Genomic DNA, 54,841 nt, shown 5'->3' on the forward strand with positions numbered 1-54,841 from the left:
TGCGCGCCACCTCGGTGAGCATCTGGGCGGCCTCGGCAGCCGTGGGCCGCTCGCGCGGCCTGCTCTCCAGCATGCTCGCCAGCACGGGGCCGAGCGCCCCGGCCCGGCGCGGCGGTTCCACGATCCCCCGCATCGCCGCCGTGCGGGTCTGGCCGGGGTCGCCCTCACCCCACGGCGGTCGCCCCTCCACCGCCGCGTAGAGCGTGGCGCCGAGCGAGAAGACATCGGCCTGCGGGCCGGGCTCGAGCCCGTTGGCCACCTCGGGGGCGACATAGGCCTCGACGTCCGGGGCGCCGCGGTCACCGGAGCCGAAACCGGTGAGCGTCATGCGGTCGCCACCGCCGACGAGGACGTTGCGCGGTGCCACGGCCCGGTGCACGATCCGCAGTGCCGGCGAATGCGCGAAGGCCAGCGCCCCGGCCGCCTGCGCGCCGATCGCGGCCGCCTGGTGCGGGGGCAGCGGGCCGGTGGCCGTGAGGTCGGCCAGGCTCGGCGCCGCCACGTACCGCGTGGCGAGCCACAGCTCGCCGTCGTGCTGCACCAGGCCGTGCACCGGGGCGATGTTCGGGTGGTCCAGCAGTGAGGCGAGCCCGGCGTCGGCGCGCAGCTGCTCGCGGGCGCGTTCCCGCTTCGCGGGCGCCATCGGCAGCCGTACGCGTCGCAGCTCCACCGTGGCGTTCGACCCCTGCTCGGTGGCGCGCCACACGCCGCCCTTCCCGCCGGGGCCGATCTCGGCCTCGAGGCGGTATCGCCCGGCGATCAGGTCGCCACGCTCCACAATTTCCCCCTACAGCCATCCGATCGGCCGAACGGTAGCGGACGCCGCAGCGGGCCCCGCGAGCCCCGTCCGTGCCGCCGCTGCACCAGCGTCGCTACGCCGGTGCTTACTCGGCGCCGAAGGTGAAGACCATCCGGCAGCGGAACTCCTCGCCGGGGCGCAGCACCGCGGACGGGTAGTCCGGGTGGTTCGGCGCGTCGGGGAAGTTCTGCGCTTCCAAGCAGAACGCGTCGCCCTGGCGGGCCGTGCTGCCCTCGCCCAGCACCAGCGTGCCGTTCAGCATGTTGCCGGCGTAGAACTGCACGCTGGGCTGGTCGGTGCGCAGCTCCATGGTGCGTCCGGTGCGCGGCTCCACCACCCGGGCGGCCGCCCGGAGCTCGCCCGCGGGGCCCTCGAGGACGTAGGCGTGGTCGTAGCCGCGCACGTTGACCAGCAGCGGGTGCGCGTCCCGGATCCGCGCACCGAGGCGCGCGGGGGAGCGGAAGTCCAGCGGGGTGCCGTCCACCGGTACCGGCGGACCGGTGGGCAACGAGTCGTCGCCCACCGGCAGCACGTGCCCGGCGTGCAACTGCACCTCGTGGTCCTCCGCGGTACCGCCGCCTGCGAGGTTCCAGTAGGCGTGGTTGGTCAGGCTGAGCACCGTCGCAGCGTCCGTGGTGGCGGTGTAGGTGATCGAGAGCTCCGGCCCTTCGACGCTGAAGGTCGCGGCGACCTCGAGCGTGCCCGGGAACCCGTTCTCCCCGTCGGGACTGGTGTGGCGGAGCGTCACCGACGACCCGTCCACCCCGTCGGTGCTCCACTCGGCGGCGTCGAAGCCGCCCGGGCCGCCGTGCAGGGCGTTCTCCCCCTCGTTCGGCGGGATCCGGTGCTCCACGCCGTCGAGGGTGAAGCGCGCGCCGGCGATCCGGTTGGCGTAGCGGCCCACGCTGGCGCCGAGGTAGCCCGGCGCCTCCCGGTACGCGTCCAGGTCGGACAGCCCGAGCGTCACCTCGCCCCACTGCCCGTCACGGTCCGGGGTGCGGACCGAGACGATACGGGCGCCGTAGGCGATCACGCCGACCTCGAGCGCGCTGCTGCGCAGCCACATCACGTCCATGGTCATGTTTCTACAGGGGCCCCTGTTCCTACAGGCCCCCGGCCAGCCGGAAGTACGCCTGGTTCCAGCGCAGCTCCTGCTGGAACCGGCGCACCTGCGTGTCGGCGTCGATCACGACCAGCTCGGTGCGGGCGAACTCGGCGAGGTCGGCGACCTCGTCCGTGGTGAGCGCCGTGGAGAGCACGGTGTGGTGGGGGCCGCCTGCCGTGATCCACGCCTCGGCGGAGGTCGCCAGGTCGGGCCGGGGCTCCCACACCGCGCGCGCGACCGGGAGGTTCGGCAGCGGCTCGTCCGCGGGCACCACGTCGATCTCGTTGAGCACCAGCCGGAAGCGATCGCCCATGTCGGACATGCCGACGACGAAGCCGGCGCCCGGGGCGGTGTCGAACACCATGCGCACCGGGTCCTCACGGCCGCCGATGCCCAGCGGGTGGATCTCGATGCGCGGGGTGGCGGCCGCGATCGTCGGGCAGACCTCGAGCATGTGCGCACCCAGGATCTTCGGGGTGCCCGGGCCCAGGTGGTAGGTGTAGTCCTCCATGAACGAGGTGCCGCCGGGCAGGCCCTCGGCGGCGACCTTGAGCGTGCGCAGCAGCGCGGCGGTCTTCCAGTCGCCCTCGCCCGCGAAGCCGTAGCCGTCGGCCATCAGCCGCTGCACGGCGAGGCCGGGGAGCTGGCGCAGCGCGCCGAGGTCCTCGAAGTTGCTGGTGAACGCCTTCGCGCCGGTGTGCTCGAGCATGGCGCGCAGGCCCAGCTCGATCCGCGCCCCGTAGCGCAGCGACTCGTGGCGCTCCCCGCCGCGGCGCAGCGGCGCGTCGACGTCGTAGCGTTCCTCGTACTCGGCGACGAGCCGGTCGACCTCGGTGTCCAGGCTCGCGTGCACGGCCTCGGCGAGGTCGGTGACGGCGTAGCCGTTGACGGTGACGCCCCAGCGCCACTGCGCCTCCGTGCGGTCCCCCTCGGTGACGGCGACGTCGCGCATGGTGTCGCCGAAGCGGGCGAGCTTCAGCGAGCGGATCTCCGCCCAGCCCTTCGCCGCGCGCGACCACGCCGCGATCTTGCGCTGCACGTCCGTGTTCGCGACGTGCCCGGCGACGACCTTGCGGACGACCCCGAGCCGGGCCTGGATGTACCCGAACTCCCGGTCGCCGTGGGCGGCCTGGTTCAGGTTCATGAAGTCCATGTCGATGGTCGACCACGGCAGCGCCTGGTTGGCCTGCGTGTGCAGGTGCAGCAGCGGCTTCGCCAACGCGTCGAGCCCGTGGATCCACATGCGGGCCGGGGAGAAGGTGTGCATCCACGCGATGACGCCGAGGCAGTCGGGGTCGGCGTTCGCCGCGAGCATCACGCGGTGGATGCCCTCGGAGCTCGTGAGCACCGGCTTCCAGGCGAGCTCGACCGGCAGCGCCGCGCCGAGCTCCTTCGCGATCTCCTGCGACTGCTGCGCGACCTGCGCCAGCGTCTCGTCGCCGTAGAGCCCCTGGCTGCCGGTCAGGAACCAGACCTGTGCGCGCATCACTCGGCCTCGCTGCGCTCGGCCGGCGCTACGCGAAGGTGCTGTGACATTGATTCGCTCGCAAGCTCGCTCATGAGGCGCCCCCCTGCTGGCCGTACACGTTCTGGTAGCGGTCGTAGAGCGCGTCCACGTCGTCCTGCGGGATCGGCACGAGCGGGCCCATCTGGCGGGCGATGAACGTCGACTTCGCGACGTCCTCGCACATCGCGGCGGCCTTGACCGCGGCCTTCGCGTCCGGGCCGATCGAGAACACGCCGTGGTTCTTCATGATCACCGCGCGGGAGCGGTGGCCGGTGAGCGTGTCGACGATGCCGCGGCCGATCGCGTCGTCGCCGATGCGGGCGAACGGGCCGAGCGGGATCGGGCCGCCGAACTCGTCGGCCATCGCCGTGAGCACGCAGGGGATCGGCTCGCCCAGGGCCGCCCACGCGCTCGCGTAGTTGGAGTGCGTGTGCACGACGCCACCGACCTCGGGCATGTGCCGGTAGACGTGGGCGTGGGCCTCGGTGTCGCTGGAGGGGGAGTGCTCGCCCTCGACGAGGCGGCCGTGCAGGTCGCAGACGACCATGCGGTCGGCGGACAGGTCGTCGTAGGACACACCGCTGGGCTTGATGACCATGAGGTCGTGCCCGGGGACGCGGGCGGAGACGTTGCCCGCGGTCCAGACGACGAGGCCGTAGCGGACCAGCTCGGCGTGCAGGTCGGAGACGCGCTCGCGCAGCTCGTCGACGGCCGCCTTCGCGGATTCGGGGATCACGGAGCTCACTTGCCCTTCACCGCTTCCCGCCGGATCGCGCGCAACCGGTGCAGTACATCGTTCTCTCCTCGTCCGAAGTGGTCGTGCAGGCGCCGGTACTCGCCGTAGAGCGCGTCGTAGGCGCGGGCGCGCTCGGGGTCGGGGGTGTAGGCGGCCCGGTCCAGCCCGCCCATCGCGGCGGACGCGGCGCGCACGTCCGGGTACGCGCCGGCGGCGACGGCGGCGTGGATGGCGGCGCCCAGCGCCGGGCCCTGCTCGGACACGATCGTCGAGAGCGGCATGTCGCACACGTCGGCGTAGACCTGCATGAGGAAGCGGTTCTTCAGCAGCCCGCCTGCCACCACGAGCTCGCGCACCGGCACGCCGGAGGCCTCGAACGCCTCGATGATCGTGCGCGTGCCGAAGGCGGTAGCCTCCAGCAGGGCGCGGTAGGTGTCCTCGGGCCGGGTGGCCAGGGTCTGGCCGACGACCACGCCGGACAGCTCGTGGTCCACGAGCACCGACCGGTTGCCGGAGTGCCAGTCCAGGGCGACGAGCCCGTGCTCGCCGACCTCCTGCGCGGCGGCCAGCTCCGTGAGCAGGTCGTGGACGTCGACGCCGCGCTCGGCCGCACGCCGGTGGTACTCCGGCGGGACGGACGTGTCGACGAACCAGCCGAAGATGTCCCCGACCCCGCTCTGGCCGGCCTCGTAGCCCCACAGCCCGGTGACGACGCCGCCGTCGACGACGCCGCACATACCGGGCACCTCGCCGAGCTGGTCGGAGACCATCACGTGGCAGGTGGAGGTGCCCATGATCGCGACCATCTGACCGGGGTCGAGCGCCTGCGCGGCCGGCACGGTGGCGTGCGCGTCGAGGTTGCCGACGGCCACCGCGATGCCCTCCGGGAGCCCCGTCCAGGCGGCCGCTTCGGCGGTGAGCCCGCCGGCACGCTCGCCGAGCTGGGCGATCGGGTGGTCGAGCTTGTCGTCGACGAAGCCGGCGAACTCGGGGTTGAGGGCGGCGAGGTACTCCCGGTCGGGGTGCTTCCCGTCCTGGTAGATGCCCTTGTAGCCGACGACGCACGCGTCGCGGACGTAGGTGCCGGACAGGCGCCAGACGATCCAGTCGGCGGCCTCGACCCAGCGCTGCGTGCGGGCGTAGACCTCCGGGTCCTCCTCCAGCAGCTGCAGCGCCTTCGCGAACTCCCACTCGCTGGAGATCCGGCCGCCGTAGCGGGCGAGCCAGGACTCGCCGCGCTCCTGCGCCACCTGGTTGATCCGGTCGGCCTGGCCCTGCGCGGCGTGGTGCTTCCACAGCTTCGGGTAGGCGTGCGGGCGGTCGATCAGCTCGGGGAGCTCGCAGAGCGGCGTGCCGTCGGTGAGGGTCGGCAGCACGGTGGAGGCGGTGAAGTCGGTCGCGATGCCGATGACGTCCCGGGCGTCCACGCCCGCCGCGGCGACGGCTTCGGGCACGGCGACCTTCAGCACCTCGATCCAGTCTCCCGGCATCTGCAATGCCCAGTCCGGCGGCAACGTCGCGCCGGTGGCGGGCAGGGTGCGGTCCACGACCCCGTGGGAGTAGGCGTGCACGGCACTGGCGAGCTCGGCGCCGTCGGAGACCCGGACCACCACCGCGCGTCCGGACAGGGTGCCGAAATCGATCCCGACGGTGACGGCGCTCTGCGGGGGGTGCGGAGTGGCCACTGTGCACTCTTTCCGTCGACGGCGTTGTTAGCGCTCACAATCTGGGTCGGGTGGGGGCTTTGTCAAGCCGCGAGTCGTGCCCTCCCACCCGCGAGTCGAGGCCACCCACCCGCGAGTCGGAGTCTGGCGCCCGCGAGTCGGGCTGCACCTGCTGCGCGGGGTCTGGCGGCGCACGTCCCCTCGGCGCCCAGCCCGCCCCGCGGCGAGCTCGTACACCCACCGCGCGACATGCACGCGCCACAGCGCAACTCGCGGCCGGTGCGACGTTGCTGTGGCCTCGCGCACGCGGGCGGGCTCCGTTCGGGCTCGCCGGTAGCGGGTAGACGAGCGGCATGCGCCGATTCGACGGGTTCGCCCGGCGGTACCTCCCCGCCCGCGGCCCCCGCGCCAGGGAGGGCCGGCGCGGGAGGTTCGGCTTCTGGGGACCGGTGCCGTACTACTCGACGCGTACGCGTCGCGGCTCCGAGGTCTCGGTCGGCGGCTGCGGCTGCTGCCTGCCGATCCCGCTCATCGCAGTCCTCGCCACCGCGGCCGGGCTGCGCGCTGTGAGGCGACAGCTGCGCTGACGGCCGACGGGGTCCAGAGCCGCGCACGGGGGGACCGGCCGGCGCACGTTCCTGGATCCGGATCTCGCAGGGCGAGACGCCACCCGAGTGGCCATGATCAATACCTCGGCGCGAAAACGGGCGAGATCAACCCGCCAACGCGCCGACACGTCGATCATGAAGCTGGGCCGGTGCTGCGGCGGACGAGGAGTTCGGTAGGCACCAGGTCGAGCGCGCTGCCGGTGCCGGTGCCGGCGGCCTCGTCGGGGCGGATGATGTCGAGCAGCAGGCGCACCGCCCGGCGGCCGGCCTCGGGGAAGTGCTGGCGCACGGTCGTCAGGGGCGGGCGGAAGAACTCCGCCTCCGGCACGTCGTCGAAGCCGACCACGCTCACGTCCGCGGGCACCCGCCGGCCGGCCTCGTCGAGTGCGCGCAGGGCGCCGAGCGCCATGTGGTCGTTGGCCGCGAAGACGGCGGTGAGGCCGGGGTCGGCCCCGAGGAGCCGATGCATCGCCAGGAACCCGGAACGCGCGCTCCAGTCGCCGCGCTCGGGCTCGGGCACCGGCGCGCCGGCCGCGGTGAGCGCCGCGCGCCAGCCCTCGACGCGCCAGCGCGCGTCGAGCCAGTCGTCCGGGCCTGCGATGTGGTGCACCGTGCGGTGCCCCAACTCGAGCAGGTGCTCGGTGGCGCGGGCCGCGCCACCACGCTGGTCGATGCCGATCGCCGGCACCGGCGCGATCTCGCCGCCGGTCCCGCCGCCGAGGACGCCGCCGACGAAGACCGTGGGGACGGGACGCAGCTCGGCCGTCAGCACGTCCACCGCGTCCTGCTGGGCCGCCAGCGCCACGACCCCCTCGACCGACTGGTCCTGCAGCCGGGCGAGCGCCCGCTCGACGGCGTCCGAGCTGATCTTCTCGACCACGGCGATGCTGACGCCCATGCCCACCGTGCTCGCCGCCTGCTCGACGCTGTAGAGGGTGCTGACCGGCCCGTACAGCACGGTGTCGAACGTGATCACGCCCAGGGCGCCCGAGCGGCGGGTGGCCAGTGCGCGGGCGACGGCGTTGCGCCGGTAGCCGAGCTCCTCCATCGCCGCGAGCACCCGCGCCCTCGTCGGCCCGCTGACGTGCGGCGAGCCGTTGACCACCCGGGAGACGGTCTGGTGCGACACGCCCGCCAGCCGCGCGACATCGGTCATCACGGGTGCCGAGGCGGGTTCCACCATGGGGCACATGCTCGCACGCGCTGCTGCTGCGGGAGCCCGCGCGAGCTGCCACGCTGCGAGGTATGGACGACGAGCAGTGGTTCTACTGCCTCAAGCACGGCACGGTGGAGCAGGCCGACGGCTGCCGGGCCGCCGACCGGCTCGGGCCCTACCCGGACCGGGCGACGGCGGGGCGGGCCCTGGAGATCGCGCGCGAGCGCACCGAGGCCGCCGACCGGGCCGACCGGGAGTGGGCGGAGAAGGGCTCCGACCGCGACCCGGACGGCTGAGCCGTACGGCGCGTCAGGCCAGGTAGGGGATCGTCTGCGGCCCCTCGGGCAGCACGCAGACCCGCGCCTGCGGCCCCGCGGCGGCGAGCGCGTCCGCGACGGTGCCGGCGATGTCGCGGGTCTGCTCCAGGTGGGCGGCGGCCAGGGCGTGGTCGGACAGGTACGAGGTGTGCATCACGACCCGGGCCCGCGCCTGGACCTTGGCCTGCACCTGCACCTGCCACTGGTCGGGCAGCGTCTCCGGCCGTGCCTCGATCGCCTCCAGCAGCGCGCGCGGGGACGGCGCCGACTCCAGCACCTCGCGGTAGGAGCCGTGGTTGGGGAAGCCGTCGCGGCACTCGGCCGCGCAGATGATCGTGCCGCCCTCCCGGACGATCGTGGCGCCCGCCGACATGCCCTTCACCGACTGGTAGAGGTTCTGGTCCAGCGGGAAGCCTGCGTTGGTCGTGACGACCACGTCGAACAGTTCCGGCACCGGGCGCATCGCCAGGCGCTTCGCGCCCTCCCGCGCCGCGGCGTGCATCGCGAACAGCTCGCCGCCGAAGGCCTCGACGATCTGCTGCTCGCGGTTGAGCACGACGTCCAGGCCGAAGTCCACCCCGCCGACAGCGCCGACGACGGCGCGGACGTCGTCGTGCACGGGGTTGCCCTCGCACACCGCCCACGTGGCGTTCGGGTGCCCGATCCGCCGCGCGTCGTGCAGGGTGAGCACGGTGTCCAGCCCGGCGAGGCCGGGCGCGACCAGTTTCGGTCCGCCGCTGAAGCCGGCGAAGAAGTGCGGCTCGACGAACCCGGTGGTGATCCGCAGGTCCGCCTCGACCCAGTGCCGGTTGAGCCACACCGGAACGCCGTCGCCGTGGGTTCCCAGGTGCACCAGGGACGACGGTTCGCGGGCGTCGTGGTTGAGCACGTGCACCGAGTCGACGACCGCGTCGCCCAGCATCGCGCGGATCTCGGCCTCGGTGTTGCCGCGGTGCGTGCCCGTGGCCACGAGGATCACCACGTCGTCGAGGTCGATGATCCCGTCGAGCTCCTCGAGCACGGCCGGGATCATCAGGTGGCGCGGCTGGGCGCGGGTCCCGTCGCACATCGAGATCGCGACCTTCTGGCCCCGCCGGGCGAGCTCGCGCAGCGGGGGGCCGGCCACCGGCTGCCGCAGCGCGGTGCGCAGCGCCTCCCGCTGGTCGGTGGCGCCGTGCGCGTGGACCGGCTCCACCACGGTGGTGCGCGCGGCGGGCAGGTCGACGGGCAGGCCGGCCTCGCCGTAGGCGAGCTGCACGCGTGTGGTCCCGGTCATCGGACCGCCTCCTTTGCAAGGGCTCGGAGCAGGGGGATCGCCTCGATCTTCTCCGCGGTGAGCGCGGACCAGCGGATGCCGTCGACGGGGCGTGGCCCGCGCCGGGCCCGGCAGTCGATCACCCGGTCCGGGGTGACCACGAGGTCGACGGGCGCGTCGTGCGTCGCGGTCGGGACGGCGCCCGCCGGGCGCACCTGCAGCTCGTGCACCGTGGTGACCACCAGCGTGTCCGGCCCGACGAGCCCGGCGGCCGTGGCGAGCGCGAACTCCAGGTCGGCGAACCCGCCGCCCTTGCCCAGCCGCGCTCCGTCCTCGCCGACGGCGACGCAGCCGCTCACCACGATGTCGACCGGTTCCAGCTCGGCGACGGCCACCCGGCGGGCCGAGCGGGTGGCGCCGGCGATCGAGGCGGCGCGCCGGGGCGGGTCCGCCAGGTGGGCGGGGTCGAGCAGGAAGAACGGCTCGGGCTCGGCCAGGCGCGGCACCGCCATGTAGACGGTCTTGCCGTCCTCCAGCGCGCGCTGACGCACGGGAAGCTGCGCCGAGTCGGGGTTGGCCTTGACGGTGGCCGCGTCGCGCCAGGCGTCCGTCTCCGCCAGGCGACGGGCCGCGGCCTCCGCGCCGGTGAAGTTGGAGATGCGGTTGCGGGCGCCGGGGAAGCGCGCCACCCGGGCCTGCGACAGCGCCGTCCACACCTCGTCGCGCAGCGCGGCCTTGGCCGCGAGCAGCTCCGGGTCACCGCCGGCATCGTGGTCGTGACGCCGGCTCGCGCGAGGGCTCACCTGCCCGCCGTGCGGCGGCGCTCGCCCTGCGCACGCAGCCGGGCGAGCACGGGCAGGCCCAGGCGCGGGAGCGTCCCCGCGATCCGCATCGCCGCCGCGCGGTGGCCCGGGAGGGTGCGCACGATCCGGCGCCCGTCGAGCAGCCGGAGCGCGGCGTCGGCGACCGCCTCGGGCGTGAGCAGCCCGCGCTGGCAGAACAGGAGCGCGGAGTCGGGCCTCTCCTGCTCGCTGCGCACGAGCGCGGTGTCGGCGGCGTCGGGGCACAGGGCGTGCACCCGGATGGGCAGCCCGGCCAGGTCGAGCTCGCCCGCCAAGCTGGTGCTGAACGACAGCACCGCCGCCTTCGTGGCCGCGTACATCGCGAGCCCGGGCACCGGACCGTGCGCGGACATCGACGCGATGTTGAGCAGGTGCCCACCGCGCTTGCGCATCACGCGCACCGCGGCCCGCGACCCGTGCACGGCGCCGAGCAGGTTGACGTCGACCTGCAACGCGATGTCCTCGTCGGGCTGCTCCCACGACTGGCCCGCGCGCAGCACCCCGGCGTTGTTCACCCACACCCCGACCGGCCCGAGCTCGGCAGCCGCCGCCGCCACCCGGGCGTGGTCCCCGGGCACCCGCGCGTCCGCGGTGACGGCCGTGACGCCCAGCTCGGCGGCCGTCGCGGTGACGGCGTCGGTGTCGAGGTCGGTGATGAGCACCCGGTGGCCGCGGGCGACGAGGCGGCGGGCGATCTCGCGGCCGAAGCCGCGGGCGGCGCCGGTGACGACGGCGACGGTCTGATCGGGAGTGCTCACGCCGCCACCCTGCCACCCGACCCCCGCCACCGCCGAGGCGACTGCACCGGAGGTGTGGAGTGGCTCCGGTTGACCCGCCGGCCCCACTTCGCACACCCAGCCTCCACTCCGCGCAAGGCGGGCGCTGTGCCAAGTGACTAGTGGGTGTGCGAAGTGGCGTCCTACGCCAGCCGCGACGCCGCCACCGTCAGCCAGCGGTCGACGTCGTCGGGGCCGTGGTGGCGGATGGCCCAGTCCACCTGCCGCAGGCCCATGTGCGCCCAGTAGGCCCGCAGGGTTGCCGGGTCGTCGAACAGGTCGTCGATGCGGTTGTCCAGCCAGCGTGCGGCGGCCGCGCGCGCCGAACGGTCGGTGGAATCGGTGCCGGGTACGGCGAGGTCGAAGCGCAGGGTGACCAGGGCGAAGCGGTGGTCGCCACGGCCGATCCCGTCCCAGTCGACGACGCCGGTGACCGTGCCGGTGCGGTCGACCAGCACGTTGCCGGGGTGGAAGTCGAGGTGCACCAGGTCGTCGCCCGCCATCCGGGAGGCGTGGCCGGTGCCGATGCGGCGGATGAGGTCGAGCAGGCGGCGGGTGCGCTCGTCGTACTGCGCGAGTGACTCGTGAAGGCAGAAGCCGGGGCCGCTGCGCAGCAGGAACAGTTCGGCCCCCGGGACGTCGCGGCGTTGGCGCAGCAGGCCGGCCCCGCGCCCGGCGAGGGCCACCAACTCCTGGACGAGCGCGAGGTCGACGCGGGCGGGCGGCTCCCCGGGCAGCCGCTCCTGGACGACGGCGATCCGGTCGGGCAGCCGGGTCACCAGCGCGTAGCGGGGCGCCGGGATCCCGGCCTCGCGCGCCAGTTCGAGCAGGGCGCCGGTGCGTTCGACGAGGGCCCACGTGGCGTCCGAGGCATCGCCCCGGTGCGTCAGGACCTCCTCGCGGTGGCCCGGCCGCCGGACGATCGCGGCCCCGACCTGCCCGCCGGGCAGGGGCGCCACCAGCTCGAACTCCTCGCCGGTGTGGGCGCACAGCGCGGCGACGAGTGCAGGGGCGTCGAGTCGGGGGACCGGTGCGAGCGGGGTGGCGGCGGGCGGCGTGGCGGCATCGGGCACAGCCCGCCAGCCTAGGGGGATCAGCGCCGTACCGAGCCGGGTTTCCGCCGTCTGCCGCACGGCAGCCAGGGACGTCCGCCCGTCGTCGGCTCAGCGGCGCCGGTTGGCCGCGGCCGCCACCGGGCTCGACATGAGCTTCTCCAGCAGGGCGGTGAGCTGTGTGACCTCCTCGTCCGACAGCGCGGACGCCCACGTCCGCTCCCGTTCGTGGTGGGCCACGAACGCGCGCATGACGACCTCGGTGCCGCGGTCGGTGAGCGACAGCTCCACCGATCGGCGGTCCGGTCCGGCCTTGCGCCGCGCCACGAGCCCGTCCCGTTCGAGGGTGTTCACCAGGGCCGACACCGCGGCGCGGCTCATCCCGGACAGCTGCGCGGCCCGCTTGGCCTCTGCAGGCCCTGCCAGCCAGAGCACGAACAGCAGCCGGAAGCCCGCCCACGACCAGCCCTGCGGGCGGTGCACGGCCGACTCGAGGTCGTAGACCAGCGCGTTGGAGGCGCGGTAGAGGCTCAGCACCAGCCGCATCGGGAGCGGGTCGACGTCGGGCAGGGCCCGCACCGTGCGGGCGACGGCCAGGTCGATGAACGACCAGTAGTCGAGCCCGTCAGCCTCCCCGTCGGGGGAGGGTCCGGGGGAGTTGTCGGGCTCGGCGCCGGTATCGGGCACCCGACCAGCGTAGGCCGGTTCGCCGCGGGTACACCGGCGTGGTGATCGCCTTCTACAGCCGGCGGATCGGCTGCCTGGGGTCGGTGCTGCTGTCGCTGGTGCTGACGGCGTGCCTCATCCTGCTGTTCGTGCTGCTCTGACCCCACCTGCCGGCGTGTCTCCGGCGAGCAGCTCCCGCAGGACCGCGAGCCCGGCGTGCACCTCGGCGAAGCTCGTGGACAGGGGCGACGGACCGATGCGGATGCCGTCCGGCTCGCGGAAGTCCGGGATCACCCCGCGCTCCCACAGCCGCGGCAGGAGCTCGCGGAAGCCCTCCCGGCGCAGCATCACGTGCCCGCCGCGCCACTGTGCCTCCCGCGGGGTGGCCAGCCGCACGCCCAGCGGGGCCAACCAGGCGTCCACCAGCTCGATCGCGAACCCGGTGAGCGCCTCGGCCTTCGCCTGCACGGCGGCGATCCCGGCCTCCTCCAGCAGGTCGAGCCCGGCCAGCAGCGGCACCATCGCGAGGATCGGCGGGGTGCCGCTGACGACGCCGCGCACGCCCGCCGCCGGGACGTAGCCCGGGCCCATCTCGAACGGGTCGCGCCGGCCCATCCAGCCCTGCACCGGCTGGCGCAGGGTGTCCTGGCGGTCGCGCCGCACGTAGCCGAACGCAGGCGATCCGGGCCCGCCGCACAGGTACTTGTAGGTGCAGCCCACGGCCAGGTCGACGCCCCACGCGTCCAGCTCGAGCGGCAGCACGCCCACCGAGTGGCAGAGGTCGAGGAGCAGCGCCGCCCCGCTGTCGTGCGCGATCCGGGTGATCGTGGCCGCGTCGGTGCGCAGGCCGGAGTGGTAGGAGACGTGGCTGAGCAGGACGAGGGCCGTTCCCGGGCCGACGGCCTCGGCGACGCGCTCCGGGGCGGCGCCGCGGATCGGGCGCAGGACGCAGCCGCGCTCGGCCGCGATGCCCTCCAGGACGTAGCGGTCGGTGGGGAAGTCGCCCTCGTCGAACACGATCTCGCGGCGTCCGGGGCCCGCGGCGTCGACCGCGGCGCGCGCCAGCTTGTAGAGCAAGACGGTGGTCGAGTCGGCGACGACGGTCTGGCCCGGTGCGGCGCCGAGCGCGGCCGCCGCGATGCGGTCGCCGACCCGCTCGGGCCACTGCATCCACGGGCCGCCGGGTCCGTCGCCGGTCCACCCCCGGATCAGGCCGGCGCCCCACTCCTCGCGGACGAACCGGTCGAGCCGCTGCGCGGCGGCGGCCGGTGGACGGCCCAGCGAGTTGCCGTCGAGGTAGGCGACGACGTCCGGGGCCGGTAGGAACCGCTCGCGGAACGCCGCGAGCGGATCGGCGGCGTCCAACTGCGCCGCCCGCGCGGCGAGATCGCTCACCGCCCGATCTCCGTGCGCACCGCGTACAGCTCCGGGAAGAACGTGATCTCCAGCGCCGAGCGCAGGAACGAGACCCCGCCGGTGCCGCCCGTGCCGGGCTTGAGACCGATCGTGCGCTCCACGGTCTTGAGGTGCCGGAACCGCCAGAGCTGGAAGTTCTCCTCCAGGTCCACGAGCTCCTCGCACGCCTCGTAGGCCTCCCACCGCTGCTTCGCGTGCTCGTAGATCGCCCGGAACACCGGCACGAGCTCCGGGGTGAAGCGGTGGGGCTGCGTGACGTCGCGCTCGAGCACCGCGCGGGGCACGTCGTGACCCGCGCGGTGCAGGTAGCGCAGGAACTCGTCGTAGACGCTCGGGCGGGTCAGGAGGTCGGCCAGCTGCTCCCGGGCGCGGTCGTCGCCGGCGAAGAGCTCCAGCATCGCGACGTTCTTGTTGCCGAGCACGAACTCGACGGCCCGGTACTGGTCGGACTGGAACCCCGACGACGTCGCGAGCGCACCCCGGAACTCGGCGTACTCCGACGGCGTGAGCGTGGCCAGCACGGCCCACTGGTCGGTGAGGGTGTGCTGGATGTGCTTGACCCGGGCGAGGCCCTTGAGCGCCGGGCGCAGGTCGTCGGCCGCGAGGCGGGCCTGCACCTCCCGCAGCTCGTGCAGCACCAGCTTGAGCCACAGCTCGGAGGTCTGGTGCTGCACGATGAACAGCAGCTCGTCGTGGTGCACCGGCCTGCTGGCCGGGTGCTGGGCCGAGAGCAGCTCGTCCAGGTGCAGGTAGGCGCCGTAGGTCAGGTCCACCCGCCGGCCCGTCATGCCTGCACCCTAAGGCCCGCTCAGGCGTCGGGGCGCCCGCCGAGGTGGTCCTTGAGCTGCTTCATGACCTCGTTGGGCCCGTTGGCGGTGCCGACGCCCTTCCCGCCGACGAGGTCGCCGCCGGCGCCGTTCTTCTTCGCGAGCGTGGCGAGAGCTTTGCCGTCCATCGGGTAGCCCGCGCCCTTGAGGACGTGCTGCACCTCGGTCACCTGGAAAGCCATGGCCCGGGGTTACCCGGTGCCCGGACGGGTGATCGGCTCAGAACTCCGTGCCGTGCTGCGGCGTGCGGTCCGCCCGGAACGCGGCGTCCAGGCGGCGCAGCGCGGCCGGATCGTCGGCTCGGAGCAGGCCCGCCCGCGCCAGCGCGCCCGCGTGCCCGCCGCCGAACAGGAGCGTGCCCAGCGCCGCCGTCCCGACGCCGACGACCGGCGCGCCACCCTCGGCCGGCACGCACTCCGCCCCGTCGGGGCCGCCCCGCAGGCGGAAGCGGCCGCCGCGGTCCAGGAACGGGTCGTGGACGTCGAGCACCACGTCGAGCTCGACGGTGTAGCGGCGCGCGGCGAGGGCGGCGGGCACGTCGAGCACACGGGCCCACATGCCGTCGCGCTGGTCGACCGTGCGCATCTGCCGGGGGTCGGCCAGCAGGTGCGACAAGGGCTCGGCGGCGGCCATCGACCGGCAGGACACCGTGTCGACGAGGTCGATGGCGAGCACCGTGGACCACAGGGCCACGTAGGCCTCGTCGCTCGCGGTGACGACCTCGACGATGCGGCAGGTCCGGGTGGCGTTGTCGCGGCGGTAGGAGACGTACCCGTCGGGGTGGACGAGGTGGAACAGCGGTGTGGCGCCGTGGCGCTGGTGCTCGCGGTCGGCGAGCAGGGTGTCCCACCAGCCGTCGCTGCGCGAGAGCGCGCCGGGCGTCAGCGCGGCCCACCGGCGGTGGATGTCGGGGGCCAGCCGGCGCAGCTCGGCGGTGCCGACCTCGCGCACGCCGCCCGTGTCCTCGACGTCTTTGCGGAGCGCGGCGCGGCGCCGGTCGATCTCGACCGTGCGGTGCTCGGTGGCGATCCCGTAGCCGAACCGGCCGTAGATGCCGCCCTCGCTGGCGGTCAGCAGGGACACGGCCAGTCCGTCGTCGACGAAGCCGCGGTGCTGGGCGGCCAGCATCGCGCGCAGGATGCCGCGGCGGCGGTGCGTCACCGCCACGGAGACCCACGTGACGCCCGCGGCCGCGACGGCGGCACCCCCGGGCAGGGTCACGTCGAAGGGGAAGGAACCGGTGACCCCGACCGTGTCGTCCCCGGCGCGGGCCATGAGGAACCGATCGGGCTCGAACAGCAGCCGGACGTCGTCCAGGTCTGCGTCGGAGTAGTGCATCCCGAAGGCGCGGCCGTCGACCTCCGCGATCACCGGGAGGTCCGCCGCCACGGCCTGGCGCAGGTCGACGGGAGCGTGGGCAGGGCGCAGCGCGTCACTGTGCAGCACGGGAACGCAGTCTGCCCGGTCCACGGGGAGGAGTCGACCGGTATGCGGCCCCGTCGGTCAGGCGGGGGCGGCGACGCCGGCCAGCACGGCCTCGTACACGCCCCGCAACCGCAGCGCCCACGCCGTCGCGTCGAACTCGGTGAGGAACCGGGCGCGCGACGCCTCGGCCATCCGCAGGCGGCGTTGCGGGTCCTCGGCGAGGCCGACCAGCGCGTCGGCGACGGCGCCCGCGTCCCGGTGGACGAGAGCGCCCGTCGCTGCCGTGACGATCTCGGGGACGCCGCCGACCCGGGTGGCCACCACCGGGATCCCGGCCGCCATCGCGCGCAGCAGCGCGGTCGGTGCGGCGCCCGAGCGCGCCGTGTGCACCACCAGGTCGGCGGCCGCGAGCAGACCCGACAGATCCTGGCGGCGGTGCACGAACCGGACGCGCGCGGCGAGGTCGTCGCTGGTGTCGACCCGCGACTCCAGCCACGGGCGCAGCGGCCCGTCGCCGGCGAGCGCAACCGCGAGCGGCAGCCGGTCGGGCAGCGACTCGACCGCGTCGAGCAGGAGCTCGTGGCCCTGGTCGCGGCGCATCGGCGCGCTGCTGACGACCAGCACCTCGTCGTCGCCGACCTCGAGCGCGGCGCGGCGGGCGCGGCGCTGGTCGGGGTCGACCGGGCCGGGGTCGGTGACGCCGTTCGGGACGACGACGAGGTTGCGGCCCGAGCCGGACAGGCCGCGGTACCACTCGCGCTGCACCTGTGAGATCGCGATCGTGCGCGCCATGAAGCGCTGCCGGGCCAGGATCCGCGCGGAACGCTTGAGCCGGTCGGCCCGGTCGGCAGGCAGGTTCTCGATGCGGTGCAGGGTGGACACCGCGGGCACCCGCGCGCGCAGGGCCGCGGCCGCGCCCACGACGTCGGCGGGTGGGAGGTGCGTGTGCACGAGCTGCGCGCCGTGGCGGCGCAGCTGCGCGGCCGCGCGGGGAACGGAGCGCGGGTCGAAGCGGGCGAGGCCGAGTTCGACGACGGGCACGTCGAGCCGGCGCAGCGCACTGACCTGGGTGGTGTCCGACGTTCCGGCGAGGGCGACGACCACGAGCTCGAGGCCGGTCTCGCGCGCGGCTCCCGCGAGGTCGACCAGCCCGATCTCCGGCCCGTCCGGGTGCAGGGTCGGCACGAGGTGCGCGATCTTCAAGGGGCTCTCCCATGGGGTGCGGGCAGCGCTCGACCCTACTCACGGCCACGGGCGGGCATGATGCGCGGCGTGCTGCCCCTGGAAGGAATCGTCGTCGTCTCCTGCGAGCAGGCCGTCGCCGCGCCGTTCGCCACCCGCCAGCTCGCCGAGCTCGGCGCTCGGGTGATCAAGATCGAGCGGCCGGGCCGCGGGGACTTCGCCCGCGACTACGACACCACCGTGCGCGGCCTGTCGAGCCACTTCGTCTGGCTCAACCGGTCGAAGGAGAGCCTGGCGCTGGATCTCAAGGAGGACGTGGACGTCATGTCGCGGCTGCTCGAGCGCGCCGACGTGTTCGTCCAGAACTTCGCGCCCGGCGCGGCGGAACGGCTCGGGCTCGGGCACGAGGAGCTGCGGGCCCGCCACCCGCGGCTGATCACGTGCTCGATCTCCGGTTACGGCCCCGATGGCCCCTACCGCGACGCGAAGGCCTACGACCTGTTGATCCAGTCCGAGGCCGGGCTGGTGTCGGTCACCGGCAGTGCCGACGAGCCGGCAAAGAGCGGCATCCCGGCCGCCGACATCGGCGCGGGCATGTACGCGTTCTCCGGCGTCCTCGCCGCGCTCTACGACCGGGAGCGCACCGGCACCGGCACGCACATCGAGGTGAGCCTGTTCGACGCGCTCGTGGAGTGGATGGGCTTCCCGCTCCAGTACACCGCCGGGAGCGGGGCGCCGCCGCCGCGCGCCGGCACCAGCCACCCGGCGATCGCGCCCTACGGCACGTTCGCGGCCGGTGACGGCACCGAGGTCGTGCTGGGGATCCAGAACGAGCGCGAGTGGCAGGCCTTCTGCACCACGGTGCTGCGCCGCCCCGACCTGGCCGACGACGAGCGGTTCCGCACCGGCGCGCTGCGGGTGGCGCACCGCCCCGACCTGCACGCGGAGATCGACGCCGTCTTCGCCCGCCTCACCGGCCCCGAGGTGGTGGACCGGCTGGGGCAAGCGCGCATCGCCGCAGCCCGCCGCAGGGAGGTGGCCGAGGTGCTGGAGCACCCGCAGCTGGCGGCGCGGGAGCGCTGGACGGAGGTCGGCTCGCCCGCGGGCGAGATCCGAACGCTGCTGCCCCCACTCACATGGCAAGGCGAGCCGCCGAAGCTGACCCCGATCCCGGAGGTTGGCGAACACACCGAGCAGATCCTCCGCTGGCTCGACACCGGGCCGGGCGCGTAGCGCTGCGCCGCGGGTGCTCGCACACCGACCGCTGTGCTCGTACACCGACTGCAGTCGGTGTGCGACGCCTGCGATCGGTGTGTGACGCCGCGATCGGTGTGCGACGACGGCGCGGCGTCTCCCGCTCAGTCGACGGTCAGGGCGGCTCGGAAGGCGGCCAGGGTCGGCTCCATCTCCTCCGACGGCACGTCGCTCATCCTCGGCGCGTCGATCGGCAGGCTGGTGGTGATCAGGTCGGCGTCGAACAGGTCGATGCGGCTCAGCGACGGCGCCGCCAGGCCGCGCAGCGCGGCGCCGGGGGCCAGACCGTCGAGGACGGTGGCGAGCGGGCCGCCGGTCCAGACCGGCACCGCGCCGAGAGTCCCCGCGCTCACCACGTGCGTGTGCCCGGCCAGCACCAGCCGCACGTCCGTGCCCGCGATGGCGTCAGCGAGGTCTTCCCGGCGCAGCAGCGGGATGCTGGCGGCGAGCGGCGCGGCGCTGGGGAGCGGCGGGTGGTGCAGGGCGAGCACCGTGCCCGCGGGGGCGGGCTGGGCGAGCTCGGCCCGCAGGCGCTCCAGCTGGGCGGGGCGCAGCGCGCCGTGCGGCTGCCCGGGGATCGTGCTGTCGAGAACGACGATCCGCAGGTCGCCGACGCGCACCACGGAGTCGAGCGGTTCCGGGGAGGCCGGCACCCCGAGCAGGTGCTCGCGCAGCGCCGCGCGGTCGTCGTGGTTGCCGGCGGCGTAGACCAGCGGCGCGCCGAGCCGTGCGGCGGCGGGTTCCACGATCTCGCGCAGCCGCCGGTACTCCTGCGGGAGGCCGTGCTCGGTGAGGTCGCCGGTGAGCACGAGGGCGTCCGGGGTGAGGCCCGACTCCTCGACGGCGCGCAGTGCGCGGTCGAGCAGCGCGGTGGTGTCAATGCCGTGGGGGAGCGCCGCGCCGTCGGCGACGAGGTGCAGGTCGGTGAGCTGGACGAGGGTGTGCCTGGCTGGCTTCACGGGGCCCATCCTGCCCGCCTCCCGGTGCCGGGAAGGCGTGGCGCGGGCCACGGTGACGCCAAGTACTTAGCAACGCTATCTATACTCGCCGCCGTGAGCTCTCAGCCGACCACCGGGACCAGCCCGTTCCGTCAACCCAAGGCCGTGTGGGCCGTCGCCTTCGCGTGCGTCATCTCGTTCATGGGCATCGGCCTCGTCGACCCGATCCTCCCGGCCCTGGCCACCCAGCTCGACGCGAGCCACACCGAGGTGGAGCTGCTCTTCACGAGCTACCTGGTCGTCACGGCTTTCGCAATGCTCGTCACGGGCGTGGTGTCGAGCCGCATCGGCGCCAAGCGCACGCTCATCCTCGGGCTGGCCCTGATCGTCGTGTTCGCCACGGCCGCCGGGCTGGCTGCCGACATCGCCGGGATCGTCGGCTTCCGCGCGGGCTGGGGCCTGGGCAACGCGCTGTTCATCGCCACCTCGCTCGCCGTGATCGTCGGCTCCGCGAGCGGCGGTTTCGCCGGCGCGATCGTGCTCTACGAGACGGCGCTCGGCATCGGCATCGCCTCGGGCCCGCTGCTCGGCGGGCTGCTGGGCGACATCAGCTGGCGCGGCCCCTTCCTCGGCGTCGGGGTGCTGATGCTGCTCGCGCTGGTGGCGACCGTGGTGCTGGTGCCGCCGACGCCCAAGCCCGCGCACCCCTCCTCGCTGCGCGAACCCCTGGCGGCGCTGCGCCACCGCAGCCTGCGCAACACCAGCCTGACCGGCCTGCTCTACAACTGGGGCTTCTTCACGCTTCTCGGGTACGCCCCGTTCCTGATGAACCTCTCGGCCATCCAGCTGGGCGGGGTCTTCTTCGCCTGGGGCCTGCTCGTGGCGCTCTTCGCGGTGTTCGGCGCGCCGCGCCTGGGCGGCCGGTTCGGCACGGCGCGCACCCTCACCGTCGCGCTCGTGGTCGTGGCGGTGCTGCTGGCCCTGATCGGGACCTTCCCCGGGACGCGGTGGGTCGTGATCGTCGCGGTGATCCTCTCGGGTGCGGTCGTCGGCCTGAACAACACGCTGGTCACGACGGCGGTCATGAGCATCTCGCCGGTGCCGCGCAACGTGGCGTCGGCGACGTACGGCTTCGTCAGGTTCATCGGCGGCGGTCTGGCCCCGTTCGCCGCAGGGCTGCTCGCCGAGGGCTTCAGCGCGCACGTCCCGTTCCTGCTGGGCGCCGTCGTCGTCCTGGCGGGGGCGGTCCTGCTGCAGACCGTCCGCGCCGACCTGGACCGCGCCGACGCCGACGCGGCGAACCCCGGCCCGATCGCCGACGCGGAGGAAGCGGTGACCGAGGTCCCGGCCCTGGAGGAGGAAGCGGTACTCGCCCAGGAGGCCCGCGCCCGCGAGCGGCCCTGACGCCCCACAGTGCGGGTGGGGGTGCGTCAGCGTTTCGTTCGGCGGGTCGGGGGCTCGCTCAGGGGGTCTTCCGGCCACGCGTGTTTCGGGTAGCGGCCTCTCAGGTCGGCTCGGACCTGGGGGTAGCCCACCTTCCAGAACGAATCGAGGTCATCGGTCACCGCCGCCGGCCGGCCTGCGGGGGAGAGCAGGTGCAGCAGCACCGGCAACCGTCCGCCGGCGACGGCGGGCGGAGCGTTCCAGCCGAACACCTCCTGGACGCGCACGGCGAGCACCGGTCGCTCCCCGGAGTAGTCCAGCGCGACGCGTGACCCCGACGGCACGGTGACGCGCTCGGGCGCGAGCTCGTCGAGGAGGGCGGCCTCGCGCCAGCCCAGCACCGCCCGCAGCACCGTGGTGGCGTCGACGCGGGCGAGGTCGGCCCGGCTGCGCGCGCCGGCCACCGGCCCGCTCCACCAGCGGTCCGGGTCGGCCAGCAGCGCGGCGTCGGAGACGTCGGGCCACGGCGCGCCGAGCGTGCGGTGCAGCGTGGCGAGCCGGTCGCGCAGCCGTCGCGCCCCGTCGGTCCAGCGCAGCAGGCCCGTGCCCTCGGTGCGCAGCCCGTCGAGAAGGGCGGCGCGCAGTGCCTCCGGGTCGGGCGCGGGGAGGCGGTGCTCGGCCAGGACGATCGCCCCGAGGCGGCGCACGTGCCGCGCGACGACCCCGGCCGGGTCGTCGCGCACCCACGCCACCTCGTCGCCCTCGGTCAGCAGTGCCGGTGCGGCGCGCACGGCGAGCTCCGCGTCGGCCGCGGCGGCCAGGCGCACGCGGGCGTGCTCGGCCCCGGGCGTGCGGTCGGCGACGGCGACGGCGAGCCACTCCGCTGCTCCGAGCGCGGAGCCCGGCGGCAGCTCCACGGCCGTGCCGCCGGCCATCAGGTAGCGCGCCGAGCCGGCGGAGCGGCGCCGCGCGAGTCGTTCCGGGTGGGCGAGCGCGACGACGAGGGCGGCGTCGGCCGGTCCGCTGTGCCGACGCCGCTCACCGGCTGCGTCGCCGTCACGTGCGCCGGGGAGCAGGCGCCGCAACCGGCCCGCCTCGCCCCGCCAGCGGCCGGCCGCGGGCGCGTCCCCGGAGCGCAGGCGGCGCAGCGCGTCGTCGACCTCGGGGCCGGTGGCGAGCGTGTCGTCGTCGAGGAGCGCCACCACCTCGGCGGCGGTCCGCGCTCCGGTGGCCGCCGCACCGTCGAGCAGCGCACGCGCGAGCCGCGGGTGCAGCCCGAGCTCCGCCATCCGGCGGCCGCGCTCGGTCACCCCGCCGCCCGGCGCGGACAGCGCGCCGAGCGCGTGCAGGACCGCCTGCCCGGCCCGCAACGGGCCTTCCGGCGGCGGGTCCCACCAGCGCAGGCCGCCGCCGTCGGGCGTGCCCCAGCAGGCGAGGTCGAGGGCGAGGCGGGTGAGGTCGGCGGTGCGGATCTCGGGTTCCGGTGCGCGGGCGAGCAGCTCGCCCTCGGGCCAGCAGCGCAGCACCCGGCCCGGCCCCTCCCGTCCGGCGCGCCCCGCCCGCTGGGTGGCGACCGCGGCCGAGACGCGCACGGTGACCAGCCCCGCGAGGCCGCGCCGGTGGTCGGTGCGCGGCACCCGGGCCAGGCCTGCGTCGACGACGGCCCGTACGCCGGGCACGGTGAGGCTCGACTCGGCGACGGCGGTGGCGAGCACCACGCGGCGCCGGGTGCCGCGGCGCAGTGCCCGGTCCTGCTCGGCGGGCGGGAGGCGACCGTGCAGGGGCAGGACGTCGGCGTCCAACCCGGTGAGCGCCGCGGCGGTGCGGCGGATCTCCGCCACGCCGGGGAGGAACGCGAGGACGTCCCCGTCCCCCTCGTCGAGCGCGGTGCGCACGGCGCGCGCGACGCAGGCCTCGATCCGCTCGCCGCGGACCGGGGGCAGGTGGCCGACGGTCACCGGGAACGCGGTCCCCGCCACCTCGAGCACCGGGCCGTCCAACAGCCCGGCCAGCTGGTCCGTGGCCACGGTCGCCGAGGTGGCGAGCAGCTGCAGGTCCGGACGCAGGCCGTCGCGGGCGTCGAGCAGCAGGGACAGGAGCAGGTCGGCGTCCAGGTGCCGCTCGTGGCACTCGTCGAGCACCACCGCGGAGGTGCCGGCGAGCTCGGGGTCGGCCACCAGCCGGCGCAGCAACAGCCCGGAGGTGACCACCTCGACGCGCGTGCGGGCCGACCGGCGCGCCTGGCCGCGCACGGCGTAGCCGACGGTGCCGCCGACCTCCTCGCCCAGCAGGGCCGCCATCCGGGCCGCGGCCGCGCGGGTGGCGAGCCGGCGCGGCTCGGCGACCAGGACCCGGCCCCCTCCCAGCGCGGCGGCCAGCGCGAGCGGCACCAGCGTCGTCTTGCCGGTGCCGGGCGGCGCCACGAGCACCGCGGAACCGCGGGCCGCGAGCGTGCCGGTGATCTCGTCGAGCGCGGCGCGCACCGGCAGGTCGGGGAGCTCCGGCAGCTTCATCGCCGGCCAGTGTGCCGGGTCGCTCCCGTCGTGACGTGGCCCACCGCACCTCCAGGGCGACGCCGAGTGGGATCTCTACGCGCTGGAGGCGCGGGCCGCGTGGTCGGGCAGCGGGTGCCGCAGCGACGTGCGGTCCTGGGCCCAGCAGCCGAGCAGGTGCGCGCCGAACCGGTCGGCGAGGAACCCGCTCGCCCGGATGCCGAACACGACGTCCGCGGCGAGGGCGGGCTCACCCGCCAGCAGCGGCGCGATCACGCCGCGGCGGACCAGCTGCTCGTGCACCGCGTCCGCCTCGACGTGCTCGGCGTAGAACTCGACGGCCGCCTCGGGCAGGCCGAGCCGGCGCATGGCGCGCACCAGCCGGTCCGAGCCGGGGGAGGAGGTGAGCTCCACGGTCGCGAACTGCCCGATCAGTGCCCCGCGCAGGCGGCGGTGCAGCCCGCACAACGACATCAGGTTGACCTCGGCGAGCGTCTCGGCGGGTGCGGCGTCGAGGTAGGCGCCGTAGGTGTCGTCGAGGTCGAGCGCGCGCATCATGTCGGCGAACAGCTGCGCGTGCATGCGGTCGGGGTCGCCGGCGCCGTACTCGTCGTGCTCGACGGTGACGAGCGCGGCCTTCGCCGGCCCGTCGAGGCGGGCGATCACCCAGGCCTGCGGGTCGGCCTCCTTGAGGTGGTAGAGCGAGCGGTGCGCGACGTACTCGCGCACCTGCCAGGGCTCGCCCTCCTTCTTCAGGTACCACGACGGGCCCTGCCCCTCGACCGGCTCGACGAGCAGCGCGTCGAGCTCGGCGCCCACGTCGTCGGAGGGCTCGACGTCGGCGCGCAGGGCGTCGGTGAACAGCCGCTCGAGCGCGGCGCGCACGGTCAGCAGCGCCGGGTCCCACTCCCGCTCGTCCGCCACCCCGGCGAACCCGCGGTAGTGCAGCTCGTAGAGGCAGTACAGCGCGAGCTGCAGGTCGGCGCCGTAGGGGTCGGCGTCGAGGGTGGGTGCGCCGGCCTCGCGGTCCTCGCGCAGCGCGGTGATCACCGCGGCGGACAGGGGCCCGCGCGGCGCCGGCAGGGGCGGTGCCGCGACCGGACGTGCGGGGTTACGGCTGAGCACGGTCCTCCTCCTCGCCACCGCCGCGGACCTTGCGGCGGTGGCTCGTGTCGCAGAACGGCGGGCGACGGCTGCGCTTGCAGGTGCACAGCGCGCTCACCGGGCGGTCGGAGCGGACCCGCCGCCCGTCGGGCAGCACGACGTCCACCGGCCCGGACACGAGCAGCGGCCCGTCGTCGGTGATCACCACCTGTGGCACGCGCTCAGCCACGATGCGCCCCCACGACGACCAGCTCCTCCTCGCGCTGCCCCGGCCCGATCAGGCCGCGGGACTCCAGCAGCGCGCTGCGGGCCCGCATGACCGGCCCGAACGGGACGGTCGCCTTGGCCAGCACCTGCGGGACCAGCCCGGCGCGGTCGAGCGCGTCGAGGGTGAGGTCGGTGTCGCAGACCGCCGAGTGCACGAGCAGCACGTCGCCGTCCGGCGTGAGGACGTCGGTGACACCGGCGCAGATCCGGTCCAGCACCGCGCGGCCGTCCGGGCCCGCGTCCCAGCACCGCGCCTTGCGGTGTCGGGGGAGGCGGCCGGTCTCGGCGGGCACGTACGGCGGGTTGGCCACCACCAGCCCGAAGCGCCGGTGGGCGACGGGGGCGAACATGTCGCCGCGGTGCACCGTGACCGGCATCCTGTGCAGCCTGCTGTTGAACCACGTCGCCGCCACCGACCGCAGCGACAGGTCCACCGCCGTGACGGCGGCGGCGCCGGCCCGGGCCGCGGCGAGCGCGAGCGCACCGCTTCCCGTTCCGACGTCGAGCACGTCACGACCGAGGGCGAACCCGTCCCGGTCCATCACGTCGGTCAGCAACTCGGTGTCACCCTCGGCCCGGTACACCCCGGGTGGGCGCAGCAACATCACGACCATCTGATGCCCTGCGCGGCGCCCGCCAAACGCACTTGCGCGGCCACATCAGTTCTCGGTCCGCGTCTTGGCCACCGCCGCGTAGCGCGTCTGCGCGGCGGTGATGATGCCGCTGCGGTTCTTGTGCTTCTCCTCGAACGCGATCATGGTGCGCAACGCGTCGGGGTCGCTGAGCTCGCGGATCGCGGCGATCGCGTTCTGCGCGGTCATCTCCTCGTAGTGCTTGATCGGCAGCTCCGACGCGGCCAGCCGCCCCAGGTCGGCGCGGGTCTCGTGCACCGCGCCCGCCACGGTGTCGGCGCCGTCGCGGCGGGCCACCCGCTCGGTCTGGCGCAGGGCGGCATCCCGGCTCGCCGAGGCGACCTCGCGCGTACCGAGCCCGAGCTGCGTCGCCCTGCCCGCGACGTCACCGACGACGCCCCGCGCCTGCTCGCCCGTGCGGTAGGCGGTGTGCACGGCCCAGTTGACCTGCTGCACCGCGAGCCGGGTCGGCAGGCCGACGGCGTGCGCCACGCCGCCTGCCACCCGCTGCAGCGGCGTGGGCGTCAGGGCGGCCGGGCCGCCGAGGGCCTCCTCGGCCAGCACCGTGGTGAGCCACTCGACGGTGGCGGAGTGCGCGGTGACCAGGTCGTCGGCCAGGCGCTCCACCGAGGGCAGCCCGGCCCGCTGCGCGAGCACGCGCACGTACCGGGCCCGGTCGCGCAGCTGGTGCTCGAGGGTGAGATCGGAGAGCAGCGCCTCGTCGATGGGCTGCGTCTGCTCGAGCGTGCTCTTGGCCAGGGCGAGGACGCGCCCGATCGCCGGTGTCACGACGTCGGGCACGGCGTCGAGGTCGTCGAGGGCGTCGGCGATGCGGGCAGCGCGGCGCACAGCGTTCTCGGCGTTCTGCTGCAGCTCGCGGCGTACGGCGTCGGTGCGGGCGACGCGACACGAGCACGCCACAGCCCCGACTCGCGGGGGTGGGCGCCGAACCTCCGCGAGTCGCGGGCGTGGGCGCGCGAGTCGCGGGGGGTGGGCGCCGAACTTCCGCGAGTCGCGGTCTACGGGGGCGGATGTCGCGCTGTGCCGGGCGCGGGTCAGAGCTCGTTCTCGAGCTCCTCCAGGCGGGCGCGGGCGCGGGCGGTGCGGGAGGCGGCCACACCGACGGCGCGCGCCGCGGACTTCGCCGCCGACTCCGCGTCCCGCGCGGTGGACGCGGTGGTGCGCTCGCGTTCGCGGGCGGCCTCCAGCTCGGCGGTCAGCTCCGCCACTCGGTGACGAGCGTCGTCGCGGGCGCCGGCCGCGTCGTCGCGCGCGGAGTCGGCGGAGTCCTGGGCCGAGCGTGCCTGCGATTCCTCGTCCTCCGCGGCCGCCAGCGCCTCCGCCCGCCGGTCGCGCTCGGCGCGCAGCCGTTCGCTGCGGGCGCGGTCGTCGGCCTCGGTGTCCCTCGCGGGCTCGGGCTCGCCGGCGGAGGGCTCCTCGGGCGCGTGCCGCGGGGCCGGTACGGCGTCCGGGTCGGTCTCGGGCCCGAAGCCGGTGTAGCTCAGCGTGCGCGTGAGCCGGCCCGCGCGTACCTGCTCGGCGACCTCGGGGCGCGCGAGGGCGGCATCGAGGATTCCCTGCAGGTCCCGCAGCACGCTCTCGGCCGCCGGGTCGCCCGCCTCCTGCGCCAGCCGCCCGGCCTCGCGTGCCATCGCGGCGACGAGCTGGTGGCGCTTGCTGGACAGCTGGCGCAGCGCGGCGCCGTCGAGCGTGCGCTGGGCGTCGGCCAGGCCGGTGGCGAGACCGAGCAACCCGTCCAGCTGCGCGGTGCGGTGGCGGGCGAGGAGGTTGGCCAGCCATGCGGCCCGGGTGGGGCGGCGCAACCGCCCGATCGCCTTGGCCAGCTCCCGGTCGCCGCGCTCGCGCGCACTGGCGACGGCCGCGTCCCGGGCGCCGATGAACTCGTCGGGCGGCAGGCCGTACAGCTCGTCCGCGACGGCGGCCAGACCCGCCGAATCCGGATCTTCGGCGCTCGTCGTCGGGCTGTGGTCGGCCACACAGCGAGCTTAGTGCGATCTCCGCCCCGAAGATCCCCCGATTGCGCGTGCAACAGTTACCGTGGAGTAGCACGGCTCTGGCGGACCCCCCGGCCGCCCCCGTGCTCCGGCGGCCGCTTCCCCACCCCTCGAGAAGCGGCCGCCGGTCTCCTCCGGAGTCACCCTTCCGGTAGTCAGAGGTGCAGGCGGGGGCCGTGGCGGGCAAGCTGCGCGGGATGGACGCCCTGCCCTCGCTCCCGCCGGCGGTGTCGCCGATGCTGGCGACGGCCGGGCAGCCCCCTGCCGGGCCGGGCTGGGCGTTCGAGTTCAAGTGGGACGGGGTCCGCGCCGTCACCGCGGTGGCGGGCGAGCGCATCCGGGCGCAGAGCCGCCGCGGGAACGAGGTCACCGCCGCCTACCCGGAGCTCGCCGATCTCACGGCCCTTCTCGACGGACGCCCTGTCCTGCTCGACGGCGAGGTGGTCGCCCTCGACGCGCAGGGGCGTCCCGACTTCGGGCTGCTGCAACACCGGATGCACGTCCGCTCGCCCGCCCCGGAGCTGGTCGAGCAGATCCCGGTGTCCTACGTCGTGTTCGACCTGCTGCACGCCGACGGCGCCTCGTTGCTCGCCGAACCCTACGACCGGCGCCGTGCACTGCTGGAGGAGCTGGAGCTCGCCGGCCCCCGCGTGCGCGTGCCCCCCGCGGCTCCGGGCGTGAGCGGCGGGCAGCTGCTGGAGGTGGCGCGGGCGCACGGGCTGGAAGGTGTGGTCGGCAAGCGTCGCACCGGCCGGTACGAGCCCGGCCGTCGCTCGGCGGCCTGGATCAAGACGGCGCTGTTGCACACGCAGGAGGTCGTCGTCGGCGGCTGGACGGCGGGGGAGGGGCGGCGCGCTCAGAGCATCGGCGCGCTGCTGCTCGGCGCCTACGACGACACCGGGTCGCTGCGCTACCTCGGTCACGTCGGCACCGGGTTCACCGAGGCGGCGCTGCGGTCGCTGCTCGTCGAGCTGCGGGCCCGCGAGCAGCCGGGGAGCCCCTTCGACGAGGAGGTCCCGCGGGAGGAGGCGCGCAAAGCGCGGTGGGTGCGCCCCGAGCTGGTGGGAGAGGTCGTCTACCGCGTCCTGACGCGGGAGGGGCGGCTGCGGCACGCGGCGTGGCGCGGGCTGCGCAGCGACAAGGAGCCGCAGGACGCGGTGATGCCGCCGACCTGACCGGCGTGGTGTGCGCGGCGGGGATCAGGTGATGTCGGTGTCGCCGAGGGAGTGCAGCGCGATGCGCAGCACCCCGGCGAGCTGGGCGCGCTCGTCGGTGGTGAGCGCGGCGAACAGGCGTGCCTCGTTGGCGAGGTGGTCGGCGAAGAACGCGTCGATCAGCTCCAGGGCGCGAGGGGTCAGCTGCACGCGCACCGAGCGGCGGTCGTCGGCGCCGGGCCGGCGCTCGACAAGCCCCTTGGCCTCCAAGCGGTCGATGCGGTTGGTCATCGCCCCTGAGGTGATCATGGATGCCTTCAGCAGGCCGCCCGGGGTGAGGGCGTACGGCGCCCCGGCCCGGCGCAGCGTGAGCAGTACGTCAGCTTCCCACAGCTCGAGGTCGCGCTCGGCGTAGAAGGCCTTGAGCTCGCGTTCGAGCACCCGGGTGAGCCGCTGCATGCGGCCCACGAGCTCCATGGGCCACAGGTCGTCCACGGCGTCGGGGCGCTCGCGGTGCCACTGCTCGAGGATCCGGTCGACAGCGTCGCGCATGAGCGAACTCTCTTCATCTCGAGATACTTGACGTCGTGCTACTGCTCGTGCTCGGATATCTCTCGACATCGAGAATATCAGCATGGAGAGTGCGATGGCCGCCGACCGGCTCCTGACCATGATCGCCCCCGTCAGCTGGGGAACCACCTACGTCGTCACGGCAACCCTGTTGCCGCCCGATCGGCCGCTGCTCGCCGCCCTGTTGCGGGCGCTGCCCGCGGGCCTGCTGGTGCTGCTGCTGGTGCGGCGATTGCCGCCTGGGCGGATCTGGTGGTGGCGGTTCCTCGCGCTCGGCGTCGTGAACTTCGCCGCGTTCTTCCCGCTGTTGTTCTACGCGGCCTACCGGCTGCCCGGGGGCGTGGCCGCAACGGTCAGCGCGGTCCAGCCGCTCGTCGTCGCCGGGCTGGCGTGGCTGGTGCTGCACACGCGCACACCGCTGCCCCACCTGCTGGCCGCGCTCGTCGGGGTCGCCGGCGTGGCGCTGATGACGCTCACCGCAGCGGCCCGCCTCGACCCTGCGGCCCTGCTCGCGATGCTCGCTGCGACGTCGTTGGTCGGGCTCGGCATCGTCCTCGGGAAGCGGTGGGGGAGTCCGGGGTCGCCCCTGATGACGACCGGGTGGCAACTGACGCTCGGCGGCCTGGTCCTGGCTCCCGCCACGCTGTTCGTGGAGGGGCTGCCGCCCACGCTCACCGTTGCCAACGTCGCGGGCTACACCTACCTCGCCACCATCGGGGGCGCGCTCGCCTACGTCTGCTGGTTCCGCGGCATCGAGCGCCTCAGCCCGACGACGGTCTCGCTGCTGACCCTGTCCAACCCGCTCACCGCCACCGTCGCCGGGCTGGTCGTGCTCGGCCAGACGCTGACCCCGGCCCAGACCGTCGGGCTCGGCGTGGCGCTCGTCGCCCTCGTGGCCGGTCAGGTGCTCGGCCGTCCAGCGGCGCCGCTCCCTCCCCTCGACCACCGGCCCCAGCCGGTCCCCCGCTGACCCCGAAACGGAGCATGATCATGCAGATCACAGTGATCGGAGCCACCGGAATGGTCGGCAGGCGGGTGGTGGCCGAGGCGCTCGCCCGGGGGCATTCCCTCACCGCCGTCGTGCGCGACACCACCCGCGCTGCCGACCTGCCGCCCGCCGTGCGCGTGCGGGCGGGTGACGCAGCGGACGTCGTGGCCGTCGCGTGCCTGGCCGCCGATCAGGACGTCGTGGTGGCGTCCATCCGCCCCGCCGTGGGGTCCGAGGCCGAACTCGTCCCGACGACGCAGGCACTGCTGGCGGGACTCGTGGGGTCCGGAGCCCGGTTGCTGGTCGTCGGCGGCGCCGGCAGCCTGGTCGTGCCCGGCACGGGCGGACTGGTCGCCGATGACCCGTCGCTGGTCACCGGCGGGTACCGCGCCATAGCGCTGGCGGGTGTGCAGCAGCTCGCCGCGTGCCGGGCAGCACCGGACGAGGTGGACTGGACGTATCTGAGCCCGCCCGCCGAGCTGGTGCCCGGCGTGCGGACGCGCACCTACCGGCGGGGCACCGACGAGCTGCTCCTCGACACCCGAGGCCGGTCGAGGATCTCCGTGGAGGATCTGGCGGTCGCGCTGCTGGACGAGGCGCAGAACCCTGCGCATCGCCGCACGCGATTCACGGTGGCGTACTGAACCGGGCCGCCGGACGAGCGATCAGAGGCGACCGTGCCGCTCGTCGCGCTCCTTCGTGGGTCACGACTCCCGGGTGGTGCCGGTGCGGGCCGGCGGATCGTCGTCGGCGGGCGGCTCGGCAGCCGCCCACTCCTCGCGGTTCGACCCGCCGGGGCCCAGCTCGCCGGCCACCTCGTCGGCCAGCGCCTCGTCCTGACGGGGACTGTGCTTGGAGCTACCGCGTTCCATCCGCGTCCTCCTTCCGGATCTTGCGCGTGCGCAGCCGCTGACGCAGGGCGCGCAGCACCAGGAAGCCGAGTACGGCGCCGATGCCGGCGACGAGGGCCGGGCGCTCGCGCAAGGCGGCCTGCGCCTCCGGCGCCCGTTCGGCCACGACCTCCCGGGCGTGACTCACCTGGGCCTGCACCCGTTCGGCCGTCTCGGCGCGCTTCTCGCGCATCCGGGACGGGACGTCCACGCGGTGCGCGAGCTCCTGGACGGTGTCGCCGAGCTCGGTCCGCAGCTCCTCGACCTCCCGCTGGGGGTCAGCCGGGGTGTCCCGGGAGGTGCCGGCCGGTGTGTCGGACTGCGAGGCGGTCATCGGTGCACCGCACCCTTCACCGTGGCGACATCGTCCTGCACACCCTGCACCGCCTTCTCCGGTACTGCAGGCGTGGCCTGCTTGATCTGGCTGCGCCCGGCCAGGGCCAGCACCCCGGCCACGAGCAGCAGCACGACGCCGATGATCAGCGCCGACAGCCACACGGGCAGCACCGTGGCGAGCCCGGCGATCGCGGCGGCGATGAGCGCGCCGACGCCGAACAGCGCGACCACGCCACCTGCTCCGGCGAGCCCGGCGCCGGCACCTGCGCGCTTGCCCTTCGCGGTGAGCTCGGTGCGGGCCAGCTCCAGCTCGCGGCGGATCAGCTCCGAGAGCTGGGTCGAGAGCCGCTGGACCAGCTCACCGGTCGAAGCGGCGGTCAGGCCGTCGTGTGCACCTTGGGGAACGGGGCTCGGGTCCACGCCGGCCACGGTCGCGCCCGATGCGCTCGTGGCCCGCTGGCTCGGCACGTCCGTCGTCTGCGGAGTCATACGGGAGGCCTACCCCCGGCGTGCCCGGTCTAACACCCGCTGACCGGTTCCGGTGCGGCACGGCGGCGTTCCGGTGGATCCCGGCCGTGGCCGCTTGGGTCGCCGCGCCCCGGGTACACCGCGCTCCGTCGCTGCAGATGGGAGCACACGATGCCCGGTTCGGCCCTCACCCCGCGCACCCGCCACCCCGTTCAGACGACGGGGATGGTCGTCAGCGCGGTCTTCATCGTCGTCGGGATCCTGGGGTTCATCCCGGGTGCGACGACCGACTTCGACCGGCTGTCGTTCGCCGGGCACATGTCCGGCGCGCTGCTGCTGGGCCTGTTCGCCGTCTCCGTGCTGCACAACCTCGTGCACCTGGCGTTCGGCGTCGTGGGGTTCGCGATGTCGCGCACGGCGTCCGGTGCGCGCGCGTTCCTCATCGGCGGCGGGATCGTCTACGCCGTGCTGTGGATCTACGGCCTGATCATCGACTTCGACAGCGCCGCGAACTTCGTGCCGCTGAACACGGCCGACAACTGGCTGCACCTGGTGCTCGCCGTCGGCATGATCGGACTGGGGGTGCTGCTCGGCCGTGACCTGCGGGCCCGCACCTGACGCCTGCGGCTACCGCTGCCGCTGCGCCAGCTGGGACTGGATGATGCCCTGCAGGTGCGTGAGGTCCGGCGCACCGAGGGCTGCGATCTGGCTCTCCAGCTGGCGCAGCAGGTGCGGGTCGGTGACGCCGAGCTCCGAGGACTGCAGCAGCACCGTTCCCGCACCGGTGAAGTCGAACTGCCGCTCCTCCCCGGACTGGACGCCGAGGGCGCCCGCCGCAGCACCGAGGAACCCGGTCATCCAGCTCGCATCGAAGTGGTGCGCCGGGGAGGGGCAGTCCGCCCAGCCCACCAGCGCCTGCGGGTCGACCCGGATCGGCGGTTCGGCGAAGATCACCGGTCCCGAGCTGGACGCGAGGAACTTCCCGGTGCCGATCAGGGTGAGGAAGCCGGGCACGATCGACTGCTTCAGCTCGAGGGTCGCGTCGAACGCGAGCAGGTTGGCGGCGCGCAGCGTGAGGTTGCCCTCGTCTAGGTCGTAGCTGTTGATGTCGTAGCCGCGATCGCCCAGCAGCAGGTGCCCGGCACCGGTGGCCACGACCCAGTCGCGCGTGTAGAGCGGCGCGGAGAAGCGGGCGGCCACGAACCCGCCGACGCTCGCGGACGTGAGCGGCTCGAACCGGATGCCCGACCCGCCCGCAGCGGGGTAGTAGGCGATCATCCGCCCGGTCTGCATGAACAGCTGCCCGTCCAGGCGCACGCAGTAGGCGTAGTGGTTGCCCGGCACGTTGTCGTTGTCGGGCAGCGTGCGGGGATTCAGAGGGGCGTTCACGCCTGTCACACCTTCTGCTCGGAGGCCTGGACGTAGACGGTGCCGGACCCGGTGAGCTTGAGTTGGATGGCCTCGCCGGAACCCCGCCCCACGGCGTCGCGCCAGCTCGCGGCGACCGCGATGTCGGCGTCGACCTGCCCGACGTGTGCCACGTAGGCCTGGGGGTCGACGGTGGTGGGAGCGCCGGGGCGCACCGGCAGGGCGAGGGTGCCGCCGTGGGAGAGCACCGCCACCGAGCCCACGCCGTGCAGCTGAGTGGTGAACATCCCCTGGCCGCTCACGGCCCCGCGCACGGCCCCGCGGATCCCGCCCTGCTGGCCGAGGAACACGACCGCGGACTGCAAGGTGGCGTCGTGGGCGACGAGCCGGTCGGCCTCCACCGACAGCGGCCCGGAGCCGTCGAGCTCGATGACCGTGACGTAGCGGCCCCCGAGGCCGTAGTAGACGGTGCCGCTGCCGCGCGCGGCCATCATCGCGACCTGCTCGCCGCGCACCATCCGCCCGGCCATGCCGCCCAGACCGCCCTGGCCGGTGTGCACGGGCGCGAAGCCGACGTCACCGGTGTAGGCGAGCATCGCGCCGCGGCGGGCCAGCACCTCGCCCCCGGGCGCCACCACCGCGGAGACGACCTTCGGGTTCACCTGGGTGAAGGCCACTACCGCTCCTCGGGCTGGATGTAGACGACGCCGGTGCCGTCGAAGCGCAGGGAGAACGCCTCCCCGGAGCTCTCGCCGACGATGTTGCGCCACGAGACGTCGGTGACGAAGGTCTGGTCGAGCCGACCGGTGCTCGCGACGAACGCGTCGGGATCGACGACGAGCGGGTGCTGTGGCGCCACCTCCAGCGCGATCGGCGGGCCGCCCGCGGACAGCAGCGCCACCGCGCCGTCGCCGGTGACGGTCGTGGTGAACAGCCCCTGGCCCGACGACGCCCCGCGCAGACCGGCGAAGGCGACGTCGGTGCGCAGGCCGTCGGATATCGCGAGGAGCTGTTCGGACTCGACCTTGAGCGTGTCGCCGGCGAGCTCGATCACCACGACGTCCATGGCGTCCTTCGCGAACCACACCGTGCCGGTGCCGGTGCACTGCATCAACGCCACCGACTCGCCGGTGGCGCGCCGCTTCAGCGCCGCCCGCAGCCCGTCGCCCCCGCCCATCCCGGCGTTGCGGAAGGAGACCTCGCCGGTGTAGGCGATCATCGACCCGGTGGCCGCCCGCACGGAGCCACCGTGCAGGTCGATCTCGAGCACGCGTGGCCCGTTGAGCTGGAAGCCGTGCACCTGGGTGATCCTGGCACACGCCGCGAGCGCGTTTCGCAATCGGTTCGGCGGGCAACCGATTGTTCATGGAGCGCACCAGGATCAGGCGATCCGTCCTCGCGGCCGTTGCCGCGGGTGGACTGCTGCTCACCGGAGCGGGGGCCTGCGACGACGGCGGTCCGGGCGTCGGGGAAGGCGGCGAGCAGGGCGACGTCGACCGCGAATTCGGCACCGGCGGAGACAGCGGCGCCGGCGAGGACGGCGCCGGGGAGCCGGGCGAGGGTGGCGCCGGCGACGAGCTCGGCGGGGGCGGCTGAGCGGTACCGACCGGAGGGCGGGTCACGGTCCGCCGGTCGCGTCGGCGCGGCGAACGGGCCACCGGCCGCACCACGGCGACGGGTGACGTTTGTTCCCCCGGCACGTCGTGGAAAGTGTGCAACATGGAGTATCCCGTCCGCCCCGGACCCGGACACATCGAGTTCGTGCACCGCAGCTGGCCGGCCGATTCCGAGCAGCTGGCGGTGATCCGGCGGGAGCTGGGCGGCTGGCTCGCGCCGCTCGCGCTGACCGAGGAGGAGACCGCCGACGTCGTGCTCGCCGTGGACGAGGCGGCGGCCAACGCCGTGCGCCACGCCTACGGCCCCGACGAGGCGGGCGTCGTGGAGCTCACGCTCTGGACCGAGTCCGAGACGCTGTGCATCGAGGTCGTGGACCACGGGAGCTGGCGGCCGCCGGCGGACCGGTCGCGCGAGAGCGGGCGCGGCATCCCGCTGATGAGCCACATGTCCGAGTCGGTGCTCATCCACTTCGACGACCGGGGCAGCCGGGTGCTGCTGCGTCACCGCATCCCGAGCCTGGAGGGTGGGCGCTCGTCCGAGCGCGGATCCGAGGAGGCCTGAGGCGCGATCCGGGGTACCCCGCCCTCATGGCAGCGCAGGACCGGCGGGCACGGGGACAAGCGCAGGGACGACGGACACGGGCGGACTACGAGCGCGGCCTGCCCGACTACCACGACCCGACGGCCGGGATCGGCGGCGCCGCCCCGGCCCGGAGCGCCCTGACGCTGCGTGCGGTGCTCGCCGTGTTCGGGCTCGTGTTCGCGGTGGGTGCGGCCTGGATCGGGTTCGCCTCCGGGCTCGGGGTGCTCGGCTGGGCGATGGTGGTCGTGGCGGTGATCGCACTGGGCGACCTGGCCTGGGTGCTCTACCGGAAGGGCCGCGGGGAGCCGGGGTGACACGCGGCAGTCGTGGGCGGGGAACGACACACAACCCTTGAACCCCGCGCAAACTTAGGTGAGGCTGCCCTGGCAAAGGTCGCGCGCGGTGCGCGGTCGGGGAGGGAGACGATGCAGGAGCCTCACGCGCTCGATCTCGTGGGAGTCGGGTTCGGGCCCTCGAACCTCGGGCTGGCGATCGCGCTGGACGAGCGCACCGGTCCGGCGCTCTCGATGCGGTTCCTGGAGCGGCAGGAGCGGTTCGGGTGGCACCGCGGGATGCTGCTCGAGGACGCGACGATGCAGGTCTCCTACCTCAAGGACCTCGTGACGCTGCGCAACCCGGCCAGCGGTTACGGGTTCCTGTCCTACCTGCACGAGCGCGGGCGGCTCGCCGACTTCATCAACTACGGCAGCCCGTTCCCCACCCGCATCGAGTTCCACGACTACCTCGAGTGGGCTGCCGCCGGCTTCGCCGACCGGGTCGACTACGGCGCCGAGGTGCAACGGATCGCCGCGGTTCCCGGCGAACCCGGGCTCCTGGAGGTGCACGCGTCGCACGCCACGCGCGGTGCCACATCCGTGCGCACGCGCAACGTCGTGCTCGCCACCGGCCTGGTGCCGCAACTGCCCGAAGGCGTGCGGCGCGGCCCCCGCGTCTGGCACAGCAGCGAGTTGCTGACCCGCGTCGACTCGCTCCACGACCCCCGGCGTGTGGTCGTCGTCGGCGCGGGGCAGAGTGCCGCCGAGGCCCTGGACCACCTGCACCGCACGTTCCCCGCTGCGGAGGTGCGGGCCGTCTTCAGCCGCTTCGGCTACAGCCCGGCCGACGACACGCCGTTCGCGAACCGGGTGTTCGACCCCTCGGCGGTGGACGCATTCCACCGCGCGCCCTCCGAGGTGAAGGGCCTGATCCTGGGCTACCACGGCAACACCAACTACTCGGTCGTCGACCCGGAGCTGATCGAGTCGCTCTACCGGCGCCACTACCACGAGCGGGTCAGCGGCCGGGAGCGGCTGCGCTTCCACAACGTCAGCCGCGTCGCCGACGCGATCGAGGTGGACGGGCGCGTCGAGCTGGCCGTGGAGTCGATGGTCGACGGCGGGCGGGAGGTGCTCAGCGCCGACCTCGTCGTCTACGCCACGGGCTACCGGTCCTCGGATCCGGCCCGCATGCTGGGCGCGCTCGCCGACTCCTGCCTCCGCGACGAGGAGGGGCGGCTGCGCGTGGAGCGCGACTACCGCGTGGCGACGCGGCCGGAGATCGGCGCCGGGATCTACCTCCAGGGCGCCACCGAGCACAGCCACGGCTTGTCCTCCACGCTGCTGTCGACGGTCGCGACCCGCTCCGGGGAGATCGCGGACGCGATCGCGGCGGCGACCGGCGCGCAGGTCCCGGCCTGGGCCGTGGGTCAGGCCGGGTAGCGCCGCCGCACGCGGTCGGCCTCGGCGCGCAACTGCTCCCACAGCTGATCGACGTGCTCCGGACCGGTGCTGACCCCGCCGATCGCCACGCGGACCAGGTAGCGGCCCTCGACCACGGTGTGGGTGAGGAAGGCGAGGCCCGAGTCGTTCACGCGCTCGAGCACCTCGCGGGAGGCGGCGTCGTCGGCGTCGGGCCCGGCGCCGGTGACGACCCGCAGGCACACCAGCGCGAGGGAGGGGTCGGCGGCCAGGTCGAACGCCGGGTCGGCGCGGACGCGTTCGGCCAGGCCGGTGGCGAGCGCGACGTGGCCGCGGATGTGCGCCCGCAGCCCGGACAGGCCGACGCCGTGCAGCACCGTCCACAGCTTGAGTGCCCGGAAGCGGCGTCCCAGCGGCACCTGCCAGTCGCGGTAGTCGACCACCGCGCCCGACTCGGACGCGGCGTTGCGCAGGTACTCCGGGGTGATCGAGAGCGCCGCGGGCAGCGCGGTGCCGTCGCGCACCCACAGCAGGGACGCGTCGAACGCGGTGAGCAACCACTTGTGCGCGTCGGTGCAGAACGAGTCGACGAGCTCGACCCCGTCGAGCAGGTGCCGGAACTCGGGTGCCAGCGCGGCCACGCCGGCCCAGGCGGCGTCCACGTGCACCCACACGCCGTGTTCACGAGCGACCTCGGCCACCGCCCGCACCGGATCGATCGCGCCGGTGCCGGTCGTGCCGATGGTCGGGCAGACGAGCACCGGTGTCAGCCCGGCCGCCACGTCCTGCGCCACGGCGGTGGCCAGCGCCTGCGGCGACATGGCCCGGGTGCCGGGAGTCGGGGCGACCGTGCGCAGCGCCCGGGCACCGAGCCCGGCCACGCGCGCGGCCTTGGCCAGCGACGAGTGCGTCTCGGCGGTGACGTAGACGCGCTCGGTGCCGGTGACGCCGCGCTCGCGCCACCCCGGCTCCGCGCGGTGCAGGGCGGCGAGCAGCGCCACCAGCGCCGCGGACGAGGCCGAGTCCTGGATGCTGCCGCCCCCGCCGCCTGCGAAGGTGAATCCCGGGTCCAGACCCAGCGCGGCCGCGAGGCCGTCGACCAGCACCTGCTCCACCTCGGTGGCGGCGGGCGAGGTGGACCACAGCATCCCCTGCGCACCGAGCCCGCCGGAGAGCATGTCACCGAGCAGGGAGTGCAGCGAGGCGTTCGCCGGGAAGTAGGCGAAGAACCGGGGGTGCTGCCAGTGCGTGCTGGCCGGCACCACGACCTCGTCCACGGTGGCGAGCAACGCGTCGAGCGGCGCGGGGTCCTCGGGCAGCGCCACCGGCAGGCGGTCACGCACCCAGCCGGGTTCGACGTCGGCCCGCACCGGCAGGGCGTCCAGGCCCGCCCGGTGGTCGGCGATCCAGTCGACGACCGCGTGGCCGAGCCTGCGGAACTCCTCCGGGCCGAGGTCTGCGGGGTTCGCGGAATTCACGGAGCAACGCTAACCAGTGGCGGTTCTCACGCCCGCGGGGGGCAGCGCCGGATGCCGCGGCGGCGCATGGTCGAGCGGTGACGACGGAGACCGGCGGCGTGGTGGGGGAGCGGGGCAGGCTGCGGCTGCTCCAGTTGGCCGCGTTGACCAGTACCTGCGACCGGTTCGCGATCGCCCCGCTGCTGGTGGTCATCGGACTCGACATGGGTGCTCCGCTGGCGGCCGTCGCCGCCGTGGCGAGCGTCTACTTCCTCGCCTACGGGCTGATGCAGCCGGTGTGGGGGCTGATCAGCGACCGCATCGGCCGCGTGCGGGTGATGCGGTTGTCGCTGCTGGGTGCGGCGCTCGCCGGGGTGGCGTCCGTCGTCGCGCCGAACCTGCTGGTCCTGGGAATCGCGCGGACGGTCGCGGGCGGCTGCTTCGCCGCCCTGATCCCGGCCACCCTCGTCTACGTCGGCGACATGTGGCCGCCGCAGGTCCGCCAGCGTCCGCTGTCGGACGTGCTCACCGCCTCCTCGCTCGGCACCGCGGTGGCGACCGCGGGCGCGGGAGTGCTGGCCGACCTCGTCGGGTGGCGCATCGTCCCGGGCGTCACCGGGGTGGCCGCGGCGGCCCTGTGGGTGGCCCTGCGCCGGCTGCCGGAGCCGGACCGGGGGCCGGTCACCGGCAGCCCGCTTCGCTCGATCGCGACGGTCCTGCACCACCGGTGGGCGCGGGTCGTGCTCGCGCTCGTGCTGGTCGAAGGCATGGTCGTGCTCGGTGTGCTGACCTACCTCGCGCCCGCCGTGCAGGCCCTCGGCGCCTCCGCGGCCGTCGCCGGGGCGGTGGCGGCCGCGTTCGGGGTGGGGTCGCTGGTCTGGTCGCGAGTGGTGCGCCGGCTGGTCGGGCGCCTGTCCCCGGCGGCGTTGTCGACCGTCGGCGCAGTCCTGCTCGTGGCGGCGTGGGCGGTGCCGGCCGTCGCCGTCACCATGACCACGGTGGTCGTCGCGGGGGTGCTCCTGGGTGGCTCGTGGGCATTCCTGCACACCACGCTGCAGAGCTGGGTGACCGAGGTCGTGCCCACCGAGCGGGCCACCGCGGTGGCGCTGTTCGCGGCCCTGCTGTTCCTCGGCGGCTCGGCGGGCACCGCCGCGGTCGCGCCGCTCGCCGACGCCGGAGCTTTCGAGGCGGTGTTCCGCGTGGCGCTGGTGGTGTCCGTGCCGCTCGCGGTGGCCGCCGTCGTGGCCCGCAGGCGCTACGGCGCCGACGGCGGGGTCGGGCCGGCGCCGGCCGCGCAGTGATGCGCGCCAGCGGTGGTATGACTTCCGACGACCGCGGGGACCCGCGGGACCGCGATCGGCAGGAGGAGTAGCCACTGTGGACATCACCGACGGCGTTGCGCTGGTCACCGGGGGCGCGTCCGGGCTCGGGTTCGCCACCACCAAGGCGTTGCGTGCAGCCGGGGCGCGGGTCGTGATCCTCGACCTGCCGAGCTCCGCCGGCGCCGAGCGCGCCGCCGAACTCGGGGACGGGGTGGTGTTCGCCCCCGCCGACGTGCGCAGCGAGGCCGATGTCACCGCCGCGCTCGACGCCGCCGATGCCCTCGGCCCGCTGAGGGTGGCCGTCAACTGCGCCGGCACCGGGAACGCGATCCGGACGGTCGGCCGCAAGGGAGTGTTCCCGTTGGCCGACTTCACCCGGATCATCGAGATCAACCTGATCGGGACGTTCAACGTGATCCGGCTGGCCGCCGAGCGGATGGTCCGCCACGACCCCGTCGGGGAGGAGCGCGGTGTGATCGTCAACACCGCCTCGGTGGCCGCGTTCGACGGCCAGATCGGCCAGGCCGCCTACTCCGCCTCCAAGGGCGGAGTGGTCGGGATGACGTTGCCGATCGCCCGCGACCTCGCGGGTGCGCAGATCCGGGTGGTCACGATCGCGCCCGGCCTGTTCGACACCCCGTTGCTGGCCGGGGCGTCGGACGAGGTGCGGGCCTCGCTCGGGGCCCAGGTGCCGCACCCGGCCCGGCTCGGGAACCCGGCCGAGTTCGGCGCACTGGCCGCGCACATCGTGGCCAACCCGATGCTGAACGGTGAGGTCATCCGGCTCGACGGTGCGATCCGCATGGCGCCGCGCTGAGCCCGACGCGGTCGCATCCGCCGTTCAGCGGCTCTTGTGGTAGGCCTCGAGCACGTTGGACGGGATGCGGCCGCGCTCGGAGATCTTCATCCCCTGAGCCTGGGCCCATTCCCGAATGGCCTGGTTCTGCTCGCGGTCGGTGCTGGGCCGCGCCGCAGCGGTGCTGGCGGTCGAACGCCGGCGACCGCCGGTGCGGCGAGCAGCCGAAACGAACGGCTCGAGGGCCTCCCGCAATCTGGCGCTATTGGCCGTGGACAGGTCGATCTCGTAGGACTTGCCGTCCATCGCGAACTCGACCTGCTCGTCGGCGGTGCTGCCGTCCAGGTCGTCGACCAAGGTGACGGTTGTCTGCTTTGCCACGTGCACAGCCTTTCGAAGATGCTCCGGGTACGTCGACGCACCCCCGGTGTGACGGGCAGTCGGCCGAGGGTTCCGGCGGTTCCGAGAACGAGGTGGTCGTTAATTGCGAGAACGATGATAAAGGAGCAGGGCGCGCAATGTCGATCCGGGGCGGATCCGAGGTGTGTCGCCGGTGTGCGGCGCCGGCCCGAATGGATCGTGGGGCCGGAAAGAGCCGACCGGCCCCGCAGCGAGAGGGGCCGGTCGGGGGGCGGTTCAGAGGTCGGCGGTGGCGGCTTCCAGGTAGTCGGCGAACTTGCGCCGCGCCGCCTCGGCCCGCGTGGGGACGTGCTCGGTGGGCGTGTCCACCGGCTGGTAGCCGCGCAGGATCCGGCGCGCGACGGAGGCCTTGTGCACCTCGTCGGGTCCGTCGTAGATCCGCGCCGCGCGGGCGGCGCGGTACATCTCCTCCAACGGCAGGTCACCGGAGAAACCGAGGGATCCGTGCACCTGCACGGCCCGGTCGATCACGTCGTGCAGCACGCGCGCGCCCCAGTACTTGATCATGGCGATCTCGACGCGGGCATTCGACGCGCCGACCTGATCCATCGTCCAGGCCGCGTGCAGCGTGAGCAGCCGGGCGGCCTGCATCTCGGCGGCGGAAGAGGCCACCCAGTCCTGAACCATCTGCTTGTCGGCGAGGACGGAACCGTGCGTGTAGCGGCTCACCGCGCGTTCGCACAGCATGTCGAACGCCCGTTTCGACTGGCCGAGCCAGCGCATGGCGTGGTGGATGCGGCCGGGGCCGAGTCGCTGTTGCGCCAGCCGGAAACCGTCGCCCGGGTTGCCGACCAGGTTCTCCACCGGCACCCGCACATCGGTGTAGAGCACTTCGGCGTGCCCGCCGTAGAGCTTCCCCGTGACGGTGGGGTGGTCCATCACCGGGATGTCGCGCACGATCTGCACCCCGGGCGTCTCGACCGGCACGATGAACATCGACGAGCCCTGGTAGGCCGACACGTCGGGATCGGTCACGGCCATCACGATGAGGAAGTCGGCGTTCGAGGCGTTCGACGAGAACCACTTGTGCCCGTTGATGACGTAATCGTCGCCGTCGCGGACCGCGCGGGTGGACAGCAGTGTCGGATCCGCCCCGGCGCCCGGTTCGGTCATCGAGAAGCAGCTGCGCAGCTCACCGCGCAGCAGCGGATGCATCCAGCGTTCCTTCTGCTCCGGCGAGCCGCCGATGGCGAGCAGTTCGGCGTTGCCGGAGTCGGGCGCCTGGTTGCCGAAGACCCCCGGCGCGAAGCGGCACTGGCCGAGGATCTCGTGCATCAGACCGAGCCGGACCTGCCCGAACCCGCCGCCGCCCAGCTCGGGCGGCAGGTGTGCCGCCCACAACCCGCGCTCCTTGACCTGCTCCTTGAGCGGCGCCGTGATGCGCCCGAACGTGTCGCGGTCCAGATCGAGCGTCTCGAGCGGCATGATCTCGTCGCGGACGAACCCGCGCATCCACTCCAGCTGTGCCTCGAACTCGGGTTCGGTGGAGAAGTCCCACGCCATCGTGCCGGCCTCCTGGTCGTCGCCGTGTCGTCGTCGCCGTGTTACCGCCGGAGTCATCGTGCCTCGTGGCGTGGCGCGGGGACAGCCCGTCCTGGAATCCACCTCTAGAGGCAGATTCGGAGAAGCGTCTGCGGGCGGCAGGCGTCAGGGCCGGTCGGAAAGGTGTGCGTCCGGCGCCTGGTACGGGTTCTCGACGGTGCGCTGCATCAACAGCCCGGCCGGCGGGTCGGTGAAGCCGAAGGGCCGGTAGACCTCGTGGGCGTCGCGGGTGGCGAGCATGACGCGGCGCAGCCCGTGGTGCCGGGCCCGCGCGACGACGGCCTCGACGAGCGCGCGCCCGATCCCGGCACCCCGGGCCTGCTCCACCACGAACACGTCGGAGATCCAGCCGAACGTGGCGCGGTCGGTGATCAGCCGGGCGAACCCGACCTGCCGCCCGTCGCGGTGGGCGCTCCAGCATTCGGATCCCGCGATGGCGGCCTCGACGACCGCGCGGGGCACGCCCGGGGACCAGTAGCTGGCGGCGAGCTCGCGGTGCACGAGGTCGACGTCGATGCGCCGAGGGTCGTCGGTGATCTCCACAGCGGGCGGCACGGGCGCAGCCTAGGACGTCGACCACCGACGGTCGCCGGGTTTGCCCACGGGGCGGCGCGTGGTGCGAGTCGTACGCCAGGGCGCTCGCGACGGCGCTCACGTACGTCTCGCACGTCGGCTCGGCGTCATGATCACCAGGAGCGGTGCGGGGGACACAGATCTGCAGTTCTGGCACCGCTGTCGCTGGTCATGGCCACCCGTGCGTTCCGCGGAACGCGCTTTTCATGATCGGATGGACCTGAGAGCGCTCCGGGAAAGATCCAACCCCCTCACGTCTATATGGTCATGAAAACTCCTGTGGGCGCGCCGGTCCCGGTCTTCGGCGCAGTCGGCCGCGTTTCGGTGGTTCTGCCAACCCGGCCACCTTCGGCGCGGCGGACGACCTCGGCGCCGAACCGACTGCGTGTGAGACCTGGAAATGGGGTGGGGCAGGGAGTCTCGAGCGCGGGCCGGCCGCCGCATGACCCGTGCCCTCGACGTGGAGGATGGTGCTCGTCCACCCGCCGGTCGTCGTGCCCCTCCTCGCCACGGGCGCGAGCATCCCAGCGCCCCGACAGAACCGGGTCAGCGGCGTAGGAGGTAACGCACCAGCAGGGTGTCGGCCTCGGTGACCACGGACGCAAGCTCCAGCGTCGCCGGCTCGACGCCGGCACCGGCGGCGATGCGCTCGGCGGCGCCGGCGACCAGCAGCGGGGACACGGTCAGGCGCAGCTCGTCCACCACGCCTGCGGCGAGAAGGGCGCCGAACAGGCGCGGGCCGCCCTCGCAGTCGATGCGGCCCAGCCCGCGCGCGGCCAGCGCGGCCACGCCCGCACGCAGGTCCACGGTGTGCTCCCCGGTGACGAGCACCGTGGCGCCCGCCTCGGTCCAGGCCCGCCGCTTGTCGGGCGGCGCATCGGCCGTGGTGAGCACGATGCTCGGCACCAGCGCCTCGGTGACGACCGGCGCGTCCGCCGGCAGGGACCGGCCGGTGGTGACCACCGCTGTCGGCGGGATCGGTGCGAGCCCGTGCCGCGCGCGCCGCTGCGTGGTCTGCGCGTCGGGGTGCACGCCGCGGAACTCCTCCACCACGGCCGTGGTGGCACCGACCAGCAGCACGTCGGCCAGATCGCTGCCCAGTTGCAGGACCCGCCGGTCCGGCGCGTTCGACAGCGCGGCTGCCCGCCCGCCCAGCTCCACCGCCCCGTCGGCGCTGGCCACGAAGTTGACCACGAGCCAGGGCGGTGCCGGATAGGTGTAGAGCCGCTCCAGCGCTGCCTCGTCCAGCTGCCCGTCGTCCAGCGGGCCGTCATCGGGCGCTCCCGCCGCGTGCGGCGGCCAGATCCGGTGCATCAGGCGATCCATTCCGACGCCCGACGTGGCGGGCGGGCGTTGAAGACGCTCGCGACCATCTCCAGCGCGTGCCGGGTGGGCGCCACCTCGTGCGCGCGGAAGACCTGGGCGCCGGCCTGCGCCGCGATGGTCGTGGCGGCCAGGGTGCCGGCGAGCCGTTCGGACAGGCCCACCCCGAGCGTCTCCCCGACGAAGGTCTTGTTCGACATCGCCATCAGGACCGGCCAGCCCGTCGCCACGAACCGCGGGACCGCCCGCAACAGGGCCAGGTGGTCGGCGGTGTTCTTGCCGAACCCGGTGGCGTCGATCAGGATCCCCTCGCGCGGCACGCCCCGGGCCAGGGCCCGCTCCGCGAGCTGCACCGTGAACTCGAGCACCTCGGCCACCATGTCGGCGTAGGCGGGGCGGAACGGCTCGGCGCGCGGCGCCCGCCCCCCGGTGTGGGTGCACACGTACCCCGCGCCGAACTCGGCGGCCACGTCGATCAGCTCCGGGTCCGCGGCCGCCCACGCGTCGTTGAGCAGGTCGGCGCCCGCCCGGCATGCCGCCGCCCCGACCTCGTGGCGCCAGGTGTCGATGCTGATCACGATGTCGGGGTACCGCTCCCGGATCCACTCGACGGTCGGCACGACCCGGCGGATCTCCTCCTCGGCGGTGACGGTGTCGCCGGGGCTGGCCGCGACGCCGCCGATGTCGATGACGTCGGCGCCCTCGGCGACCGCCCGGTCGATGGCGGCCTTCGCGGCGTCGTCGGCGAACGTCGCGCCGTGGTCGTAGAACGAGTCGGGGGTCCGGTTGACGATCGCCATGACCAGTGCCCGATCCCGCACCGGCCGCCGGCCCCGGATCACCAGCCCACCCGCCGAGCCCACCTCTGGAACTGCCACCCGCACCCTCCGCGCCTCCGACTCCACACCTTGGAGCCATACTGCCTCGCCGCGGCCCGTCAGAGAGCAGTACGGCTCCAAGGTGCGGTGTGGTGATGGTTCGACACCCGGTAGAACCAGTGGATCACGGGTCGGGCACAGTGGAGGGGTGGCTGCCGTCTCCCCGTCCACCGCTGCCTTCGTGTTCCGTGTCGTCGCGATCGCCGAGGCCTGTTCCTGGGCCGGCCTGCTCATCGGCATGTTCTTCAAGTACGTCGTGGTGTTCGACGAGATCGGCGTGACCGTGTTCGGCCCGATCCACGGCGCGCTGTTCGTGGCCTACGTCGTGGTCACGCTGCTGGTCGCCCGCACCTTCCGGTGGAGCGCGGGCACCACGCTGCTGGCCCTCGTCGCGAGCATCCCGCCGCTGGCCACCCTGTGGTTCGAGCGGCGCGCCCGCCACCGGGGCATGCTCGCCGAGCGCGCTGCCGCCGCATAGTGCGGGCGGCGCTCGCCGGATCCTTCACCCGGGGCCGACCGCCACCGTCAGGGCCCGGTCGAGGTCGGCCACCAGGTCCCTCGGGTCCTCCAGGCCCACCGAGAACCGCAGGTGCCCGTACCGGCGGAACTCCTGCGGGTAGTACCGGGCCCGCTCGTCGTCGCCGGACACGTGCACGATCAACGACTCGTCGTGCCCGAGTGACACCGCCGAGGTGATCACCCGCAGCGCCGCGACGAACCGGTTCTGGGTGTCTGGGTCCCCGCGCACGGCGAACGCGAGCATCCCGCCGAACCCTCCGTCGAGCGTTCGCGCGGCGAGCTCGTGCTGCGGGTGCGACGCCAGTCCCGGGTAGGCCACGTAGGCGATGCGGGAGTCGTGCTCGAGGAACTCGGCCACGGCCATCGCGTTCGCGCAGTGCGCGCGCATCCGCATCGGCAGCGTCACCGACCCGCGCATGATCAGCCAGGCGTTGAAGGGGCTGATCGCCCCGCCCACGTTCACCATCGCCTCGCTGCGGATGAGGTCCACCAGCGCCGAGCCCGCCTCACCGCCGCCGACGACGGCGCCGCCCATCGCGTCGCCGTGGCCGTTGATGTACTTGGTCAGGGAGTGGACGACGACGTCGGCGCCCAGCGCGAGCGGGCGCTGCAGCACGGGCGTGGCGAACGTGGAGTCGACCGACACCAGGGCACCCGCGGCATGGGCGAGCTCCGCGACCGCGGCCACGTCGGTGATCCGGGTGGTCGGATTCGCCGGCGTCTCGACGTGGACGATGCGCGTCTCCGGGCGGATCGCGGCGGCCACGGCGTCGAGGTCGGAGGTGTCGACGAGCGTGGCGGTGATCCCGTACTTGCGGGGCAGCAGCTCCGACAGCAGCCGGTAGGTGCCCACGTAGGTGTTGTCGGAGCTCACCACGTGGTCCCCGGAGCGCAGCGCGGCGAAGAACACCGCGTGCTGGGCGGCCATCCCGCTCGCCAGCGCCACCGCGGCCCTCCCGCCCTCGAGCGCCACGAGCTTCTCCTCCAGCCAGCCCTGGTTGACGCCGCCGTTGCGGGTGTAGAGCGGGGTACCGGTGCCCGACCAGGACAGCTCGGACGGGTCGTCGGGCAACGCATAGGAGTTGGCCATGACCAGCGGCCGGCGGATCGCCCCGCTCCCGGCGTCGACGGCGTTGCCGGCGTGCACGGCGAGGGTGGCGAGGTGGGGGGAGTCGGGCTGCGGCGAGTCGGGCGGGGAGTCGGACACGCCCCCTTTCGTACGCCAGCCCGTCCGGAGCCGGGAGACGGGCCCCGCGAGAGCCCGGTGCCGCCTCGACGCGTCCACGCCGGCTGCACACGCACGGGCGGATCTGCGCCCGGGGCGACTACACCGGCAGGGAGCCCTACTGCTCCTCGGCCGCGAGGGCGCGGTAGGCCGGGCGCAGCAGCTCGACCACCTGCGCGCCGCGTACGTCGATCGGGAACGGGGGCACCTGGTCGAGCAGGGTGTCGGGCGGGGTGCGCGGGCCGGTGAGCTGCTCGTCGAGCGCGCCGCCCGCGCTCCAGTACCGGTCCATGACGTCGGCGAGCGCCGCGCCGGACACCGGCGCCTCGTCCTGGAGCGCGGCGCGGCGGGCGCGCACCTCCGCCAGCAGCGCCTCCCGGTCGCGCCCGCGCAGCGCGAGGATCTGGAACGGGTCGGTGTCGAACCGCTCGGCGAGCACGTAGAACACCGCGGCGAGGTGCTTGCACGGCACCGCGTAGTCCGGGCAGCTGCAATCCATCGCGAGGTCGCGGCTCTCCGCGGGGAACAGCGACAGCCCGACGGCCGCGAAGACCTTCTCGATGTCGCGCGGCATCTCCCCGGCGAGCAGGAGGGCGGCGTAGGACGCGTCGTCGGCCAGCGCCTGCGCGACCTCTCCCCACTCGGACTTGCCGAACGCGGGCACACCCACCCGCACCTGGTAGGGCTTCGGGCGCGAGCCCTGCACCGTGGCGAGCGCCCCACCGGTGTCGATGTCGAGCGCGACGATCTGCCCGGCCCGGGCGTAGCTGCGGCCCCGGGACAGGCGCCCGCCCATGCCCAGCGACTCGAGCACGCCGAGGAAGCGCTGCGACCACCAGGTGCGTGCCACCGGGCCCCGGCTGCTGTTGATCTGGATGCCGCCCTCGACCTTGCGCGGCCGGGACGGCTCGGCGTCACGCCACCAGAACGGATCGGGATCAGGCACCGCCCACCTCCGCAGCGTCTTGCGTGAGGTCTTCCGCGAGGTCTTCCGCGGCGGCCTCCTCGAGCGCGTCGGCGCCGAGCGTGAACAGCTCCCGCAGCGACTCGGTGGAGAGCTCCGTGAGCCAGCCCTCGCCGTCGCCCACGACCATGGACGACAGGGCCTTCTTCTTGGTGATCAGCTCGTCGATCCGCTCCTCGACGGTGCCGGGGCACACGAACTTGCGGACCTGCACGTTGCGACGCTGCCCGATGCGGAACGCGCGGTCCGTGGCCTGGTTCTCGACCGCGGGGTTCCACCAGCGGTCGAGGTGGATGACGTGGTTGGCGGCGGTGAGGGTGAGCCCGGTGCCGCCCGCCTTGAGGGAGAGCAGCATGATCGGCGGTCCCTCGCCGGCCTGGAACCGGGTGACCATCTCGTCGCGGCGCTTCTTCGGGGTGCCGCCGTGCAGGAACGCGACGTCGGTGTCGAAACGCGCGGACAGGTGCGGCACCAGCAGGTGGCCGAACTCGGTGAACTGGGTGAAGCACAGCACCCGGTCGCCCTCGTCGAGGATCTCGGTGAGGATCTCCTCGAGACGGATGATCTTCCCGGAGCGCCGGCCGACGGGGGAGCCGTCGTGCAGCAGCTGGGCGGGGTGGTTGCAGACCTGCTTGAGCTTGGCCATCGCCGCGAGGACGTTGCCCCGCCGCTCGATGCCCTCGGTGTCCTCGATCTTCTCCAGCATGTCGTCGACGACCGTGCGGTAGAGCGAGGCCTGCTCGCGCGTGAGCCGGTAGTGCTGGGTGACCTCGATCTTGTCGGGGAGGTCGTCGATGATCGTGGGGTCGGTCTTCAGCCGGCGAAGCAGATACGGGCGGGTGACGCGGCGCAGCAGCCCGGCCGCCTCGGTGTCGCCGTGGCGTTCCACCGGGATGGCGTAGCGGTGGCGGAAGCTCTCGGCGGTGCCGAGCAGCCCGGGGTTGAGCACATCCATGATCGACCACAGCTCCGACAGCCGGTTCTCCACCGGGGTGCCGGTGAGCGCCACGCGGTGCTCGGCGTCGAAGCGGCGCACGGCCCGCGCGTGCGACGCCCTGCTGTTCTTGATCGCCTGCGCCTCGTCGAGCACGAGCCTTCGCCACGCGACGGCCGCCAGCTCGTCGCCGTCGCGGGCCGCGGTGGCGTAGGTGGTGACCACGAGGTCGGCCTCCGCGATCGCGGCGGCCAGCGCCTCGCCGTGCCGTCGGCCGGGCCCGTGGTGGGCGAGCACCCGCAGGTCGGGGGTGAACCGCGCCGCCTCCCGCTGCCAGGTGCCGACCAGCGACATCGGGCAGACGAGCAGGGTGGGCCCGCGCCGTTCCCCCGCATCCGTGCGTGCTGCGCGCTCGTGGGCCTCCAGCGCCAGCATCTGCACGGTCTTGCCCAGACCCATGTCGTCGGCCAGGCAGGCGCCGAGCCCCAGCTCGGACAGGAACGCCAGCCACGACACGCCGCGCTGCTGGTAGGGGCGCAGCTGCGCCCGGAAGCCCGGCGGGGGCGCGACCGGCGCGATCGTGCGTTCCGCGGAGCCGTCCAGGAGCGCGCCGATCCAGCCCTCGGACCGGACGGCGGTGACGGGGAGCGGGACCTCGTCCTCATCCCAGTCGTCCGGGTGGCGCTGCGCGAGGGCGAGCACCTCGGCCGCGGTGGGGGCCCCGGCATCGCGGCGGCGGCGGGCCTTGCGCAGGAACTCCAGCCCCTTGCGCAGGCGCTCGGCGTCGACGCTGACCCACCGCCCGCGCAGCCGTACGAGCGGCGCCTTGGTGGCGACGAGGTCGCTGATCTCCTCCTCGGACAGCTCCTCGTCGCCGACCGCGATCGACCACCGGAACTCCGCCAGCTGCTCCCGGCCCAGCCCGCTGCGGGTGAGCACGCGCTCGGCCGGGGTGCTGCGGGCGCTGAGGGTGAGCCCGACCCGGCGCGCGCCGTCCCAGCCGCTGGGCAGCTGGACGCCGAACCCGGCCTCGACGAGCAGCGGCGCGCGCGTGGTGAGGAACTCGTGGGCGTCGTCGACGGTGAGGTCGAGCCGCTCGGGGCGGGCCTGCCGCAGCGCCCGGGCCAGCGCCGGGTGCACCCGCGCCGCGCGACCCAGTTCGGCGAGCAGCATCTCCTGCGGATCGACGAACAAGCGCTCGGCACCGCCCGACCAGACCTGCTCGGCACCGACGAGCAGGCTCGGATCGGCCGTGGACTGCAGCAGGAACTCCAACACCCACCGGGTGCCGTCGCCGGTCTGGTCGATCGGGTCGGCGCCGGGGTCGGCCGGGTCGTGCAGCGTGCTGATCTCCGACAGGCGGAAGCAGGCCCGGCCCTCACCGGTGGTGCCGGCACCGAACGCGTCCCACTCGGCGACGGCGTCGGCGAGAACGGCGAGCTCGCCCGCGGGCACCCCCTGCTCGCCCCCGACGCGACCACCCGGGGTGAGCAGGGCGGCCAGCCACGCCTCGGCCGCCGGCAGCCGGCGTGGCGCGCGGCCCGATCGCGGCGGCAGCACCGCGACCGGCTCCGGGGCGCGGGCCAGCCGGTCGCGCACGGCGGTGTCGGTGAGGGCGGCGAGGGCGTCGGCGACCAGCTCGTGGGGATCGGCGCCGCTCTGGCGCGTGCGTGCGGACCCGGCCGCCTCGGCGCGCGCGACCGGCGGGAGCGCCTCGACCAGCGCGTCGAGGGTGACGGCGTCGAGACCCTGCACCACCGGCCGCCACCGGGCCACCGCGCGCGACCCGGCGCGCGCCATCGTGGGCAGTACCCGACCGCGGGACGCCAGATCGGCCGCCAGGGCCGCGACCGCGCGCAGGTGCGCGACCGAGGCGCCGTAGCGGGCCTCGTCGGCGAGGTCTTCCAGCTCGGCGACGTCGACGGCGAGCGCGGGCACCGTCCATGCGCGGAGCACCGGGCCGCCCCGCGGCGAACCACCGCGCCGGCCGCTGCGGACCAGCTCCGGCGAGGCGAGCGGGCCACCGGGGCGGGAGGGCAGCAGCAGCGTGGCCGAGGTGGGCTTGCCCGGGTGGAGCGCGGTGAGCACCGAGGCCGGCGCCGCGAACGGGTGCGGCCGCGCGCTGCGCAAGGACCGCACCGACGAGGTGGCGGGCCGCTCGCCGTCCTCGGCCCAGAGCAGCACCCCGCGGCCGGGGGACCAGAGGGCGTGGACGGCGAGCACGGGTTCAGGCTACGGAGGCGCTCCGACGATTCGGCGCGACGGGCCGCGTGCTCCGCGCCGGCGCCGGCCCCTCTGATCGATGCGAGCAGTACAGGACCGCGGTCGGCGCAGCCGTGACGCGCGACTCGCAATGATCACAAGGCGTTGATCGCGGCGAGCAGCACGTGGCGGTGGTCGGCACCGCCCTGGCGTGCTTCTCGGACCGATCTTGCAACGGACGATTTTCCCGCCGCCCTCGCCTCGATCGCGTCGGGATCGACGGTGGATCCCGACGCCCCGGTAGGCGTACGGTCACCACGTTCGATGGAACGGGATCGAATTCCGAGTAGTGGAACGAGGGGGTGGCCGATGCGGATCGCCGAGATGCTGCCGGCCGAGCGGGCGGACGGGAACCTCTGGCCTCTCATGCGCCAGGCCGGGGTGACCGACGCGGTGGGCACGCTGCCCGGCGATCCCCGCCCGCGGGCGGGCGAGGACGCGCCGTGGGACTGGTTGCCCATGGTTCGCGCCAAGGACCTCTACGAGCGCAACGGGTTCGACCTGGGGGTCATCGAGTGGCGGCCCCCGTTCAACCTCGCCAAGCGCGGGCTGCCGGGCCGCGACGAGGAGATCGAGAACGTCTGCACGTTGCTGCGCAACATGGGCAGGCTCGGGATCCCGGTCTGGTGCTACGAGTGGATGACCGACCGCAACTGGGTGCGCACGAGCACCGCGATCCCCGCGCGCGGAGGCTCCACGGTCACCGGCTTCGATCGCAAGATCTTCGAGGCCGGGCCGTCACCGGCACTCGGGGGCATCGCCGAGGAACAGCTGTGGGAGAACCTCGAGTACTTCCTCGCGCGCGTGCTGCCGGTCGCGGAGGAGGCGGGCGTGCGGCTGGCCATGCACCCCGACGACCCGCCGATCTCCCCGCTGGGCGGCATCGGCCGGATCATGTCCAGCGTCACCGGGTTCCGCCGGCTGCTGGAGATCTCCGACAGCCCGATGAACGGTGTGACGTTCTGCCAGGGCAACTTCCGGCTCATGACCGACGACGTGCCGGGCACCATCCGCGAGATCGGTGGGTCCGGCCGGATCCACTTCGTGCACTTCCGCGACGTGGAGGGCACCGTCGACTCCTTCGTCGAGACCTGGCACGACGCGGGCCCGACCGACATGCGCGCCTGCATCGAGGCCTACCGCGGCATCGGTTTCGACGGGCTGATGCGCTCGGACCACGTCCCGACGCTGCACGGCGAGGTCGGCGCCCAGGCCGGGTACGGGGTGCTCGGACGCCTCTACGCGGTCGGCTACATCCGCGGGCTACTCGAAGGCACAGCGGCGCCGGCGGGTTCCTGACCGGCCGGGAGCGCCTTGGCGAACCAGCGCTCGGCGTACGGGCCGGCGTTGAAGGGCTCCACCTCCTCGTACCCGAGCGCCGCGTACAGCGCGCGGGCCTCCACGAGGTCGTGGCGGGTGTCGAGCTACAGGCGGGTGAGGCCGCAGCCCGCGGCGCGGTGTTCCAGCTCGCGCAGCAGGCCGGTGCCGATCCCGCGGCCGCGCGCAGCAGGTATGACGAAGACCCGCTTGACCTCGCCGACGTCACCCTGCAGGACCCGCAGCCCGGCGCACCCGATGATGCGCCCGCCGGTGCGGGCCACGAGGAAGATGCCCTTCGGCGGCGCGAGGTCGTCGGAGGGGGCGGCGCGCAGCGCGGCGTCGATCTCCTCCTGCGTCGCCGGCCGCCCGTGGTACCGGCCGGCGATGTCGGCCGTGTAGGCGCGCAGGATCGCCTCGGCGGCGGGGGAGTCCGGGGCCGCCGGCTCGATCTGCGTGTTGCTCCGATCCGGCACACCGCGATCATCCCGGCGGGCCGGTGCCGTCGCGACCGGGTTCCGTCGCGTCAGAGGCCGAAGCGGGCACGCTCGGCTTCGGGCACCAGGTCCACGTAGTCGGGGTGCCTCGCGATCCACCTGCGGACGAAGGGGCACTCGGGCAGCACCGCCAGCTGCCGGGCGCGCACGGCGTCGAGGGCCCCGCGCACCAGGGTGCCGCCCAGGCCCTTGCCCTCGTACGCGTCGTCGATCTCGGTGTGGGTGAAGCGGATCGCCCCGTCCTCGGCGGCGTACGCGGCCAGGCCGGCGCGCGTGCCGTCGACCCGGATCTCGAACCGCGACCGTTCGGCCACGTCCTGGACCGTGGTCCGGTCGTCGGTCATGGCATCTCCTCGCGTCGGGGCTACTCGGGGCTACTCGGGGGTGCGCCGGGTGACGGCCTTGGCGAGGAAGCGTCGCACGGCCGCCCGGGCGCCGTCGATGATCTCGGGCCCGTGGGTGAAGCCGGCCTGCTCGTACTCCAGCTCTCCGAGGACGTGGGCGGTGCGGCGGCACAGCCGGAAGTCCGAGCACAGCATGCGGGGCGAGTAGCGCACACCGAGCACGTTGAAGATGGCATCTCCGGTGATCAGCGTGCGGGACCGCTCGTGGAGCAGCGAGACGTGGCCGGGGGAGTGGCCCGGGGTCGCCACCACCCGTAGCCCGCCCGCGACAGCGAGCACCTGCCCGTCGGCGAGCTGCTCGCTCACCGGCACGGGTGGGAAGCCGCCCCCGGGCAGCCGTGCGAAGAGCCGCCCCGTCGCGGTCGAGGGGTCGTTCGGCGGCGACGTACCCGCTTCGGCGAACCCGGCGTCGCCCTCGTGCACGGCGATCGGGGCCCCGGTGCGGGCCGCCAGGTCCGCCGCGCCGCCCGCGTGGTCGGGGTGGGCGTGGGTGAGCACGATCCGCTGCACGTCGGACGGGTGCTTCCCGAGTGCCGCCAGTCCCGCGACGATCTTGGGCGGCGCGCTCCGCAGTCCCGTGTCGACGAGCGTGACGGAGCCGTCGTCGTCGAGCAGGGCGAAGGAGTTCGTGGCCGCCGAACCGACGGTGGGGATGCGGAAGACGCCGGGGGCGATCGCCACGGCGGGGGGAGGGGCCATGCACCCGCAGCGTAGCCACGTCCGGCTGGCAGGGGGCTCAGCAACTCCGGCCCCGGAGGAGACTGCGGGGCGTGCCCGCCCTCGATCCCGCCGCCCGGCGCTCCCGGCTCGCCACCGCCCCCGTCGCCCGCCTCGCCACGCTGCGCGCCGACGGCACCCCGCGCCTCGTGCCGATCACGTTCGCCCTGGTGGACGGGCTGATCTGCTCGGCGATCGACGAGGTGAAGCCGAAGACCACGACCCGCCTCGCCCGGCTCACCGACATCGAGGGCGACCCGCGGGTCGGGCTCGTGGCCGACCACTACGCCGACGACTGGTCAGCGCTGTGGTGGGTGCGCGTGGACGGCACCGCGGCCCTGCACCGGGACGGCGAACTGCGCGCCCGCGCGCTCGTGGCCCTGGCGGCCAAGTATCCGCCCTACGCCGCGGCGCCGCCGGCCGGCGCGGTGCTGGTGATCACCCCGACCCGGTGGGCGGGGTGGACGGCGACGGGGTGACGCCGGCTGCGGAGGGCGCCGATCCGGTTGCCGCGCGGCGTGAGCCGTACGCCAGGGCCCTCGCGACCGCACTCAGGTACGTCTCGCATGCCGGCTGGCGCCATGATCGGCAGGAGTGGTGTGA

The 54,841-nt window shown here is 74.3% G+C and carries 59 protein-coding genes (1 of these 59 only partly in view); 17 read left to right on the forward strand and 42 right to left on the reverse strand.

Going from position 1 to position 54,841, the window contains the following annotated elements; genetic code table 11:
• From CFP66_RS15400 to araB, 5 genes are all read right to left on the reverse strand, one after another.
• Positions 1–778 carry the beginning of a serine/threonine-protein kinase gene (locus CFP66_RS15400; protein WP_143517270.1) on the reverse strand. The gene continues 980 nt to the left of window position 1, outside the view, so 778 of the gene's 1,758 nt are visible here — the first part of the coding sequence; its start codon is at positions 776–778; its stop codon lies beyond the left edge, outside the window.
• A 106-nt stretch (positions 779–884) separates the two neighbouring features.
• A complete protein-coding gene (locus CFP66_RS15405) occupies positions 885–1,880 on the reverse strand; it encodes an aldose epimerase family protein (RefSeq protein WP_094924472.1) in 996 nt (331 codons plus the stop codon).
• Between the two features lie 22 nt (positions 1,881–1,902).
• Positions 1,903–3,390, reverse strand: coding sequence for an L-arabinose isomerase (gene araA / locus CFP66_RS15410; protein ID WP_094924474.1), 1,488 nt, complete (start codon positions 3,388–3,390; stop codon positions 1,903–1,905).
• A 70-nt stretch (positions 3,391–3,460) separates the two neighbouring features.
• Positions 3,461–4,147, reverse strand: coding sequence for an L-ribulose-5-phosphate 4-epimerase (locus CFP66_RS15415; protein WP_198961484.1), 687 nt, complete (start codon positions 4,145–4,147; stop codon positions 3,461–3,463).
• Between the two features lie 5 nt (positions 4,148–4,152).
• Complete coding sequence (araB, locus tag CFP66_RS15420; RefSeq protein ID WP_094924478.1) at positions 4,153–5,832, reverse strand: ribulokinase; 1,680 nt, start codon at positions 5,830–5,832, stop codon at positions 4,153–4,155.
• A gap of 332 nt (positions 5,833–6,164) precedes the next feature.
• Here araB and CFP66_RS15425 point away from each other — a divergent pair, with 332 nt between their 5' ends.
• On the forward strand, positions 6,165–6,398 hold the full coding sequence (locus CFP66_RS15425) for a hypothetical protein (RefSeq protein WP_094924480.1): 234 nt from the start codon (positions 6,165–6,167) through the stop codon (positions 6,396–6,398).
• A 154-nt stretch (positions 6,399–6,552) separates the two neighbouring features.
• On the opposite strand, the gene CFP66_RS15430 is transcribed toward CFP66_RS15425, so the two are convergent.
• Positions 6,553–7,602, reverse strand: coding sequence for a LacI family DNA-binding transcriptional regulator (locus CFP66_RS15430; protein WP_094924482.1), 1,050 nt, complete (start codon positions 7,600–7,602; stop codon positions 6,553–6,555).
• Positions 7,603–7,664: 62 nt separating this feature from the next.
• Here CFP66_RS15430 and CFP66_RS15435 point away from each other — a divergent pair, with 62 nt between their 5' ends.
• Positions 7,665–7,871 carry a hypothetical protein gene (locus CFP66_RS15435; RefSeq protein ID WP_094924484.1) on the forward strand — a complete coding sequence of 69 codons (207 nt, stop codon included), beginning with the start codon at positions 7,665–7,667 and terminating at the stop codon, positions 7,869–7,871.
• Between the two features lie 13 nt (positions 7,872–7,884).
• On the opposite strand, the gene larA is transcribed toward CFP66_RS15435, so the two are convergent.
• From larA to CFP66_RS15485, 10 genes are all read right to left on the reverse strand, one after another.
• Positions 7,885–9,168 (reverse strand): nickel-dependent lactate racemase, encoded by a 1,284-nt coding sequence (gene larA, locus CFP66_RS15440; protein ID WP_094924486.1) that lies wholly within the window; start codon positions 9,166–9,168, stop codon positions 7,885–7,887.
• A complete protein-coding gene (locus CFP66_RS15445; protein ID WP_198961461.1) occupies positions 9,165–9,950 on the reverse strand; it encodes a 5-formyltetrahydrofolate cyclo-ligase in 786 nt (261 codons plus the stop codon). Before CFP66_RS15445 ends, larA begins: the two co-directional genes overlap by 4 nt.
• The gene (locus CFP66_RS15450; protein WP_094924795.1) at positions 9,947–10,747 is read right to left on the reverse strand and encodes an SDR family oxidoreductase; all 801 of its coding nucleotides are present in this window, start codon (positions 10,745–10,747) and stop codon (positions 9,947–9,949) included. The genes CFP66_RS15445 and CFP66_RS15450 overlap by 4 nt, the downstream gene beginning before the upstream one ends.
• 161 nt (positions 10,748–10,908) lie before the next feature.
• Positions 10,909–11,838, reverse strand: coding sequence for a phosphotransferase (locus CFP66_RS15455; protein WP_158228110.1), 930 nt, complete (start codon positions 11,836–11,838; stop codon positions 10,909–10,911).
• 90 nt (positions 11,839–11,928) lie between these two features.
• Positions 11,929–12,504: a MarR family winged helix-turn-helix transcriptional regulator gene (locus tag CFP66_RS15460; protein WP_233159452.1), complete on the reverse strand. Its 576-nt coding sequence runs from the start codon at positions 12,502–12,504 to the stop codon at positions 11,929–11,931.
• Between the two features lie 114 nt (positions 12,505–12,618).
• On the reverse strand, positions 12,619–13,878 hold the full coding sequence (locus tag CFP66_RS15465; protein ID WP_094924491.1) for a kynureninase: 1,260 nt from the start codon (positions 13,876–13,878) through the stop codon (positions 12,619–12,621).
• Positions 13,875–14,687, reverse strand: coding sequence for a tryptophan 2,3-dioxygenase (locus CFP66_RS15470; RefSeq protein WP_094924494.1), 813 nt, complete (start codon positions 14,685–14,687; stop codon positions 13,875–13,877). Before CFP66_RS15470 ends, CFP66_RS15465 begins: the two co-directional genes overlap by 4 nt.
• Before the next feature lie 20 nt (positions 14,688–14,707).
• The gene (locus CFP66_RS15475) at positions 14,708–14,908 is read right to left on the reverse strand and encodes a hypothetical protein (RefSeq protein WP_094924497.1); all 201 of its coding nucleotides are present in this window, start codon (positions 14,906–14,908) and stop codon (positions 14,708–14,710) included.
• Between the two features lie 37 nt (positions 14,909–14,945).
• Entirely contained in the window at positions 14,946–16,172 is a 1,227-nt protein-coding gene (locus tag CFP66_RS15480) for a GNAT family N-acetyltransferase (RefSeq protein WP_158228111.1), read from the reverse strand.
• A 57-nt stretch (positions 16,173–16,229) separates the two neighbouring features.
• Positions 16,230–17,354 (reverse strand): glycosyltransferase, encoded by a 1,125-nt coding sequence (locus CFP66_RS15485; protein WP_094924502.1) that lies wholly within the window; start codon positions 17,352–17,354, stop codon positions 16,230–16,232.
• Between the two features lie 69 nt (positions 17,355–17,423).
• Between CFP66_RS15485 and CFP66_RS15490 the strand changes: the two genes are divergently transcribed.
• Positions 17,424–18,566: a CaiB/BaiF CoA-transferase family protein gene (locus CFP66_RS15490; RefSeq protein WP_233159453.1), complete on the forward strand. Its 1,143-nt coding sequence runs from the start codon at positions 17,424–17,426 to the stop codon at positions 18,564–18,566.
• Between the two features lie 125 nt (positions 18,567–18,691).
• Here CFP66_RS15490 and CFP66_RS15495 read toward each other — a convergent pair whose 3' ends face one another.
• The gene (locus tag CFP66_RS15495; RefSeq protein WP_233159455.1) at positions 18,692–19,546 is read right to left on the reverse strand and encodes a metallophosphoesterase; all 855 of its coding nucleotides are present in this window, start codon (positions 19,544–19,546) and stop codon (positions 18,692–18,694) included.
• Between the two features lie 93 nt (positions 19,547–19,639).
• Here CFP66_RS15495 and CFP66_RS15500 point away from each other — a divergent pair, with 93 nt between their 5' ends.
• A complete protein-coding gene (locus CFP66_RS15500; RefSeq protein ID WP_094924506.1) occupies positions 19,640–20,929 on the forward strand; it encodes an MFS transporter in 1,290 nt (429 codons plus the stop codon).
• A gap of 26 nt (positions 20,930–20,955) precedes the next feature.
• Here CFP66_RS15500 and hrpB read toward each other — a convergent pair whose 3' ends face one another.
• From hrpB to CFP66_RS15530, 6 genes are all read right to left on the reverse strand, one after another.
• Positions 20,956–23,421, reverse strand: coding sequence for an ATP-dependent helicase HrpB (hrpB, locus tag CFP66_RS15505; RefSeq protein WP_198961462.1), 2,466 nt, complete (start codon positions 23,419–23,421; stop codon positions 20,956–20,958).
• Between the two features lie 75 nt (positions 23,422–23,496).
• Complete coding sequence (locus tag CFP66_RS15510) at positions 23,497–24,525, reverse strand: iron-containing redox enzyme family protein (protein WP_094924508.1); 1,029 nt, start codon at positions 24,523–24,525, stop codon at positions 23,497–23,499.
• The gene (locus tag CFP66_RS15515) at positions 24,512–24,736 is read right to left on the reverse strand and encodes a CDGSH iron-sulfur domain-containing protein (protein ID WP_369805072.1); all 225 of its coding nucleotides are present in this window, start codon (positions 24,734–24,736) and stop codon (positions 24,512–24,514) included. Before CFP66_RS15515 ends, CFP66_RS15510 begins: the two co-directional genes overlap by 14 nt.
• Positions 24,726–25,385, reverse strand: coding sequence for a HemK2/MTQ2 family protein methyltransferase (locus CFP66_RS15520; protein WP_369805057.1), 660 nt, complete (start codon positions 25,383–25,385; stop codon positions 24,726–24,728). The genes CFP66_RS15515 and CFP66_RS15520 overlap by 11 nt, the downstream gene beginning before the upstream one ends.
• A 45-nt stretch (positions 25,386–25,430) precedes the next feature.
• On the reverse strand, positions 25,431–26,324 hold the full coding sequence (locus tag CFP66_RS15525) for a hypothetical protein (RefSeq protein ID WP_094924512.1): 894 nt from the start codon (positions 26,322–26,324) through the stop codon (positions 25,431–25,433).
• A gap of 134 nt (positions 26,325–26,458) precedes the next feature.
• Positions 26,459–27,400: a hypothetical protein gene (locus tag CFP66_RS15530; protein ID WP_094924515.1), complete on the reverse strand. Its 942-nt coding sequence runs from the start codon at positions 27,398–27,400 to the stop codon at positions 26,459–26,461.
• Between the two features lie 179 nt (positions 27,401–27,579).
• Here CFP66_RS15530 and ligD point away from each other — a divergent pair, with 179 nt between their 5' ends.
• Positions 27,580–28,593, forward strand: coding sequence for a non-homologous end-joining DNA ligase (gene ligD / locus CFP66_RS15535; protein ID WP_369805058.1), 1,014 nt, complete (start codon positions 27,580–27,582; stop codon positions 28,591–28,593).
• Between the two features lie 24 nt (positions 28,594–28,617).
• Here ligD and CFP66_RS15540 read toward each other — a convergent pair whose 3' ends face one another.
• Positions 28,618–29,124 (reverse strand): MarR family winged helix-turn-helix transcriptional regulator, encoded by a 507-nt coding sequence (locus CFP66_RS15540; RefSeq protein ID WP_094924517.1) that lies wholly within the window; start codon positions 29,122–29,124, stop codon positions 28,618–28,620.
• Positions 29,125–29,206: 82 nt separating this feature from the next.
• On the opposite strand from CFP66_RS15540, the gene CFP66_RS15545 reads away from it, so the two are divergent.
• Positions 29,207–30,112 carry an EamA family transporter gene (locus CFP66_RS15545; RefSeq protein ID WP_094924519.1) on the forward strand — a complete coding sequence of 302 codons (906 nt, stop codon included), beginning with the start codon at positions 29,207–29,209 and terminating at the stop codon, positions 30,110–30,112.
• A 20-nt stretch (positions 30,113–30,132) separates the two neighbouring features.
• Positions 30,133–30,774, forward strand: coding sequence for an NAD(P)-dependent oxidoreductase (locus CFP66_RS15550; protein ID WP_094924807.1), 642 nt, complete (start codon positions 30,133–30,135; stop codon positions 30,772–30,774).
• A gap of 60 nt (positions 30,775–30,834) precedes the next feature.
• Here CFP66_RS15550 and CFP66_RS48555 read toward each other — a convergent pair whose 3' ends face one another.
• From CFP66_RS48555 to CFP66_RS15560, 3 genes are read right to left on the reverse strand one after another with little or no spacing between them, the layout of a single operon-like run.
• Positions 30,835–31,002, reverse strand: coding sequence for a hypothetical protein (locus CFP66_RS48555; RefSeq protein WP_198961463.1), 168 nt, complete (start codon positions 31,000–31,002; stop codon positions 30,835–30,837).
• Complete coding sequence (locus CFP66_RS15555) at positions 30,989–31,354, reverse strand: DUF3618 domain-containing protein (RefSeq protein ID WP_094924521.1); 366 nt, start codon at positions 31,352–31,354, stop codon at positions 30,989–30,991. Before CFP66_RS15555 ends, CFP66_RS48555 begins: the two co-directional genes overlap by 14 nt.
• Entirely contained in the window at positions 31,351–31,845 is a 495-nt protein-coding gene (locus CFP66_RS15560; protein ID WP_094924523.1) for a phage holin family protein, read from the reverse strand. Before CFP66_RS15560 ends, CFP66_RS15555 begins: the two co-directional genes overlap by 4 nt.
• A gap of 150 nt (positions 31,846–31,995) precedes the next feature.
• On the opposite strand from CFP66_RS15560, the gene CFP66_RS15565 reads away from it, so the two are divergent.
• Entirely contained in the window at positions 31,996–32,442 is a 447-nt protein-coding gene (locus tag CFP66_RS15565) for a DUF4383 domain-containing protein (RefSeq protein WP_094924526.1), read from the forward strand.
• A gap of 9 nt (positions 32,443–32,451) precedes the next feature.
• On the opposite strand, the gene CFP66_RS15570 is transcribed toward CFP66_RS15565, so the two are convergent.
• From CFP66_RS15570 to CFP66_RS15580, 3 genes are read right to left on the reverse strand one after another with little or no spacing between them, the layout of a single operon-like run.
• Positions 32,452–33,213, reverse strand: coding sequence for an AIM24 family protein (locus CFP66_RS15570; protein ID WP_094924528.1), 762 nt, complete (start codon positions 33,211–33,213; stop codon positions 32,452–32,454).
• Between the two features lie 5 nt (positions 33,214–33,218).
• Complete coding sequence (locus CFP66_RS15575; protein ID WP_094924530.1) at positions 33,219–33,869, reverse strand: AIM24 family protein; 651 nt, start codon at positions 33,867–33,869, stop codon at positions 33,219–33,221.
• The gene (locus CFP66_RS15580) at positions 33,869–34,492 is read right to left on the reverse strand and encodes an AIM24 family protein (protein ID WP_198961464.1); all 624 of its coding nucleotides are present in this window, start codon (positions 34,490–34,492) and stop codon (positions 33,869–33,871) included. Before CFP66_RS15580 ends, CFP66_RS15575 begins: the two co-directional genes overlap by 1 nt.
• Before the next feature lie 65 nt (positions 34,493–34,557).
• Here CFP66_RS15580 and CFP66_RS15585 point away from each other — a divergent pair, with 65 nt between their 5' ends.
• The 4 genes from CFP66_RS15585 (at position 34,558) to CFP66_RS15600 (ending at position 37,109) form a co-directional block, all read left to right on the forward strand.
• Entirely contained in the window at positions 34,558–34,788 is a 231-nt protein-coding gene (locus tag CFP66_RS15585) for a hypothetical protein (protein WP_094924532.1), read from the forward strand.
• A 123-nt stretch (positions 34,789–34,911) separates the two neighbouring features.
• Entirely contained in the window at positions 34,912–35,370 is a 459-nt protein-coding gene (locus CFP66_RS15590; RefSeq protein WP_094924535.1) for an ATP-binding protein, read from the forward strand.
• Between the two features lie 26 nt (positions 35,371–35,396).
• Entirely contained in the window at positions 35,397–35,705 is a 309-nt protein-coding gene (locus tag CFP66_RS15595) for a hypothetical protein (protein ID WP_094924537.1), read from the forward strand.
• Between the two features lie 111 nt (positions 35,706–35,816).
• Positions 35,817–37,109, forward strand: coding sequence for a lysine N(6)-hydroxylase/L-ornithine N(5)-oxygenase family protein (locus CFP66_RS15600; protein WP_094924539.1), 1,293 nt, complete (start codon positions 35,817–35,819; stop codon positions 37,107–37,109).
• Here the strand turns inward: CFP66_RS15600 and CFP66_RS15605 are convergent.
• The gene (locus tag CFP66_RS15605) at positions 37,097–38,566 is read right to left on the reverse strand and encodes a pyridoxal-dependent decarboxylase (protein WP_094924542.1); all 1,470 of its coding nucleotides are present in this window, start codon (positions 38,564–38,566) and stop codon (positions 37,097–37,099) included. The two genes, CFP66_RS15600 and CFP66_RS15605, sit on opposite strands and share 13 nt — an antisense overlap.
• 77 nt (positions 38,567–38,643) lie before the next feature.
• Between CFP66_RS15605 and CFP66_RS15610 the strand changes: the two genes are divergently transcribed.
• Together CFP66_RS15610 and CFP66_RS15615 are read left to right on the forward strand one after the other, a co-directional pair.
• The gene (locus CFP66_RS15610) at positions 38,644–39,846 is read left to right on the forward strand and encodes an MFS transporter (protein WP_094924545.1); all 1,203 of its coding nucleotides are present in this window, start codon (positions 38,644–38,646) and stop codon (positions 39,844–39,846) included.
• Between the two features lie 76 nt (positions 39,847–39,922).
• Positions 39,923–40,684, forward strand: coding sequence for a 3-hydroxyacyl-CoA dehydrogenase (locus CFP66_RS15615; protein ID WP_094924549.1), 762 nt, complete (start codon positions 39,923–39,925; stop codon positions 40,682–40,684).
• Positions 40,685–40,708: 24 nt separating this feature from the next.
• Here the strand turns inward: CFP66_RS15615 and CFP66_RS15620 are convergent, their stop codons facing one another.
• The 5 genes from CFP66_RS15620 to folP all read right to left on the reverse strand — a co-directional run bounded on the left by CFP66_RS15620 (position 40,709) and on the right by folP (position 45,321).
• Positions 40,709–41,044 (reverse strand): Lsr2 family protein, encoded by a 336-nt coding sequence (locus tag CFP66_RS15620; protein WP_094924811.1) that lies wholly within the window; start codon positions 41,042–41,044, stop codon positions 40,709–40,711.
• Between the two features lie 255 nt (positions 41,045–41,299).
• Positions 41,300–42,643 (reverse strand): acyl-CoA dehydrogenase family protein, encoded by a 1,344-nt coding sequence (locus tag CFP66_RS15625; RefSeq protein ID WP_233159456.1) that lies wholly within the window; start codon positions 42,641–42,643, stop codon positions 41,300–41,302.
• An 87-nt stretch (positions 42,644–42,730) separates the two neighbouring features.
• Positions 42,731–43,180: a GNAT family N-acetyltransferase gene (locus tag CFP66_RS15630; protein ID WP_094924554.1), complete on the reverse strand. Its 450-nt coding sequence runs from the start codon at positions 43,178–43,180 to the stop codon at positions 42,731–42,733.
• A 564-nt stretch (positions 43,181–43,744) separates the two neighbouring features.
• Positions 43,745–44,512 carry a dihydrofolate reductase family protein gene (locus tag CFP66_RS15635; protein ID WP_094924557.1) on the reverse strand — a complete coding sequence of 256 codons (768 nt, stop codon included), beginning with the start codon at positions 44,510–44,512 and terminating at the stop codon, positions 43,745–43,747.
• Positions 44,512–45,321 (reverse strand): dihydropteroate synthase, encoded by an 810-nt coding sequence (folP, locus tag CFP66_RS15640; protein WP_094924559.1) that lies wholly within the window; start codon positions 45,319–45,321, stop codon positions 44,512–44,514. Before folP ends, CFP66_RS15635 begins: the two co-directional genes overlap by 1 nt.
• A gap of 226 nt (positions 45,322–45,547) precedes the next feature.
• On the opposite strand from folP, the gene CFP66_RS49190 reads away from it, so the two are divergent.
• On the forward strand, positions 45,548–45,877 hold the full coding sequence (locus CFP66_RS49190; RefSeq protein ID WP_233159457.1) for a DUF3817 domain-containing protein: 330 nt from the start codon (positions 45,548–45,550) through the stop codon (positions 45,875–45,877).
• Between the two features lie 24 nt (positions 45,878–45,901).
• Here the strand turns inward: CFP66_RS49190 and CFP66_RS15650 are convergent, their stop codons facing one another.
• The 3 genes from CFP66_RS15650 to CFP66_RS15660 all read right to left on the reverse strand — a co-directional run bounded on the left by CFP66_RS15650 (position 45,902) and on the right by CFP66_RS15660 (position 51,264).
• A complete protein-coding gene (locus tag CFP66_RS15650; RefSeq protein ID WP_094924564.1) occupies positions 45,902–47,125 on the reverse strand; it encodes a PLP-dependent aspartate aminotransferase family protein in 1,224 nt (407 codons plus the stop codon).
• Positions 47,126–47,261: 136 nt separating this feature from the next.
• Positions 47,262–48,089, reverse strand: a complete 828-nt coding sequence (locus tag CFP66_RS15655) for an SWIM zinc finger family protein (RefSeq protein WP_094924566.1) — start codon at positions 48,087–48,089, stop codon at positions 47,262–47,264.
• Positions 48,082–51,264 (reverse strand): DEAD/DEAH box helicase, encoded by a 3,183-nt coding sequence (locus tag CFP66_RS15660; protein ID WP_094924568.1) that lies wholly within the window; start codon positions 51,262–51,264, stop codon positions 48,082–48,084. The genes CFP66_RS15655 and CFP66_RS15660 overlap by 8 nt, the downstream gene beginning before the upstream one ends.
• Positions 51,265–51,612: 348 nt before the next feature.
• Between CFP66_RS15660 and CFP66_RS15665 the strand changes: the two genes are divergently transcribed.
• Entirely contained in the window at positions 51,613–52,602 is a 990-nt protein-coding gene (locus tag CFP66_RS15665) for a mannonate dehydratase (RefSeq protein ID WP_094924570.1), read from the forward strand.
• A 125-nt stretch (positions 52,603–52,727) separates the two neighbouring features.
• Here CFP66_RS15665 and CFP66_RS15670 read toward each other — a convergent pair whose 3' ends face one another.
• The 3 genes from CFP66_RS15670 to CFP66_RS15680 are packed head-to-tail and all read right to left on the reverse strand — an operon-like array spanning position 52,728 to position 54,220.
• Complete coding sequence (locus CFP66_RS15670) at positions 52,728–53,096, reverse strand: GNAT family N-acetyltransferase (protein WP_369805062.1); 369 nt, start codon at positions 53,094–53,096, stop codon at positions 52,728–52,730.
• A gap of 50 nt (positions 53,097–53,146) precedes the next feature.
• On the reverse strand, positions 53,147–53,461 hold the full coding sequence (locus CFP66_RS15675) for a GNAT family N-acetyltransferase (RefSeq protein ID WP_094924571.1): 315 nt from the start codon (positions 53,459–53,461) through the stop codon (positions 53,147–53,149).
• 30 nt (positions 53,462–53,491) lie between these two features.
• Positions 53,492–54,220 carry an MBL fold metallo-hydrolase gene (locus CFP66_RS15680; RefSeq protein WP_094924572.1) on the reverse strand — a complete coding sequence of 243 codons (729 nt, stop codon included), beginning with the start codon at positions 54,218–54,220 and terminating at the stop codon, positions 53,492–53,494.
• A gap of 71 nt (positions 54,221–54,291) precedes the next feature.
• On the opposite strand from CFP66_RS15680, the gene CFP66_RS15685 reads away from it, so the two are divergent.
• Entirely contained in the window at positions 54,292–54,717 is a 426-nt protein-coding gene (locus CFP66_RS15685; RefSeq protein ID WP_094924573.1) for a TIGR03668 family PPOX class F420-dependent oxidoreductase, read from the forward strand.
• Positions 54,718–54,841: the final 124 nt, after the last annotated feature.

It is taken from the genome of Pseudonocardia sp. MH-G8 (genome assembly GCF_002262885.1).
Lineage (GTDB): Bacteria > Actinomycetota > Actinomycetes > Mycobacteriales > Pseudonocardiaceae > Pseudonocardia.

Excerpts from the sequence above, each read along its gene's own strand:
- CFP66_RS15550 (WP_094924807.1), top strand. The coding sequence starts at position 30,133 with ATGCAGATCACAGTGATCGGAGCCACCGGAATGGTCGGCAGGCGGGTG.
- folP (WP_094924559.1), bottom strand. The coding sequence starts at position 45,321 with ATGGCGATCGTCAACCGGACCCCCGACTCGTTCTACGACCACGGCGCG.
- CFP66_RS15540 (WP_094924517.1), bottom strand. The coding sequence starts at position 29,124 with ATGCGCGACGCTGTCGACCGGATCCTCGAGCAGTGGCACCGCGAGCGC.
- CFP66_RS15595 (WP_094924537.1), top strand. The coding sequence starts at position 35,397 with ATGGCAGCGCAGGACCGGCGGGCACGGGGACAAGCGCAGGGACGACGG.
- CFP66_RS15680 (WP_094924572.1), bottom strand. The coding sequence starts at position 54,220 with ATGGCCCCTCCCCCCGCCGTGGCGATCGCCCCCGGCGTCTTCCGCATC.
- CFP66_RS15565 (WP_094924526.1), top strand. The coding sequence starts at position 31,996 with ATGCCCGGTTCGGCCCTCACCCCGCGCACCCGCCACCCCGTTCAGACG.
- CFP66_RS15520 (WP_369805057.1), bottom strand. The coding sequence starts at position 25,385 with ATGGTCGTGATGTTGCTGCGCCCACCCGGGGTGTACCGGGCCGAGGGT.
- CFP66_RS15675 (WP_094924571.1), bottom strand. The coding sequence starts at position 53,461 with ATGACCGACGACCGGACCACGGTCCAGGACGTGGCCGAACGGTCGCGG.
- CFP66_RS15585 (WP_094924532.1), top strand. The coding sequence starts at position 34,558 with ATGGAGCGCACCAGGATCAGGCGATCCGTCCTCGCGGCCGTTGCCGCG.
- CFP66_RS15590 (WP_094924535.1), top strand. The coding sequence starts at position 34,912 with ATGGAGTATCCCGTCCGCCCCGGACCCGGACACATCGAGTTCGTGCAC.
- CFP66_RS15625 (WP_233159456.1), bottom strand. The coding sequence starts at position 42,643 with ATGACTCCGGCGGTAACACGGCGACGACGACACGGCGACGACCAGGAG.
- CFP66_RS15600 (WP_094924539.1), top strand. The coding sequence starts at position 35,817 with ATGCAGGAGCCTCACGCGCTCGATCTCGTGGGAGTCGGGTTCGGGCCC.
- CFP66_RS15470 (WP_094924494.1), bottom strand. The coding sequence starts at position 14,687 with ATGACGGGCCGGCGGGTGGACCTGACCTACGGCGCCTACCTGCACCTG.
- CFP66_RS15425 (WP_094924480.1), top strand. The coding sequence starts at position 6,165 with ATGCGCCGATTCGACGGGTTCGCCCGGCGGTACCTCCCCGCCCGCGGC.
- CFP66_RS15560 (WP_094924523.1), bottom strand. The coding sequence starts at position 31,845 with ATGACTCCGCAGACGACGGACGTGCCGAGCCAGCGGGCCACGAGCGCA.
- CFP66_RS15475 (WP_094924497.1), bottom strand. The coding sequence starts at position 14,908 with ATGGCTTTCCAGGTGACCGAGGTGCAGCACGTCCTCAAGGGCGCGGGC.
- CFP66_RS48555 (WP_198961463.1), bottom strand. The coding sequence starts at position 31,002 with ATGGAACGCGGTAGCTCCAAGCACAGTCCCCGTCAGGACGAGGCGCTG.
- hrpB (WP_198961462.1), bottom strand. The coding sequence starts at position 23,421 with ATGAAGCTGCCGGAGCTCCCCGACCTGCCGGTGCGCGCCGCGCTCGAC.
- CFP66_RS15665 (WP_094924570.1), top strand. The coding sequence starts at position 51,613 with ATGCGGATCGCCGAGATGCTGCCGGCCGAGCGGGCGGACGGGAACCTC.
- araA (WP_094924474.1), bottom strand. The coding sequence starts at position 3,390 with ATGCGCGCACAGGTCTGGTTCCTGACCGGCAGCCAGGGGCTCTACGGC.
- CFP66_RS15435 (WP_094924484.1), top strand. The coding sequence starts at position 7,665 with ATGGACGACGAGCAGTGGTTCTACTGCCTCAAGCACGGCACGGTGGAG.
- CFP66_RS15405 (WP_094924472.1), bottom strand. The coding sequence starts at position 1,880 with ATGACCATGGACGTGATGTGGCTGCGCAGCAGCGCGCTCGAGGTCGGC.
- CFP66_RS15545 (WP_094924519.1), top strand. The coding sequence starts at position 29,207 with ATGGAGAGTGCGATGGCCGCCGACCGGCTCCTGACCATGATCGCCCCC.
- CFP66_RS15555 (WP_094924521.1), bottom strand. The coding sequence starts at position 31,354 with ATGACCGCCTCGCAGTCCGACACACCGGCCGGCACCTCCCGGGACACC.
- CFP66_RS15635 (WP_094924557.1), bottom strand. The coding sequence starts at position 44,512 with ATGCACCGGATCTGGCCGCCGCACGCGGCGGGAGCGCCCGATGACGGC.
- larA (WP_094924486.1), bottom strand. The coding sequence starts at position 9,168 with ATGACCGGGACCACACGCGTGCAGCTCGCCTACGGCGAGGCCGGCCTG.
- CFP66_RS15430 (WP_094924482.1), bottom strand. The coding sequence starts at position 7,602 with ATGGTGGAACCCGCCTCGGCACCCGTGATGACCGATGTCGCGCGGCTG.